Consider the following 55,483-nt stretch of genomic DNA (forward strand, 5'->3'; position numbering starts at 1 on the left):
TCAGTCAATGCATCTAGTGACTGTCACACCGCATTCGCGAGCAAGCCCGCTCCCACATTTGTTTGTGCAATGCCTGGCTATCAAAGCACGCAAAATATTTTCCAAATATATCTTGCGCACTAACTATTAGCGCGATACATTCACCTCGCCACTTACTTAGCGCGCAAACATTTAGCGCATATACTGACGAGGAAATCACCATGCAAGCTCTCTACACCGCAGTAGCCACCGCCACCGGCGGCCGTGATGGTCGTGCTGTTTCCAGCGACAACATCCTCGATGTAAAACTCTCCACGCCAAAAGAACTGGGCGGCGCGGGTGGCCAGGCCACCAACCCGGAACAACTGTTCGCCGCCGGTTACTCCGCCTGCTTCATCGGTGCCCTGAAATTCGTCGCCAGCCAGACCAAACGCAAAATCCCGGATGACGCTTCGATCACTGCCCACGTCGGCATCGGTCAAATCCCCGGCGGTTTCGGCCTGGACATCGACCTGCACGTCAGCTTGCCCGGCCTGGCCCAGGACGACGCGCAAAGCCTGGTCGACGCTGCGCACCAGGTCTGCCCTTACTCCAACGCCACCCGTGGCAACGTCGATGTACGCCTGCACGTAACCGTCTGACCCACGCGGTTTTTTGGAGAAGAACATGAACACATTTGGCAAAGTACTCACCGGCACCCTGCTCGCCTTCTCGATCACCAATGCCTTTGCGGCCGGCGGTGACGTGGAGCACAACACCCAGGCGTTTCTCGATGTACTGAACGCCGGCACCGGCAAACCGATGGAGCAACTGACGCCCAGGGAAGCCCGTGCGGTGCTGACAGGTGCACAGTCAGGCGTGAAACTGACGCTGCCCAAGGCCGACGTGAGCCAGAAGACCATTCAGGTCGATGGCCAGCCGCTGAGCCTGACCATCGTGCGTCCGGCCGGGGTCAAGGGCACATTGCCAGTGTTCATGTTCTTCCACGGCGGTGGCTGGGTACTCGGGGATTTCCCGACCCACGAGCGTCTGGTACGTGACCTGGTGGTGGGGTCGGGAGCGGCGGCGGTGTTCGTCAACTACACGCCATCACCTGAAGCGCACTACCCGGTGGCGATCAACCAGGCGTACGGGGCAACCAAGTGGGTGGCCGAACACGGCAGCGAGATCAACGTTGATGGCAAACGCCTGGCCGTCGCCGGCAACAGCGTCGGCGGCAACATGGCAGCGGTGGTCAGCCTGATGGCCAAGGACAAGGGCACTCCGTCAATCAAGTTCCAACTGCTGTTGTGGCCGGTGACCGACGCCAACTTCGACACCGGGTCCTACAACCAGTTTGCCGAAGGCCACTTCCTGACCCGCAACATGATGAAGTGGTTCTGGGACAACTACACCACCGACACCAACCAGCGCGCCGAGATCTATGCGTCGCCCCTGCGGGCAAGCACCGCGCAGCTCAAGGGTTTGCCACCTGCGTTGATTCAGACCGCAGGCTCGGACGTGCTGCGTGACGAAGGCGAAGCCTATGCCCGCAAGCTGGATGAAGCCGGTGTACCGGTGACCGCCGTGCGCTACAACGGCATGATCCATGACTACGGTTTGCTGAATGTCGTCAGCCAGGTACCGGAGGTTCGTTCGGCGCTGCTGCAGGCGTCCGAGGAGCTGAAGCAACACCTGAAGTAAAAACCGGCACCCACAAAAAAGCCCGACGCATGGTCGGGCTTTTTTTATCGTACCGGTGGCGCAAGAATTACTTCTTGGCGCGACCTTTGTACGAACCACCTTCACGGGTGTCGATCTCGATCAGGTCGTCGATTTCGATGAAATCGGCTACTTGCAGTTCGGTACCGTTAGCCAGCTTGGCAGGCTTCATCACCTTGCCCGAGGTGTCGCCGCGAGCGGAACCTTCGGTGTAGGCAACCTTACGCACGATAGTGGTCGGCAGCTCTACGGAAACCAGACGGTCTTCGAAGAAGATAGCTTCGCAGACGTCTTCCATGCCTTCTTCCACGAACGGCAGAACGGCTTCGATGTCTTCAGCGTTCAGCTCGTACATGGTGTAGTCGGTGGTGTCCATGAACGTGTAGGTGTCGCCGCTGATGAAGGACAGGGTCGCTTCTTTGCGGTCGAGGATCACGTCGTCCAGTTTGTCATCGGCGCTGTAGACGATCTCGGTCTTGTAACCGGTCAGCAGGTTCTTCAGCTTGGTCTTCATGATTGCGCTGTTACGACCAGACTTGGTGAACTCAGCTTTCTGAACCAGCCAAGGGTCGTTTTCGAGACGGATCACTGTACCGGGTTTCAGTTCTTTACCAGTTTTCATTGCGAATATCCGAAATTTGGATGGGATTTACAAAAATCAAGGTCGCGTATCATATCCAATTTACATAAAACTGTACCAGCGCCGTCGCAAGATCGGTCCGCGAGCCTTGTTCCAGAGCCCATTTCTCGGCGTTCGCGGTCACTTCCGGCCAGTGTTCCAGCAGCATTTTCCAGCAAAGTGCCATATCGCCATCAGCGTTCCAGGCCTGCCAAAGGCCGACCAACGCGACTTTCGCAGCCGGAGACAGACCTTCGGTATACAACTCAAGGAACGCATCGAGCTTGTCCAGGTGAATGTCTTCGTCCTGGCGATAGATATGCCACAACAGTGGCCGCCCGGCCCATTGCGCCCGCACGAACGAGTCTTCGCCGCGCACGGCGTTGAAGTCGCAGCACCACAACAGCCGGTCGTATTGCTCCTGGCGCACAAACGGCAGCACTTGCACGGTCAACCCGTCGCGCCGGTGCACATCACCTACTTCCAATGACTCGCCCCCCAGCCAGCCCTGCACATCTCCGAGGATCCGCCCTTCCGGCACCAGCAGATGAGTGGCGCGCCCATCGGCCGCCAGCACGTCGAGCCAACTGGCCAGCCCGGCGTTTTCATAGGCGAACAACGACATCATCCGCGCACCGTCCACCGGGAAAACCCCAAGCGCCTGCAGAAACTGCTGCCGGGCGGCGGCGTCTTGCTGGAAGGCATCGCGCTGTTCCAGCAGCCCCGCCTCACGCAATAAGCCGCCGGTGCCGGGACGGAATCCGGGAAAGAAGAAGTACTTTTGCACGCCCTTGAATTTCACCGAGGGCAAACCGTGGCAGCCGACCACCCAGTCTTCGGCGCTCAGGTAATCCAGGTTCATCCACAGCGGCGTGCGGTCGCGTGCGGCCATCGCCTCCATGTAGTCAGGCGGCAATTGACAGGCGAACGCAGCGATCACCACGTCTGCCGCGTCGGTCGCCGGCCAGTCGGAGGGCCAGTAGCGCACGTCGACGCCCTCTTGCCATTGCTGGTGCACCTGCACATCAATCTCGGGGCACATGCGTTCGAACGCCCGCAGGTCATCGACCCACAAGCGCACCGCACACCCTTGTTCCGCCACCAATTGCCGGGCCAGGCGCCAGGTCACGCCGATGTCGCCGTAGTTATCGACGACGCTGCAAAAAATATCCCAGCGGGCTTTCATTCCGGGCTCCAACGCTCAAAGGCTCGATTGTCCGTATAAATGCCTCGATACAGAAGGGTTGATCGCGATTATTCTGCGCGCGGCTGTGGGACAATCGGCGCCATGCCGCACGTGCCTGCCAGGAGGCCACCATGTCTGATCGTTCGTTCTCGCTGTTCAAGCTCAGTATCGCCGTGGCCTTCGGCCTGTGGCTGGGGTTTATCGCCATTGTGCTGAGCGTGTGGCTGGCTTCCCGCTACCTGCCCGAGCAAACCGTGGCGCCGGTGGCCCGAGTGGTGCAGCAACTGGGCAAGCCGGAGGTGGTTGCACCGGAGCCGCCGAACCGGATGTTCGAGCAGTACCAGGAGAACCTGCGCAAGCAGGAGCAACAGCAAACCCTGGACCAGGCCCGCAACAACCCGCGCAACCTGTCCAACCCCAAATGCCAGTTCTGGCTGCAACAGGACCAGAACGCCCCCAACGACAAGAGCCGGGCCAACGTCCTGCAATTTTGCGATTGATCACGAAAGCCGCCCATGAATAAACACGCCGTTCACCAGTTGGTTTTGGACAAGCTCGCGGTCGATCTCGATATCGCCCAGCGCGCCGCGCAAACCGCGTACGAAACCGCGACCCACGAAGAAAACATCGCCGAGAACAAGTACGACACCCTGGGCCTGGAGGCTTCTTACCTGGCAGCCGGCCAGGCCCGACGCGTCGAGGAGATCCGGCAGGCGCTGACGCTCTGCCAGAACATGCAGCTGCGGGCCTACGATGACCAGCGCGGCATCGAAGTGGGCGCATTACTGGGGTTGGCAGATGAAAACGATCGCCAGCAGTGGCTATTCCTGGCGCCGGACGGCGCAGGCTTGAAGGTCGATGTGGTGGGGCAACCGGTGACCGTCATCACCCCACGCTCGCCCCTGGGCAAAAGCCTGTTGGGCAAGTTCGAAGGGGATGAGGTGGAGATTCTGGTGGGGGGCGCTCGGCAACAGTTTGCTGTTACCGAGGTGAAGTGAGCCGATCAGTGAACCGGTAGTTCAACGCCGTCGAACAGCTCTTCCAGTTCCTGCTTGTTGTGGCACTGGATGGCCTTGGCCATCACTTCGCGCGTCAGGTGCGGCGCGAACTTTTCGATGAAGTCGCACATGAAACCACGCAGGAAGGTGCCACGACGGAAACCGATCTTGGTCACGCTGGACTCGAACAGCTCGCTGGCATCGAGCACCACCAGGTCGTTGTCGAGCTTGGTGTCGACCGCCATCTTGGCGACGATACCGACACCCAGGCCCAGGCGCACATAAGTCTTGATGACGTCGGCGTCAGCCGCGGTGAACACCACTTTCGGCGTCAGGCCGCGATGGCTGAAGGCTTCGTCGAGTTTCGAACGGCCGGTGAAACCGAACACATAAGTCACGATCGGGTATTCAGCCAGGGCTTCCAGGGTCAGCTTCGGCAGCTTGGCCAATGGGTGGCCTTGTGGGACCACGACGCAACGGTTCCAGCGGTAGCACGGCATCATCACCAGGTCGCCGAACAATTCCAGCGCTTCGGTGGCAATCGCGAAATCGACGGTGCCGTCGGCGGCCATCTCGGCGATCTGCATCGGCGAGCCCTGGTGCATGTGCAAGGCCACGTCCGGGTACTGCTTGATAAAGCTGCTGATCACCGGCGGCAGCGCATAACGCGCCTGGGTGTGGGTGGTGGCGATCGACAGGGTGCCCTTTTTCTCGTTGGAGAATTCCTGGGCGATCTGCTTGATGCTTTCGACCTTGCGCAGGATCTCGCCGGCGGTGGTGATGATGCGCTCACCGGCCGGGGTGACACGGGTCAGGTGCTTGCCGCTGCGTGCGAACACTTCAACGCCCAACTCATCTTCGAGCAGGCGGATCTGCTTGCTGATACCGGGTTGCGAGGTGTAAAGGCTTTGAGCAGTAGCGGAAACGTTGAGGTCGTGGTGCGCCACTTCCCAGATGTAGCGCAGTTGTTGAAGCTTCATATGTGTCCCTCAAAGCGGATAGACGCCACGGGTATCAGCGACGGTATATAACTATATTAAAGGTTAGACGGATAAATCTAGAACTTTTTATCGTTTTCTACCAATCACACGTCGTCGCTGCGTCGACGCTGCAACAGCGGTACCAGGTACACCGGCACCTGGGACAGCTGCAGCACCCGTGCGGCGGTTCTCCCCAGGGGTGTTGCCACCCCGACCGCCTGGCTGTGACTACCTACGATCAACAAATCCACAGAGAGTTTCTGCGACTGGTCGAGAATCACTTCACAAGGATCACCCTGGATCACCCGCACCGAACGGATCAACTTGAGGTCCTGCTCCCCGTCCCCCAGCTCCTCGCGAAAACTGTCGAGCACCCGTTGTTCGATGGTCGCCATCACCGTCGTCAGGCCCTGGCTTTGCCATTCACTCAAGGCCTTCTCATCAAGGTAGCTCTGCAACACCGATTCGGCGAACAGCCCGATGGGCTCGACCACGTGAATCACATACAGATCAGCCTTGAACGTTCGCGCCAGCGCCAGGGCATGTTGCATCACATAGGGGGCATACAGACCGAGGTCAGTGGCGTACAGCATCGAACGAATCATAGAACCTCCTGGGCAGCCAGGATGGCGGGGATTGATTCAGCTTAGCAGCGCCTTTGGCAGTGCTCAGCCCTCGGTCTGAATTTTCAACTCGTTACTGATGCCATGGGGGACGTGACCGGTAGCCACGAACTCCCGGGCCTTCTCGCAATGCCCTTCCTGGTCATCGAAAAACACATCGGCGGCGAAGGCTTCGAGGAACGCCGACTTCTCCAGGCCACCAAGAAACAGCGACTCGTCGAGACGGATATCCCACTCGCGCAGCGTGCGAATCACCCGCTCGTGGGAAGGCGCCGAACGGGCGGTCACCAGCGCAGTGCGGATGGGGCAGGACTCGTCGGGGAACTCGCGCTGCAACAGGTTGAGTGCCGCCAGGAAGCCCTTGAATGGGCCGCCGCGCAACGGCTCGCGGGCGGATTCGCGCTCGCTGGCCTGGAAGGCTTCAAGGCCGCCCGACTGATAAACGCGCTCGGACTCGTCGGAAAACAGCACCGCGTCGCCATCGAAGGCGATCCGCAATTCAGCACTGGAGGCCCGACCTGCGCCGCCCGACAGAATCGTCGCTGCGGCAAACCCGGCATCCAGGGCGCTGCGCACATCCTCGGCATGGGTGGACAGAAACAGGTGGCAGCCAAACGCCGCCAGATAAGGATAAGGGCTGCGCCCGCCGACAAACGCCGCGCGGGAGATGTCGAGCCCGTAATGCTGGATCGAATTGAATACACGCAAGCCGGTGTCGGCACTGTTGCGCGACACCAGCACCACCTCGACCCGGGCGCGGCCGAGGCTGGCGTTGAGGCTCAGGAGTTTCTTCACCAGCGGGAAGGCGTCACCGGGCTCGAGGGTTTCTTCCTCGTGGTCGATCTGGTACTTGCGGTACGCCTCGACGCCTTGGGCCAGGTAGACCTTGTGGCTCTCGCTCAGGTCGAACAGCGCTCGCGAGGAAATCGCCAGCACCAGTTTGTCGCCCAATCCCTTCGCCATGGTGTTCCCCCCAATCAGCGGTTATGCCGATCCATAAAACTCAAGGCCTGATACAGCGCCTGCATGCGTGGCAATTCACAACCCGCCGCGTTGGCCGCGGCCAAGGGGCGCGCGTAGATCGCCGCCAGTTCCAGCGGGCGCTTGTGCACGTAATCGTGATACATGCTGGGCAAGTAGTCATCCATGCTCTCGGTCATGGTGAACATCTGCCCGGCGTAACTGGCGGGAATCTCATGCCCGCAGGCGTGGGCGCCCTGCACCACTTCGGCCATCAGCGCCTGGATCAGTTCGCGGCTGGACTCATCCGCCATCATCGCCGTGGTGCCCGTGCCGAACAATACCGAGAGGCCGTTGTAAGGCACGTTCCACACCAGTTTATGCCAGCGCGCCTGGTGCACATTGGCCATGGCCTGGGAATCGATACCGGCCTGGTGAAACAGCGCGGCGCCTTCTTCGACGATGGCTTGCCGACCGCTGTCATCGTTGGCCGCGGGGCCACTGTGGTAACCCAGGTTGACCCGGCCCAGCGCCTGATGCTCGACGATCCCGGGACCGGAACGGTGCACGCCGATGTAGCACAGGCCACCCAGCAGGTGCAGCGACGGCGGCAGGTGTTCACGCAGGCTGTCCTCTACGTCGAGGCCATTTTGCAACAGGATTATCCTGGCGTCCGGGGCGGCAACTTGAGCGATGGTCGGGGCCAGTTCGACATTCCCGGTCGATTTGGTGCCCACCAGCAGCCAGTCGCACGGCGGCATGTCGGCGGCGCGGGCATAAGCCTGTACCGGGTGAAGGTGCACGGTTCCGTGGATCGTGCTGTTGAGTTGCAGGCCGCGCTCGCTGACCGCCGCGTACTCGCTGCGCAGCAGGAAATGCACATCGAAGCCGGCGCGCGCGAGCATCACACCGTAGTAGCCACCAATGGCCCCGGTGCCGATGATCCCGATCCGTGGCGACTGTTTTGTTACTTCGGTCATGGCAACTCCTCTGGTATTCGTTTGAGCGCCTGCTGCACACCTTGAGTCAGGTCGCTGGCGGTCAGACGCGTCAGTGACGCTAATATTCCATGGAATTTCCCGTTACACACCACAAACAACGCCGGCAGGTGAAAGATCTCGTAGCGCTCCACTGCCCCGCCATTGTGACCCGCATCCACCCAGCACACCCGGTCCACCGGCAAGTCCCAACCCGGCAGTTGCTGGTGCAGGAAGCGGCAACGCGAGCAGCCGTCACCGGTAAACACCACCAGGGACGTGCCGGGAAGCCCCAGTAATTGCTGGTCGATATCCAGGTCGGTAAGTTGCAGTTCTTTCACTATACTGCTGCCACCGCCGTCAACTGGACGGTGCTCGGAGTCCGTGTGCATGGGTCGTTTCTTTCCTCACCCTGATGATGTCGCTGTCGAAATAACCCAACGCCCCATTTCCGGCATTTCCCGCCAACGGCTGCACACTATCGGCCTGGGCGGCGTCGCATGCAATTGCCCGCGCGCCTGGCGCCAGGGCGCGGCCATCGAGTTGCACATCCCCTCACTGGGCCAGACGGCCCGCTATCCGGGCTATGTGGCATGGTGCCGCAAGGCCGAAAACGGCTACCGCGTCGACATTGCCTTTACCGATGAGCAGGCCTTGTTCGGTGCGCGGATGGGTGAGCAAGTGTGCCAGATCGAACGGTACTGCCGCCTCCACGAAGGCGTCGAGCCCACACCCGGGCAGAGCGAAGCGCTGGCCCGGGAATGGGTCACGCGCCATGCCGGCGAGTTCTCCCATGAGGCTTTTGTGCTGCCAGCGCTGGATTAAAGCGGACGTTGCCCATTGTCTCGCAGCCTTGTAACGCGCTAAGGTTCCGCTCCCCGCTGCACTTAAATCATGCTGTGCTCCGCCGCACGGGGATCGCTGGCGGCCGGCACCCGTGACCCTGACGAGTAACACGATGGCTGATTTACCGATCAACGACCTTAACGTCGAATCCAACGAGACCCTGATCACGCCCGATCAGCTCAAGCGCGAAATCCCCCTGAGCGACGCTGCCCTGCAGACCGTCACCAAGGGCCGCGAAGTCATCCGTGAGATTCTCGACGGCACCGACCACCGCCTGTTCGTGGTCATCGGGCCGTGCTCGATCCATGACCTCAAGGCTGCCCACGAATACGCCGAGCGCCTGAAGGTGCTGGCGGCGGAAGTGTCCGACACCTTGTACCTGGTGATGCGTGTCTATTTCGAGAAGCCGCGTACCACCGTCGGCTGGAAAGGCTTGATCAACGACCCGTACCTGGACGACTCGTTCAAGATCCAGGATGGCCTGCACATCGGTCGTCAATTGCTGCTGGACCTGGCGGAAATGGGCCTGCCGACGGCAACCGAAGCCCTGGACCCGATTTCCCCGCAGTACCTGCAAGACCTGATCAGCTGGTCGGCAATTGGTGCACGCACCACCGAATCCCAGACTCACCGCGAAATGGCTTCCGGCCTGTCCTCGGCCGTGGGTTTCAAGAACGGTACCGATGGCGGCCTGACCGTGGCGATCAACGCCCTGCAGTCGGTCTCCAGCCCGCACCGCTTCCTGGGCATCAACCAGGAAGGTGGCGTGTCCATCGTCACCACCAAGGGCAACGCCTACGGTCACGTGGTACTGCGTGGCGGCAATGGCAAGCCCAACTATGATTCGGTCAGCGTGGCCCTGTGCGAACAGGCGCTGAACAAGGCGAAGATCAAGCCGAACATCATGGTCGATTGCAGCCACGCCAACTCCAACAAGGACCCGGCCCTGCAACCGCTGGTGATGGAGAACGTGGCCAACCAGATTCTGGAAGGCAACCAGTCGATCATCGGCCTGATGGTCGAAAGCCACCTGAACTGGGGCTGCCAGGCGATTCCAAAGGACCTGGCCGACCTGCAATACGGCGTGTCGATCACCGATGCGTGCATCGACTGGTCTGCCACCGAAACCACCTTGCGCAGCATGCACGCCAAGCTCAAGGACGTGTTGCCCAAGCGCCAGCGCGGCTGAGCACAGACTGCGGACACAAAAACGCCGGGCTAAACCCGGCGTTTTTTTTGATCGTTCCCCCGCCCTGCGTGGGAATGCATCCTGGGATGCCCTGCATCCCGCCCTACTCAATGCTCAAAGCTTCGCGGCATGGCGCTGGTGGCGCTCCATGTAGCGCTCAACGTAGGAGCAGGACGGGATCACCGTATAACCTGCCTCTTCGGCGAACTTCAACGCTTCCTCGGTCAGCGCGGCAGCAATGCCACGGCCGCGCAATGCGTTGGGCACGAAGGTGCGATAGATATCCAGGGTCTGCTTCCCGAGATCCATATAGGTCAGATAGGCACGATGACCGTCCACATTGGTCTCGAACTGATGACCAGCCTGGTCATGGTGGATGGACAACGCCTCGCTCATCACTACTCCTCGCGGGTCTTGGTTTCTGACCCCTACCTTACCGATGTTTTTCCGGCGAAGGAACATCTACGCCACCCGGTGCCGGTTTCGACAACGAGAAAAGCGGCCAGTGCCTTGCACTAGCGCTCACAACCAGCACAGGGAAATAGTAGGCGCCAATCGCACAATTGCTCAAGACGCGCTCGTCTTCCGTTGCGCTGGCGGACATAGAAAGGGCCAATCGAGATTCCTTACGTCGATGGCCTGAACATTGCCGGCAGTTGAAGCTTGAGACGAACACGCGCTCTTAAAGTCACCTCAACATGCACAAAAGATACCGAATGGCGAAAAGACAATCTGAACAATAGTGTCAGGGACGATATATAAAATGACTTATGTTTACATGGCTTAACACATGCCAGCCGGCCCTTTCAGGCTGGATCCAATCCTCGGCCGAGTGCAAAAATCTGCATATTTTTTATACAGACTCTCGAAAGATTAGCCAAAATAGATTGGACGCGAGAATTTTTTTTGCTTCTTGCGCTACGTCAGTTTACTTACTACAAGTAATGGGTAGTATGTACGCCGGCTATTAGCTCACTCTGAGAAAGTAGCCATTTAATAGAAAGTCCTTGAAGGGGAACACGATGAACAACGTTCTGAAATTCTCTGCTCTGGCTCTGGCCGCAGTTCTGGCTACCGGTTGCAGCAGCGTCTCCAAAGAAACCGAAGCTCGTCTGACTGCAACTGAAGACGCAGCAGCACGCTCCCAGGCTCGTGCAGACGAAGCCTACCGTAAAGCTGATGAAGCTCTGGCTGCTGCTCAAAAAGCACAACAGACTGCTGACGAAGCTAACGAGCGCGCTCTGCGCATGCTTGAAAAAGCAAGCCGCAAGTAATAATCCTCCGGGGTTGTTATCAAGCCGATCCATTCTTGGATCGGCTTTTTTTTGCCTGTGATTTGGCTGGATTCCAGACAATAAAAACCCGTCACCGCGCGAGGCGATAACGGGTTATGGATCGTGCAGGCTTACTGCTGCAGATCGACCGGCGTACTCGACACCATCGGCGCCCCGCCGGGTACACCGATTTCCGTCGGCAAACCGTCTTCAGCCGCAACCACGTCACGCACCTGGTCCCAGTTGACCCGCAGGTTGCTGGACAGGTCTTCACGCTTGAGCAAGGCGTTGATGACGGCGGTGTGCTTGTCGACGACCGATGGGGTGCCATCGTCGTTCAGCGGCGTATGGGCTTCCAGGTAGACCTTGCCCCCGGCCGCGCCGAACTTGTAGGCGTCGTTGATAATCCGCACCGACGTGCCCACCGGCACCATGTCGGCCATTTCCAGCACGTTGTTGTTGAACATGCGGAAGCAACCGTGGCTGGTACGGGTACCGATGCCGAACTTCATGTTGGAACCGTGGATCAGGTAGCCCGGCGTGCCGAGGGTGAACTTGAACGGCCCCAGCGGGTTGTCCGGGCCCGCCGGCACGACGTTGGGCAACGGGTCGCCATTGGCGGCGTGTTCTGCCTTGATCGAGGCTGGCGGGGTCCAGGTCGGGTTCGGGATCTTGCCCGTGATGGTGGTGTGGGCCACTGGCGAGCCCCAGCCTTCACGGCCAATCCCCAACGGGAACGTGTACACCACGTTCTGGCCCTTGGGGTAGTAGTAGAGCCGGTATTCCGCCAGGTTGATCACAATGCCTTCACGCGGGCCGGGCGGCAGGATGAAGCGCGTCGGCAACACGATCTCGGTACCCGCTCCCGGCAGCCAGGCATCCACGCCCGGGTTGGCCGCGACCATCTCCGAATAACCCAGGTCGTAGGTGGTGCCGAGGTCCGCGAAGGTATCTTCGTACTTGGCCTTGATCACCTGGACCTGGCCAACGATATCTTCACCCGGTGGCGGCAAAGGCAACTGCAAGGCTGCAGCAGGACCGGCCGCGCAGAGCGCAGCGAGAGACAGGCAGCAGGTGACGGCGGAAAGGCGCGACAACATCCGGGAATTCCTTCGCAGATCGACGGGTAGTAGAAAATGGATTGTACACGGCTGCCCGGCGGGCACCCATATTCAAAGCTCGAAGCGCAGCTCTGGCCAGATCGGCGGTGTGCCGCGTTTTTGCGACTCGAGGATCGCCCGGCACAGGGGGCACAAACGCTGGTCCTGGAAGATCGAGCGATCCACCGATGACCAGCGCGGCTGGGCAGGCAACAACGTGCCGCAGAGGGTGCGGTCGATGGACCCGCCCAACTCCAATTGACGCGTCACCAGATGCACCCGGACTTCCTGGCAGGCGAACAGATCCAGCTGTTCGTCAGGCTCGATCAGTTGGTAGGCAAACAGTGACCAGGCAGGACGCGACATCGGGGGCTCCAAATCGGGGGGGCGCCACCTTAGCCGAAAGACCGCTGCTAGAAAAGCGTCATAGCAGTGGTTTTAGCGTTGGCCAGACATTTTCCAGCAACTTGCCCTGCGCGCCAACCGCCGGGTGCAATTGGTCAGCCTGCATCAGCTCTGGATGACCACCGACGCCTTCAAGGAAAAACGGCACCAGCGGGACGCTTTTTTCCTTGGCCAGGGCCGGGTAGACATTAGCAAACGCGGTGGTGTATTTCGGCCCGTAATTAGGCGGCAACTGCATGCCCAGCAGCAGCACCTTGGCACCGCTGGCCTTGGACTGTTCAATCATCGATGCAAGATTTTGTTTCAATTGCTCGGGTGGCTGCCCACGCAGGCCGTCATTGCCGCCCAGCTCGATGATCACCAGGTCCGGCTTATGCTCTGCAAGCGCCGCCGGCAGCCGTGCCAGGCCCCCGGCACTGGTGTCGCCGCTGATAGAGGCGTTGACCACTTTATCGTCGAAACCTTCGCTCTTGAGCCGTTGTCCCAACAACGCTACCCACCCTTTGCTGGTATCCAGCCCGAAACCGGCACTGATACTATCGCCAACGATCAGGACTGTACCCGCCGCTGCGTTCTGGGCCATGCACATCAAGGCCAGGCCAGCACTCAAAAACCACATTCGCATTGGATTCTCCATGGGCGCAAGCATTCTCACCGCGCGAAACCTTAGCAAAGTGGTTCCCAGCGCGGAAGGTGAACTGACTATCCTGCACGAACTGAGCCTGGAACTGAACAAGGGCGATAGCCTGGCTATCGTCGGCGCCTCCGGTTCCGGCAAATCCACCCTCCTCGGCCTGCTGGCCGGCCTCGACCTGCCCAGCAGTGGCGAAGTCACCCTCGCCGGCCAGGCCCTGAGTACCCTCGACGAAGACCAGCGTGCACGCATCCGCGCCGAGCACGTGGGGTTTGTGTTCCAGTCCTTCCAGTTGCTCGACAGCCTCAACGCGCTGGAAAACGTGATGCTGCCCCTGGAGCTGGACGGTCGCAAGGACGCCCGCGAGCGCGCCAAACACCTGCTGGAGCGTGTCGGCCTGGGCCAGCGTCTCACCCACTCGCCGCGCCAACTCTCGGGGGGTGAGCAGCAACGGGTAGCGATTGCCCGGGCGTTTGCTGCCGAACCGGACGTGCTGTTTGCCGATGAACCCACCGGCAACCTCGACAGCCATACCGGCGAGCGCATCAGCGACCTGCTGTTCGAACTCAACAAAGAGAGCGGCACGACCCTGGTGCTGGTGACCCATGACGAGCGCCTGGCCCACCGTTGCCGTCGCCTGATCCGTCTTGAAGCCGGCCTGATGGTCGCGCCCCTGGAGCCTTGATGGCACGCTTGCCCTTGTTGCGCCTGTTCAGCCTTGCCCTTCGCCAGTTGCTGCGCGATGCCCGCGCCGGCGAACTGCGTGTGCTGTTCTTCGCCCTGCTGGTGGCCGTGGCCGCCAGCACCGCCATCGGTTACTTCGGTGCCCGCCTGAACGGCGCGATGATGTTGCGCGCCACCGAGTTCCTGGCGGCCGACCTGGTGCTGGAAGGCAGTTCACCCGCCCGCACCGAGCAAATCCAGAGTGGCACCGAGCTGGGCCTGCAGCACGCCAGGGTGGTGGAATTCTCCAGCGTGATTGCCACTGACGCTGGCATCCAGCTGTCCAGCATCAAGGCGGTCAACGAGGCGTATCCGTTGCGCGGCGAGCTGAAGAGCGCCGCCGAACCCTTCGCCGAAGAAACTGCCGGAGGTGGCCCCAAACCCGGTGAAGCCTGGGTGGAAGCACGGCTGTTGACGGCACTGAACCTGAAAATCGGCGACAGCATCGACGTCGGCATGAAGACCCTGCGCCTTTCGCGCGTGCTGACCTATGAGCCGGATCGCGCCGGCAACTTCTATAGCCTGACGCCCAGGGTGATGATCAACCTGGCCGACCTTGACGCCACCGGTGTGGTGCAGCCCGGCAGTCGCGTGAGTTATCGCGACCTGTGGCGCGCGCCACAAGGCGGCACCGTGCTGCAAACCTATCGCGACCTGGTCAAGCCCGGCCTGGCTGCCAACCAGCGGCTGCAGGATGCGCGCGACGGCAACCAGCAGATCGGCGGCGCGCTGGGCAAGGCCGAACGTTACTTGAACATGGCCAGCCTGGTGGCGGTGCTGCTCTCCGGCGTGGCCGTGGCGCTCTCGGCCAATCGCTTCGCCAGCCGACGCTTTGATGCCAGCGCCTTGCTGCGCTGCCTCGGGTTGTCGCGACGCGAAACCATGTTGCTGTTCAGCCTGCAATTGGCCGTGCTGGGGTTGCTGGCCAGCCTGACCGGCGCCCTGCTCGGCTGGCTGGCGCAATTGGGCCTGTTTGCGCTGTTGCATGACCTGCTGCCGGCGGACGTTCCACCCGGCGGGCTGCTGCCGGCCGTTGCCGGGATTGGCACCGGGCTGGTAGCCCTCGCCGGTTTCGCCCTGCCGCCGCTGGCCGCCCTGGGGCGGGTGCCGCCACTGCGGGTATTGCGCCGCGACTTGCTGCCAATCCCTTCCAGCACCTGGATGGTCTATGGTGCGGCGCTCTTCGCCCTGGGCCTGATCATGTGGCGCCTGAGCCTCGACCTGGTGCTGACCTTCGCCCTGCTGGGCGGCGGCGTGATTGCCGCGCTGGTTCTCGGCGGCCTGCTGCTCCTGTTGCTGCAAAGCCTGCGACGCCTGCTGGCCCGGGCCTCCCTGCCCTGGCGCCTGGGGCTGGGCCAGTTGCTGCGTCATCCCCTGGCCGCCGCGGGGCAGTCACTGGCGTTCGGGCTGATCCTGTTATCCATGGGCTTGATCGCGTTGTTGCGCGGCGAATTGCTGGACACCTGGCAGAACCAGTTGCCCAAGGACGCCCCCAACTATTTCGCCCTGAACATCCTGCCCGCCGACAAAGACACCTTCGGCGCACGCCTGCTGGAATTACAGGCGCAATCGGCTCCGTTGTATCCGGTGGTACCGGGACGACTGATTAGCATCAATGGCTCGACAGTGCAGGAGATTGTCAGCAAGGACTCCAGCGGCGATCGTGCAGTACAGCGAGACTTGAGCCTGACCTGGGCCGCCGACCTGCCACCGGGCAACAAGCTGACGGCGGGCTCCTGGTGGACGGCGCAACCGACCGACGAGATTCCAGGCGTCTCGGTGGAGGCCAAGGTCGCCGACAGCCTGAAACTCAAGCTCAACGATCACCTGGTGTTTACCGTCGGCGGGGAAAACCGCGAAGCGCGGGTCACCAGCCTGCGGGAAATCAACTGGGACAACTTCCAGCCCAACTTCTTCATGATCTTCCAGCCCGGCACCCTGAAGGACCTGCCGGCCACCTACCTGACCAGCTTCTACCTCGCACCCGGCCATGACCAACAGATCGTCGACCTGTCCCGGGCCTTCCCGGCGGTGACCATCCTGCAGGTGGAGGCACTGCTGGAACAACTGCGCAGCATCCTGGCCCAGGTCACCCTGGCGGTGGAGTACGTGCTGTTGTTTGTCCTGGCAGCGGGGATGGCCGTGTTGTTCTCCGGGCTCCAGGCAACCCTCGATGAGCGGATTCGCCAGGGCGCCCTGCTGCGGGCGCTGGGGGCTGAGCGCAAGTTGCTGGTCAAGGCCCGGCGTATCGAGTTCGGGTTGTTGGGCGCAGTCAGCGGGCTGTTGGCAGCGCTGGGCACTGAACTGGTGACACTGGTGCTGTACCGCTACGCGTTCGACCTGACCTGGCACCCGCATCCGTGGCTATTGCTGCTGCCGGTGATCGGCGCCGTGCTGATCGGCGGTGCCGGCGTGTTCGGCACCCGCCGCGCACTGAATGCCAGCCCGTTGACGGTGCTGCGCGAGGGCTGAAAACGCAAATGGCCCGCACGCGTTCATGCGTACGGGCCATCCGTTGTCACTTCACATATTCGATAGCGGTGATCCACCAGCACACTTCGCCACTCGGGGTCTGCACGAGCGCCTCGTCATCCACTTCCTTGCGCAACAGTGCCCGGGCCATGGGTGAGTCGATGGAGATGTAGTCCATACGCTCATAGATCTCGTCGTACCCCACGATGCGAAACCGCTTGGTCTCGCCCTGTTCGTTTTCAATCTCCACCCAGGCGCCGAAAAACACCTTCCCTTCCTGCTCGGGCATGTACTCGACCACGCGCATGTCTTCCAGGCGCTTGCGCAAATAACGCACCCGACGATCAATTTCCCGCAGCAGCTTCTTGTTGTACTGGTAGTCGGCGTTTTCGCTCCTGTCCCCCAGGGAGGCCGCCCACGTCACTTTGCGGGTGGTATCAGGGCGCTTTTCTCGCCACAGGTAATCAAGCTCCTTTTTCAGGGCCTCATGACCTTCTTTGGTAATCAGCTTGGTGCTCAAAAGCTCTACATCCCCTGGAAGTTTGCATTTTTCAGACCCGCTGCCGCATCAGGCACAACGCATTTAACGCCCGATGTCGGCTGTGGGGGTCGATGATAAATGAACTCGGGAAAGTAGCCAGACCCACCGGCGGATTCCGGCAACGACGCGTATCAGTCAGCCTCCGTCTGGGTCGGGCCGCATTCAGGCTGGCCGCGCCCGTTCTCGCCAAGCCATGCAAGTGACTCATCCAGGGATTGAAGCGTAACCCTCAGGTTGTCCCGCAGGACAGGCAACTGGAACAGCGCAGCCGTCAGCTGTTGCTCCTTGAGGCGCACCGCAAGGTCACGGTCATGCAACTGGGCTTCCTGGCTCTCCAGGTAGCGCGCACGCTCGTCCATTCGACGCTGCTCTGTCTGGTTCAGCGCCGAGCTGCCAGCCAGATGCTCCTCCCGGAGGGCCAGCGTGCGGGCCAACTGTTCCAGGGACGTTTCCTTTTCGGCAATCCTGTCGGCACTCCGCTGACTCTCCTGCTCAAGGTCAGCCTTTTCCTGGCGCAGTTCGAGACGCAACTGATCAAGCGCTTCTTCCTGCTTGAGCACGCTGAGCTTTTGCTGCGTCAGCTCCTGTGACAATCGGGAAAGATTGGCCAGCGTATCGTCCACTTCAAACAACGAGGATGACTCATTCCGGGCAGGCATGGGCGGCGGCGCCTGGGGGACCGGTTCAGGTTGTTGGACTATGGGCGCCGGCACTGGCGCAGCGACAGCAGGCGCCTCGATCGGTGCCTGTAGTGGCGCCTCAACGAGCGGCTCGGATATCTCGAGCTCAGCCTCGGGCGCCTGCGCCACCGGCTCGGGCAATGACCGCGCAGGCTCTGAAGGATCGGGGGACCTGGGAGCAGACACCATTCTTGAGGAGAAACGAATCGACGGCACGATCAACGTATTGCTTTCAATGGCGGGCAAACCGGGCGCCGACGTTCCCAGGGTAATCACCTTCATCACCAGGGATTTCTTGATCGTCAACGAGTGATGATCTTCAGGCCTGGCCGGGGGCAATTTGCAGCCTTTCAAATCAACAAAATGAAAGGGAATCTGAGTTTCGCCGCTGCTTGCAGATTTTGCCCCGGGAGCAGCCGCGAGCGTCAGGATTTGCTTGAAGACATGGGTCGCTATTTGCAGGTCTTCCTTGGAGTCTATCGCCCCCAGAAAGTAACGTTCGGACTTTTTGCGCAACGCTGCGATGTACACCCGTGAACTACCGGGCTCTGTTTCTTCATCCAGACTGTAGGCAAGAAAGTTTGAAGAGATCTGCGCCACCGCAAAACCACAAAGCAGTGCACCATTGACCGGTGCATCATGCCCGGACTGTTCAAGAACAAGGGTACGTAGAAGCAGCATGACATCAGGCTCCATTTCAAATTGGCATAAACTTTAAATAAACACCAAATAAACAACGACTGTAATTAAATCATCAAAAGCAAAACAATTGTTTCAGCGAGTCATAGTCTGGCATGTAGGACTTATCTTATTCAGCCCCCTCAGCATTTCCAAGAGCGTTTATTGAACGTACCATTTTTTAACAGTGCGACGTCGGAAAAGCTTCAACATAAAAAGATTTCAAGCATTGAATTTCGAACATTCACAACCTGCTGTTCACCCAGGTTAATCCAGCCTTGCCATATCCATTCAGTAGAAAAGCATAATGATCGAGATAACGAGCCTGACAAAAACCATGGGCGGAAAAAACATTATTCATGACTTCTCATTCAACGCCCAACCCCAGGAATGCCTCGGGCTGTTTGGAAATGATGGTGCGGGAAAAACAACTATTATCAAAATGATCTCAGGCTCGACTACACCCTCATCAGGCCATATAAAAATATTCGGTAACGATATCGCCCTGAACGCATTCCAGGCAAAGAAAGTCACCGGCTACCAGCCAGAGCGACTCTTGAGCCATGGTGCAATGAGTGTAAAGGCCTTTCTCGGTTTCATTGCCGAAATACGCGGATTCCGCGGCGCGGAAAAACGCAAGATGATTGACCGGGCAGTTGCACGGCTTGAGTTGTGGCGGATACTCAAAAGCCCGGTGGAAACTCTCACGGACGGGTTGAAACGCAAGGTAGCCATCGCCCAGGCAATCCTGCATGACCCCGGCCTGCTGTTGCTCGACGAGCCAACAGAAGGTCTGAGTGCCGACCAGAAACACAAAGTCAGAATGCTCATCAAGTCGCTCAGCGACGAGATGACGGTCATTGTCGCGTCCCGTGCGCCGGAAGAACTGACCGGTATTTGTACCCGCGCACTGGTGATAGCCGACGGCCGATTGGTGGCAGACACGTCGGTGCCCGAACTGCAGCGCAGCTCCCGTCATCACCAGGCGGTCACCCTTGCAGCCGACACACCGCTGGACCTGTTGGCCCTGGCGGTATTGCCCGGGGTCGCCGGCATCGAGGAAGACCGCGAGACTCCCGGCACAGTGACCGTACTCGCCCTGCCGGGGCAAATCATCTACCCCCACATCAATGCACTGGTCACCCAGCGCCGCTGGAAGCTCAATGCCCTGAACCTGGAAGCCGGGCGCCTGGATGACGTTGTGCACCATATGAGCCAGGAGGCATCGATTTGAAACTTCTCCCGGTCATATTCAAGCGTCAACTGGTCAGTTATCTTTCGGCTCCCCTCACTTACCTGAGCACTGCGGTTTTCCTGACCGCCGCTGCTGTATTTGGCTTCCATGCAACCCGGTTACTGGAAGTCGGCAGTGCCGACTTGCAGGGCTTCTTCCAGTTGCACCCCTGGCTCTACTTACTGTTGACACCTGTCCTATGCACTCGGCTTTGGGCCGACGAGCCCACCACCGGTTCCATGGAGTTCCTGAAAACCCTGCCCGTCACACGCTTCGAGATAGTGGTCGGAAAGTTTCTGGCGGCCTGGATTGTTTCTGGCGTGGCCCTGCTGTTGACCTTCCCGATAGTTATCACCGTCAACTATTTTGGCAATCCGGACAATACAGTCATTGCGTCACAATACCTGGGAAGTTGGGTATTGGCCGGATGTTATCTATCCGTGGGTTGTTTTATCTGCGCACTGACACACCATCGCGCGATTATATTCACCGTAACCCTGTGCTTGCTGCTGACCGCCAGTGGCCTGTCATCCATTCTTGATGCGATTGAACATCAAGTTCCGGTATGGCTGATTGACCGCCTTCTTTCCCTGAGCCCGTCTGCGCGTTTTGACGCCATTGACCAAGGGGTACTGGCTCTTCAAGACAGTTTGTACTTCATCAGTATGATCATCGCCTTTCTTGGCGCGACGGTCATTGTCCTGAATGTAAGAAACGGTTGAGAGGGACACATCACGATGAAAACGCGACTAAGTGCCAGCCTCACAATTATCACGCTCCTGTTACTGTTTCTCGCTTTTAACCTGGTCTGGGCACTGAAACTTCCAAATCCACGGCTGGATTTTTCGGAACAGAACATCCATACACTTTCCGATCCTGTACAGACTATGCTCGGTTCACTGGAAAGACCGGTGGATCTGTACTTCTTCAATTCAAGCAACCGTGCACACAAAGCCAACGCCGTTGAAAGCTACGCTAAACGGGTAGAGCTGTTGCTCAAGGAATATGAAAAAGCGGCAAAGGGCAAAGTCAACCTGCACCTCATCGACCCCACCCCTTTTTCTGAAGATGAATACAAAGCCAGGTTACTGGGACTTGACGAACAACACGGATTCTTCGGCCTGGTGGGTACCAGCGCGGGCCATGCGCCCCATAGCATCCCGTCATTCAGCCCGGACCGGGAGTCACTGCTGGAGTATGAAATCAGCCATTTGATTCATAAGGTGATCCACCCCGAGCAACCCGTCATGGGCGTGATCTCCCGGCTGCCAATAAACGGTGAGCGAGATGAACGCAACGGCGTTAATACGCCTCCCTGGCAGGTGTTGCAGGAGATCCGTCGCCAGTTCAACGTGGTGAGCCTGGAGCCGGGTATCGCGCAAATTCCTGAACACGTCAAAACCCTGATGGTGGTTCATCCCGGCAACCTGCCTGACCAAACCCTTTACGCAATAGACCAGTTTGTATTGGGCGCAGGCAAGTTGATGATGTTTATCGACCCGCTTGTCGGGCTGGACACCAGCGTCACGGCCCCGGAAAACCCCAGGCTGGAGGCATTGCTGTCCGCCTGGGGCATCCAGATGCCCGCGAACAAGGTGATTGCCGATCGCGACTATGCCACTTCGGTGATCCTGACCACAGGCCAGCCGCCTGTGCGCCATCCCGCGGCACTGACCTTGCCCCGCCAGGCGATGGCACAGGATGACATCAGCGCCTGGAAACTTCACAACGTCAACGTCTTGAGCAGCGGCGCCCTGGTCCCTGCCAAGAGAAGCCGCATGACCTTCACCCCGTTGCTGCAAAGCTCCGCGCACGCCGCGCTGTTTGAGGCAGAGCGCTTCGCCCTGCCAGCGCAGTTCAATTCACTGATCAATGAAACAGCCACTCGCGCTCAACAACAGGTGATCGCCGCCCGCGTCGAAGGGCCCGCCTATTCCGCCTTTCCTGACGGCATCAGTGGGCGTAACACCGGCTTGCAAAAGGCTGCGAACATCCATGTGGTCGTGGTCGCCGACACTGACCTGCTCAGCGATCGTGTGTCTGGAATGCTCCAGAAGCATCGCGCGGCGGGTAGCCCGTTGTCAGATAACGCGATGTTTGTATTGAACACCCTGGACAACCTGGCGGCGCCCGATGCACTGATGAACATTCGCCCCCGCGCAGGCGGTGCTCGATCACTGCAGGTGCTGCAGGCAATGCGCGAAGACGCGGCACTGGCCTACGGTGAGAAATCCGCCGAACTGGCGCAACGCCTGGAACAAACGGAAAAGGAATGGCAACTGCTCAACCCCCCGACAATTTCCCCGGGCCCTCAGGCTGCAACCTCCAACACACTGCTGCAAGCGCTCAACAAGGAGCGGTTGCGAATCCCCATGGAAATTCACGCGTTGAAGGTCCAGTCATACGCCGAGGTTCACGCCCTGGAACGCAAAGTGAAGCTGCTCAATATCGTGCCTGTACCGCTGATACTGTGCCTGATTGCGGGGGGTATTTTCCTGTTGCGTCGCCGTCACCGGCACCTGCCTTCAGCAGCATTCTACTGAGGGCTCAACGCCGGGCGATCAGCCCTTGCCGGGCAATGCGGGTCAGTTGGCGTATCACTTCGCCCGCGTCGCTGGCACTGGGTGCCTGAATGACGGCCAGGTCGAAGCTGTTGGACGCAAAGCGCGCAAGGGAGTCGCCGTCTTCGACAAACTGGATCAGAAAGGCCGAAGGCCGCCCCGTGCGGCGCGGCCAGCCATCAAGATAGCGCAGCAACGTCGGCTGATGCTTGCCGCCCAAGAGGATTTTAGGATTGCGTTGGGTCAGGTCCGCGGTGATCGGGGCCAGGCGTATGAGGGGGCGTAGTGCATTCATTGTGTCGTGTCTCTGCCTCAAAAGTCTGCGGGCAGGTGAGAGGCAACACCGAACCAGCGCTTTAGCGGAATTTCGAAGCTGGCCCATGGCTCTGGCTTCTGTCGGGACTGTGATCAGTCACCGGTGGCGCCCCGCAATTAGCTGTTTAAATCGGCGCATGGGCAACATCCTAGAGAAGCCTGTAGGGCGGTGTCAAGAATCCCGAGCAACGAAAAGGCCCGCACTGGGCGGGCCTTTTAAGGGGGGTTCGCGGTATCAGTGAGTGATGGCGCGGTCTGCGGACAATTTGCCCGCACCTTCCAACAACACGGCCAGCGTACCGCCCAGCAGCGCCAGGGCGAACTCGTAGCCGTTATTGGCCATGAACAAACCGTTATGGATATGCACCGAGAAAATCGCCACCAGGGAAATGATCGACAGGCCGAGTGCCGCCGGCCGTGCCAGCAAGCCAATGATCAGCGCCAGCCCGGCGAAGAACTCGGTACCACCGGACAGCACCGCCATCAGGGTACCTGGGGCCAGGCCGATACTTTCCATCCACTGGGCAGTGCCCGCCAGGCCGCCGCCGCCAAACCAGCCAAAGAGTTTTTGCGAACCGTGGGCGGCGAAGATGATCCCGACAAAAATCCGCAGGACAGTCAGGCCGTAGCCGGCGCGGGTGGAGAGGATGCGGGTGATCAATGGGCTCATACTGATAATCCTTTTCAAGGTAGGGGTTGGGTTGGCCGCTATATTAATCAGTTTAAACAATGATAAAAGCCGATAAAGCGGCTCATAATTATCGAATTAATAGATTATTTACGTGAGGCAACCCGTGGCGCTGCCGGCTCCAACGACTCCCGCTCACGATCAAACGCCAGGTAATACTTGTTCACGCTATTAACATAGCTGACGCCGCTCATTCCCACCTGCTCCATGGCAATGCGCTCGACCTGGAAAAACCATTGGTTTGGGTTAAGCCCCCGCCGCCGCGCCTCGGCACGCATTCCCTGGACCCGCTCGGGCCCCATGTTGTAGGCCGCCAGCACAAACGCCATGCGCTCGCGCTCGTTGAGCTTGGGGCTTGAGAAGAACTTGCGCCGGATCATCGCCAGGTACCGCGCGCCCGCCTGCACATTGTTGTCCAGGCTTTCGATGTTGTTCACCCCGACCCGCTGCGCCGCCGATGGCGTGATCTGCATCAGCCCGGTGGGGCCGCCGCTGCTGCGAGCGCCAGGGTCCAGGGCAGACTCCTTGAACGCCAGCGCGGCCAGGTTCAGCCAGTCCATGCCCTGCTCGCGGGCATGCTTTTGCAGCACCGGGCGCAGTTTTTCCAGGCGCTGGCGGTCGACGCGAGCCAGTGGATAACGTACCTGGTAGAGGCGGCGGTAGATGCGCTGGAACGCCACATCCTGATCGGACGGCGTGCGGTAGGTCTTGAGGAAGCGATCAATACTGGCCCGCAGCATCGAGGCATCCTGGCGCACAAACCAATACTCTTCGCCCGGCTCGCTGATGGTCACTTGCCGGTCGAAACGCAGCTTGGGCAGGATCTTCGCCCAGCGTTCGGCAATCGGCCGCTCGACAATGGTCAGGTGGAAAATCCCGGCCTGGACCATCTCCAGCACGTCCTCTACCGCGAGGCTCGGATCCACCCATTCCACCTTCACCGGCGGCAATTTGTGCAGCGCCAGCTTCTGGTTGACCTGGCTGATCGCATCCGACGCGGCACTGCCCGTGGTCAAGGCCAGCGTGCGCCCGGACAGTTGCTCCAGCCGGGTAAACCGCCGCTCGCCCTTCAGCCCCACCAGCCATAACGGCACGTCGCTGGCGATCGGGTCGCTGGTGGCAATCTTGTGGGCGGCCTTCACATCCAGCAATTCGCCGGGTGCCACCAGGTCGCCCTCGCCACGGGCCAATGCGCCAATCAGCTGATCCTTGGCCTTGGGAATAATCTTGAGGTTGATTTCCTCGCCGTCACGGGCGTGACCGTTGAGGTATTGCTCGAAAGCGCGCAGGCGATGGTATTCAACGCCGATGGCCTGGCCCTGGACTTCGCCGGAACTGTTGCGGCTCTGGTTGACCAATACCCGCAAGGTGCGGCTGCTGCGGATTTCCGCAAGGTCGCGGACCTTGCCGGGCCGGGTCACTTCCAGCGGCCCGTCCAGACGCGCAACCGCCGCCATGGGCAGCAGTAACGTCAGGCACAACACAAGCAACGCCGAGGGTCGGATCATCCGCTCTCCGGAAGAAAGAATACTGCCCATTGCTTCGCGAAAAACGAGGCGTTGGGGGACAGAAACAGAGCGCCATGAGCGCAGGCTTTGGGCGCAAGGGTGGCACGGCAGATGGCGACAAACCAAACACGGTGTTACTTGCGACTTTCAAAGACAGCTTTAACTCGTTGTAGTTCTTGGCTTTTCTTATAAATCTACAGCTCTGATATGCTTTCCGACCGCAGGCGGAGGTAGCACCATGCAACTCATTGATATCGGCGTCAACCTGACCAACCCAAGTTTCGACGAAAAGCACCAGGCCGTTCTCGACCGTGCCTACGCCGCCGGGGTGAGCCAATTGGTGCTCACCGGTACCAGTGTCGACGGCAGCGAACAGGCCCTGGAGCTGTGCCAGCAACTGGACGAAAGTGGCCAACGCCTGTTCGCCACCGCCGGCATTCACCCCCACTCTGCCAGTGACTGGAACGCCGAAAGCGCCAGGCGCCTGCGGGGCCTGCTCAAGGAAAGTCGCGTGCGTGCGGTGGGTGAATGCGGGCTGGATTTCAACCGGGATTTCTCCCCGCGCCCCCAGCAGGAAAAAGTCCTCGAAGAACACCTGGCCCTGGCCGTGGAGTTGAAGCTCCCGGTATTCCTCCACGAACGTGACGCCAACCAGCGCCTGCTGGAAATCCTGCGGGACTACCGCGATCACCTGTCGGCCGCCGTGGTGCACTGCTTCACCGGCGAGCAGCGGGCGCTGTTCAGCTACCTCGACCTGGACCTGCATATCGGTATCACCGGCTGGATCTGTGACGAGCGCCGTGGGACGCACCTGCATCCGCTGGTCAGGGAAATCCCCCGGGGCCGCCTGATGCTGGAAAGCGACGCGCCCTACCTGCTGCCTCGCACCCTGCGGCCCAAGCCGAAAAACGGTCGCAACGAACCCGCCTATTTACCGGAAGTCCTACGGGAGGTCGCGTTGCACCGCGAAGAAACCGTGGAAGACCTGGCGCAACACAGCACCGCCTGTGCCCGCGCCTTTTTTGGATTGCCTGTGCCGGATTGACGCGGCGCATTGACCCATATCAAAACCCGGCATCCCGATAGCGGCACAATAATGGCACCTTGCCAATGCTGTTTCCGCTATCAGAGAAAACCTTCCATGGGTGCCTGGCTTAGCAACATCTCGCTGAAGTACAAATTCTGGGCCGTGAACGCGGTCGCCTTCATCACTACCCTGCTGCTGGTGTTGTACGCCGTGCAGCTCGAACAACAGGCCCGCAGCCAGGCCGCGCAGGCGTCGGCGCAAGCCCAGGGGCGCTTGCTCGGTGCCTGGCCCGCCGGCCAGCCACTGCCCAAGGGCGAGCACTGGCTGACGTTTGCCAGGGGCAAAGTCCCACAACTGGGCGACGAAGATCTGTCAGCCCTGGCCAACGCCAGTGGCTGGGTGGATTTCAATCACATGCCACTGTTCGGCGAAAACCCGCTGATGGGCGCCGAAGTAATCAGCCGTGCCGACGGTCAACAGGTCGCCGTGCTGGCCTACGGGCCCAGCTTGAGCCAAGTGTTCGAAGAACGCTTCGCCAACTACGCCGTAGCGGTGATGATTCTGATGCTGGCCATGCTCGGCGCCTCACAGCTGCTGATCCGCTTTCTCCTCAGCCAGCTCAACACCTTGAAAGACGTGATGCTGCACGTCGAGAAAACCGGCGACCTCTCGGCCCGCGTCCCTCTGGCCTGCAAGGATGAAGTCGGGCAGATGGCCAGCGCCTTCAACGCGATGCAGGCGGGTTATCAACGGGTGGTCAACACGGTTGCGCGCACCGCCAGGCAACTGGACGACGGCGCCGCACGCCTGGCCAGCAGCATGAACGAGGTGCAGCACGGCATGCTCGGCCAGCAAAGCGAAACCGACCAGGCCGCCACGGCGATCAACGAGATGACCGCCACCGTCTACCACATCGCCCAGCACGCCGGCGCCACCCGCGACCTGTCCCAGACGGCCGATACTCTCGCCGGTAGCGGCCAGGAAGTGGTCAGCCGGGTACAGCGCTCGATTGCCGGGCTGTCCACCGGCGTGCAGCAGACCGCCGAAATGATCCAGAAGCTGGCCGAGGACAGCCAGAAAATCAATGGCGTGGTCGGGGTGATTCACAGCATCGCCGAACAGACCAACCTGCTGGCCCTCAACGCCGCCATCGAAGCCGCCCGCGCCGGCGAAATGGGCCGGGGTTTTGCCGTGGTCGCCGACGAAGTGCGCAACCTGGCCAAGCGGGTGCAAAGCTCCACCGATGAAATCACCCGCATGGTGTCCGCCCTGCAAGCCGGCACCCGGGACGCGGTGGATTTCATGCAGGAAAGCTCGTTCAAGGCCGACGACTGTGTGCAACAGGCTCAAGAAGCCGGGATTGCCCTCGCCGAGATCACCGGCGCGGTGGCGCAGATGCGCGAGAGCAACACGCAGATTGCCGTGGCTGCCGAGCAGCAAAGCCATGTGGCCGAGGAAATGAATCGGGCGGTGGTGAGCATTCGGGACGTCACCGAAAACACCGTGCAGCAGACGGTAGACTCGGCGACCACCAGCAATGAGCTGGCAACCCTGGCCGGGGAACTGAGCAAGGCCATCGGCCAGTTGCGGCTTTAACCCCTGAAGGGGTGGCTATGGCCCCCATAGCCATCCTTGATTCGCGGCCCCACCCTGCCCGACCTAAACTCTGCTCAAGATGTTTCAACGGACAGAGGAATCACGATCATGGGCAAACGTCATCCAAATATCCCCGCCTGGCAATGGCGCACCCACCCGCAAAATCACCAGCACGGGACCAATCAAGTGTTGCAGCTGATTGCGCTGCCACTCCTGGTCATCGGTTTTCTGTTGATGGCATCGGGCGTGTTCAGCGAGAACCTGGCGAGTGCCGCCATCGGTATCGTCGGCATTCTGGCAGCCCTTGGATTGCAGCATCACGGTCGCCGCCTGGAGGCACGCGGCAGCGACGCCTCCAGCGATCAACACTTGCTGGTCTGAGGACTCAGGCGAACACCACCACCGACTGGCGGCTGATAGCGATCAACTGGCCGTCGGGGCTCCACAACTGCGCAGCCGCATGACCATAGCCATCGCGGGCGTGCTCGATGTGGACCAGGTATTGGCACCAGTCCAGGGTGCTCAGGTTTTGCAGCGGTTGGACAAATTCGATGGTCCAGGTCAGGGTGCTGCCGGCCGCCGGTTGTTTCAGGTGCGGCAACACCGACGGTGGCCACGCATCCACCAGCGCGAGGATGTGCGCTTCGGTCAGCGGCTCTTCTTTTACATCGCCACGCAAGCGCACCCAGCCGCCCATCTCCCGGGATGTATTGCCGGTGAACGGCAGGCCACCGACGCTCCAGCGCATCGCCAGGTGGCGCATGAACTCCGGCGTCACGCCTTTGATGTAGGGCAACTCCTGGCATTCATCCCAATGCTTGAAGGTGGGCGCCGGTTCGGCGGCGACGTCAATCTGCGAAGGCCGTGATGCGCCAAAACTGGCCTGCACCAGGGTCATCGTTTCACCGTTCTGCACCACACGTCCCAGCACTTGGCTGACGGCCTTGCCTTCGCGCAGCACTTCGACATCGTAGCGGGCCGGCACGTCCGGCGCCACCGGGCCCACAAAGGTGATCGCCAGTGAGCGCAACGGGCGATCCGCCGGGACCTTCGCCCGCAAGGCCTCGTACTCCAACGCCGCAACCAGCCCGCCAAAGCTGGCGCGGCCCTGGGCCCATTCGGCCGGGATCGAAACGTCCAACGGGTGGCTGCGGACAGCGTCGAGCAAATCACTAAAGCGCATGGCGGTCTCAACTTGAAAAAGGAGTTGAGGGATCTTAACCAGCCGGCCTACACCACGCAGCGCCTATTCCGGCCAAAATCCCGGACAGATAGGTCGCAGGGTCAAGCGAAGCAGTCGGCGTTCAACTTATCCAAAACCCGATCCGCCTGCCCTTCCGCCTCGGCCATGGTGCGGTGCCAACCAGGCACGCACGCCTGCAAATCGGGCTCGTGCCCGGCTTGCGCCAGCCATTGCCAGCAATCGTGCCAATCACCCAGGGCGCCCTGGGCCGCCTTGAGACGCGATATGGCTTTGGGCGGTAGCTTGTTCAGCTCGGGATAAGCCTCGGCCGCATAACGCACGCGCTTGATCAACAGGCGCAGGCGATGACGGTCGTGGTTGGGGTCGTGCAGCGCTTCGCCGAGCTTCTTCCATTGCTTGGCCAGGCGTTTTTCAATGCGCGTGCGCAGGCCATTGAGCAATTTCTGCCGTTGGGAGGCGCGGATAAAGCGGGGGAATGCTTCGAGGATCAACAGCAGTTGCGCCAGCTCAGGCCCTTGTGCAACCGAGCGGTAGGTGGCCGGCTGTTGCCGGATACGCCGCTCGGCCGCCTCATGATGGCCGTGTTGGTGGAGGTACGCCGCCAGCACTTCGCGGTCGCGAAATGGCGTGGTCAGTTGGCCGACGGCACTGGCGGCCGCCTCGAGCTGCTCGACACCGGGCAACCCGCGCAATGGCCGCAACAGGCTGCGCAAGCGCCGCACCGTGGTGCGCAGATCGTGCAGGGCCTCGTCGTCCGTGACGGCGGCGAGGCGCGCCTGGCAGCTCAGTAACCCAACTTCCAGGCCGATGACCTGAGCGACTAGCTGATCGACCAAGGCTGACATCCTTTCCTCCTCAATGATTAAACCTTCGGGCTTGAGGCCGCCGACGCAACCTCGTTGCACTCGACAACTGCTACGCGGGGTTAGCGCCCGGCGCGCGACTCACGAATATAGAAGCGGGCTTTCTCGGCCTTGGTCGAGCAGCCTTCGAAGGCTTCGAACTGCTGCTGGGTCTTGGCGCCAGTCAACAACGACAGAGCCTTGGAGTAACTCACGGTGCCGGCGAAACCTTCGGCCTTGGCCAGGTCCAGCTCGTGCCACGCAGCATCCAGTTGCGTGCCGCAGCTGTCGCGATAAGCGGTTTTCCCGGCACAACCGGCCAGGGCCAACACGATCACAGGCACACACATCCAGGCTTTCATCAAATGACACCTCAAGAAAAGAAAAAACAGTCACAGGTGTAGACGTTGCCTACACCGAAAAGTGCCTTATCCGACTGCCTGAATCCGCAGTCCCGATTGCCAGAGCATACCCGAGCGTGGTGGCCCGCTCGCGAAAATAATCGGTTGTGACAGTGATGATTGAAGCGCGCCCCTCGATGGGTGCATTGTGGTCACCTGTTTTGCGAAGGATCAGGTCATGAAGAAACGTGTTGCATTGGTGCTGGGCTCCGGCGGCGCCCGGGGCTACGCCCATATCGGCGTGATCGAGGAAATCGAAAAACGCGGCTACGACATCGCCTGCATTGCCGGTTGCTCCATGGGCGCCGTGGTGGGTGGGATCTATGCCGCGGGCAAGCTGGAAGAGTACCGAAACTGGATCGAAAGCCTCGACTACCTGGACGTACTGCGCCTGGTAGACGTGAGCTTTCGCCTGGGGGCGATCCGTGGCGAGAAGGTGTTCGGGCAGATCCGCAAGATCGTCGGCGAGATCAATATCGAAGACCTGCGCATTCCCTACACCGCCGTGGCCACGGACCTGACCAACCAGCAGGAAATCTGGTTCCAGGAAGGCTGCCTGCACCAGGCCATGCGGGCCTCGGCGGCGATTCCCAGCCTGTTCACCCCGGTGATGCAGGGCAATCGCATGCTGGTGGACGGCGGCTTGCTGAACCCTCTGCCGATCGTGCCGGTGGTGTCGAGCCACTGCGACCTGATCATTGCGGTCAACCTCAACTCCACCAACCAGAAGCACTACAAGCTTCCGGTGATCCAGCGTCCGCCGGCGTTCAGGAGCCGCTTCGACAACCTGGTGCGTTCACTGGGTTCGCACTTGCCGTTTCGGCGCAAGCAGGCCGAGCAGTTGTTGATGCTGGAACAGGAAGCGCTGCTGGCCCAGGCTGCCGACATCAACCCGTGGCTGGACTCTGCCGAACCCGAGGCGCAACAACCGGCGGCGGCACCGGAAAAGGCCGGGGCGCCAAAGTCGGCGACCGGCTCGTTCATCATCGATAACGTGGGGCCTGCATCGCTGCTGGATTTGATCAACCAGAGCTTTGAGGTGATGCAGACGTCATTGGCGCAGTACAAGATCGCCGGGTATCCGCCGGATATTCTGATCAACGTGCCGAAGCGCGTGTGCCGGTTTTTCGAGTTTTACAAAGCGCCGGAGTTGATCGCGCTGGGGCGAGAGATCGCGAGCGATACGCTGGATCGTTACGAGAGCGAGCAACACTGAGGTTTGATAAGCAGGGCTTGTGTGGCGAGGGAGCTTGCTCCCGCTGGAGTGCGAAGCGCTCCCAGGATTCTGGGGCTGCTGCGCAGCCCAGCGGGAGCAAGCTCCCTCGCCACAGGTGAGCTAACGCTTCAGGCTTCGGTGTTCAATAGCCGATACCCAACACCGGCCTCAGTCACGATAAACCGTGGTTGGGTCGGATCATCCGCCAGTTTCTGGCGCAGATGCCCCACCACAATCCGCAGGTAATGGCTGTCTTCGGTATGGGTCGGGCCCCAGATATCCTTGAGCAGTTGCTGCTGGGTGATCACCCGCCCGGGATGCCGCGCCAGTTGCGCCAGTACCGCGTATTCCTTGCGGGTCAGCGCCACTTCGACACCGTCCAGCAGCACCCGCCGATAAGCCAGGTCTACCGTCAGCGGGCCAAAACGTAGTGCCGCTTCCTGGGCCTCCCCCGCCGGCGCCTGGCGCAACAACGCCCGCACCCGTGCAAGAAACTCCTGGATGCCAAATGGCTTGGTCACATAGTCATTGGCGCCGTTGTCCAGCGCCTCGACTTTTTGCACTTCACTGGCTCGCACCGACAACACCAGTACCGGAACCGTGGACCACTCACGAAACTCGCGCAGCACCTGCTGGCCGTCCATGTCCGGCAGGCCGAGGTCGAGCACCAGCAGGTCCGGTTTACTCAAGGCGGCCTGCGCCAGGCCTTCGTTGCCGGTGCCGGCCTCGATCACTTTGTAGCCCTGGGAGGCCAGGCTGATACGCAAGAACTTGCGGATCTGCGGTTCGTCGTCAATGACCAAAATCGTCGCAGTCTGGCTCATGGTGTCCAATCAAAATCCGTGAAGAAAAGAGGGTAGCTCAAGGTTCGCTTTCCAGGCCAGGCTGGGCCTGCAATGGCAGGAATAAAGTGATGCAGGTGCCACGGCCCTCAATGCCGTCGGCCACGCTGATATGCCCGCCGTGGGCGCCGACCATGCCCTGGCAGATCGCCAGGCCGAGCCCGGTGCCCTGCCCGCCGCGATCCCCCCTGGCGGCGGTGTAGAACATATCGAAAATTTTCGCCCGCTCCTCCTCGGGAATCCCCGGTCCCTCATCGGCAACAGCAAAAAACAACTGGTTATCCTGCACGCCAGCGCTGAGTTTCAGCCGGCCTTGTGCCGGCGAGAAGCGTGCGGCATTTTCCAGTACGTTGACCAGTGCTTGCTCGATCAACGCGGCATGCACGTAGAGCAGCGGCAGCTCGGGCGGCACGTCGGTGATCACCTGCAGCGGCGCCAATACCGCACGCAAGCGGCCCAGGGAGCTGCCGACGATATCGCCGGGTGACACCCAGTCCCGCGCCAGCTTCAGGGCGCCGTGGCCCAGGCGAGTCATGTCCAGCAGGTTCTGGATGTAGCGATCCAGGCGCTCAGCCTCATCGCGAGTGCCTTCCAGCAGCTCCCGGCGATCTTCCAGGGGAATCGCCTCGCCGAGGGCCAGCAGGCTGTCGATGCTGCCACGCATGGAGGTCAGCGGTGTGCGCAAATCGTGAGACACCGAAGCCAGCAAGGCGCTGCGCAATTGCTCGGTTTCGCCGTGCAGGCGCGCGGCTTCCAGCTCCTGGCCGAGTTGTGCACGGGCCAGGGCCTGGGCCAAGGGCTGGCTCAAGGCCGTGAGCAGGCGACGGCGCTGGCCGCTCAGTTCAAGCCCGGCCTTCGGGCTGACCCCCAGCAGACCCAACGGACCTTCTTCGCTGGACAACGGCCACCACCACCAGCGCCCGAACGGCAAGGTGCCGGTGCCCATGCCGGCCGGCTGATCGTGCTGCCAGGCCCAGTCGGCGGCGGCGCGTTCGGCTTCGGTAAAGGTGATCGGGCCACCGGTCTCGACCTTCCAGTCGCCCTGCCCGTCGCGGTTGAGCAGGCACAATTGCAGGTCGCTCCAGCCTTCCAGATGATGCGCGGCGGCACTGATCACTGCCTGGCGATCGGTGGCGGCGGTGAGTTTGCGGGACAGGTCGAGCAGCTCGGTGGTTTCTTCCTGGGTATCGCGCAGCGCCTGCAACTGCCGGCGCTGGCGTGCAGCGAGATTACCGGTGAGCGCCGCCATCAGCAGGAAGAACAACAGCGTCAGCACGTCTTCTTCACGCTGGATCGCGAACGAGAAATTCGGCGGGATGAACAGGAAGTCGTAGCTCAGGAATGACAGCGCCGCACACGCCAACGCCGGCCCCAGGCTACTGCGCACCGCCACCAGCAATACGGCGGCGAGGAACACCAGCGAGATATTCGGCAACGGCAAGGCACTGGCGACACCCCATGCGACTGCGGCCGCGATCACGGTCGCCACCACCGCCAGGGCATAGTCAAACCACACCAGCCCACGCACATCCGGCAGGCGCGGAGGGGCCGGAACTTCGTCGCTGTCGAGGACGTTGATTTCCAGGCCCCGTGCATTGCGCAGCAGGCGTGCCGCCAAGCCGCCACCAAACAGATTGCGCCGCCAGCGCGGCCGGGACTGCCCCACCAGAATCAAGCTGGCGCGACGCTCGGCGGCGTGCTGGATCAGGGTCTTGGCCACCTCCCCCGCTCGCAGCAACACCACTTCACCGCCAAGACGCTCGGCCAGTTGCTGGGCGTTTTGCAGGCGCAGGCGCGATTGTTCATCGCGCACCCGGCCGTTATCCACATGCACCAGGCTCCACGGCAGATGCCGACGCTGGGCCACCCGGCTGGCATGACGCACCAGGCGTTCGGCCTGGGCATCGCCGTCCACGCCCACCAGCAAGCGGCCACGCACAGCCGGTGCGGCCTGGCCCAATTGGCGATAACCCTGGGCCAGGTCATCGTCGACATGGGCCGCGGCGGTTTGCATCGCCAGCTCGCGCAGGGCCATGAGGTTGGTCTGGGTGAAGAAGGCATCGATGGCAGCACGGGCCTGTTCCGGCACGTAGACCTTGCCGTCCCGCAGGCGCTCCAGCAGTTCCCGGGATGGCAGGTCGATCAGCAGCAGTTCATCGGCTTCCTGCAAGACCCAGTCGGGCAAGGTCTCGCGCACTTGCACGCCGGTAATGCCGCGCACCTGGTCGTTGAGGCTTTCCAGGTGCTGGACGTTGACCGTGGTGAAGACGTTGATGCCCGCCGAGAGCAATTCCTGAATGTCTTGCCAGCGTTTTTCGTGGCGGCTGCCGGGGGCGTTGCTGTGGGCCAGTTCGTCCACCAGCACCAGTTTGGGCTTGGCGGCGAGCAGGCCGTCGAGGTCCATTTCCTCCAGCATCACGCCGCGGTATTCGGAACGCAGCAGCGGCTGTTGTGGCAAGCCGCTGAGCAAGGCTTCGGTCTCGGCGCGGCCGTGGGTTTCCACCACGCCGGCGATCAGCCGCACACCCTGGCGCAGTTGGGTGTGGGCAGCCTGGAGCATGGCGTAGGTCTTGCCCACGCCGGGCGCGGCGCCGAGGAAGACTTTGAGCCGGCCACGGCCGTCTCGGGGTAGATCGGCTAACAGGGCATCGGCGCGGCCGGAGTCGCTCATGCGGGCGGTCTTCCTTCAGGTGTTGATGTGGGTTTCTTGAGTCCGCCTTCGCGAGCAAGCCCGCTCCCACATTTGACCGCATTCCAAAGGTGAAACTCAGTCGAATGTGGGAGCGGGCTTGCTCGCGAAAGCGGCGCCACGGCTTACAGTTTTTCCAAGGCCATGTTCAACGCCAGCACGTTCACCACCGGCGGCCCCACCAGCGGGCTTTCGATGTGCTCGTCCATCAAGCGCTGCAGGGTCGCCACCGGCAGATTACGTGCGGCGGCTACCCGGGCCAGTTGATAGGCAATTGCCTGCGGTGGCAAGTGTGGATCAAGACCGCTGCCGGAGGTAGTCAGCAATGCCATCGGCACCGGTCCCTGGTCTGGCACCAGCATTTTCCTGGCATCGTCAAATACACGAGTGGCCAGTGCGGGGTTGCTTGGGCCGAGGTTGCTGGCGCTGCTGGAAACCGTAGCAAACGCACCGGCAGATGGCCGTGGGTGGAACCAGCCGTCACCGGTGAAATCCTGGGCAATCAGGCTCGAACCGCGAACCTTGCCGCTGGCATCGTGCACCAGGCTGCCGTTGGCCTGGTCAGGGAACGCGACTTGCGCCACGCCGGTAACAACCAGGGGATAGGCCACGCCGGTGATCAGGCTCATCAACACCAGCAGGCTCAGGGCCGGGCGGATAATGTTGGACATTTCAAATTCCTCAATTCGGTCATTGCAACCTGCAGGCACCGGTTTGCCGGTACCTGCGGGCATCGAGTCAAACCAGGTGCAGCGCGGTCAACAGCATGTCGATCGCCTTGATGCCCACGAACGGCACCACGATCCCGCCCAGGCCGTAGATCAGCAGGTTGCGACGCAGCAACGCCGCCGCACTCGCCGCCTGTACACGTACACCGCGCAGCGCCAGGGGGATCAGCACCACGATGATCAGCGCGTTGAACACGATGGCCGAGAGGATCGCGCTCTGCGGGCTTTGCAGGTGCATCACGTTGAGCACACCCAGTTGCGGGTAGATCGAGGCGAACAGCGCCGGCAGGATCGCGAAGTACTTGGCCACGTCGTTGGCAATGGAAAAGGTGGTCAGCGCACCACGGGTCACCAGCAATTCCTTGCCGATCTGCACCACGTCCAGCAGCTTGGTCGGGTCGCTGTCGAGGTCGACCATGTTGGCCGCTTCACGGGCGGCTTGCGTGCCGTCGTTCATTGCCATGCCGACGTCAGCCTGGGCCAGCGCCGGGGCGTCGTTGGCGCCGTCGCCGCACATCGCAACCAGGCGACCATCGTTCTGTTCGTGACGAATGCGCGCGAGTTTTTTCTCTGGGGTGGCTTCGGCGAGCACGTCATCCACACCGGCTTCAGCAGCAATCGCGGCGGCGGTCAGCGGGTTGTCGCCAGTCACCATCACGGTGCGAATCCCCAGCTTGCGCAGCTCGGCAAACCGTTCGCGGATGCCGGGCTTGACCACGTCCTTGAGGTGAATCGCGCCGAGCAACTTGCCGTCGGCACACACCAGCAATGGCGTGCCGCCGCTCTGGGCGATCTTGTCGATTTCCCGCGACAGCGCCGGTTGCAGGTCGCGGCGTTGCAGGCCAATGAACGCCAACAGCGAATCCACGGCGCCCTTACGGAACACACGGCCCTGGTAGTCGACGCCGGACAGGCGGGTTTCCGCGCTGAACGGTACCGAGGTCAGCTCATCCGTCGACGGCTCGGCTTGCGGGTGCTGGCCGCGCAGGTATTCGACGATGGACTTACCTTCGGCCGTGTCGTCCGCCAAGGATGCCAGCAGCGCGCCCTCGGCCAGTTCCTTGCCGCTGACACCCGGCGCGGCGATCACGTTGGTGCAGCGACGGTTACCGAAGGTGATGGTGCCGGTCTTGTCCAGCAGCAGTACGTGCACGTCCCCCGCCGCTTCCACCGCGCGACCGGACTTGGCGATCACGTTGAGGCGCACCAGGCGGTCCATACCGGCAATACCGATGGCCGACAACAGGCCGCCGATGGTGGTCGGGATCAGCGTGACCAGCAGCGCCACCAGGAACACCAGCGGCAGGTTGCCATTGGCGAAGTGGGCGAACGGCTGCAGGGTCACCACCACCAGCAGGAAGATCAGCGTCAGTCCGATCAGCAGGATGTCCAGCGCGATTTCGTTGGGGGTTTTCTGGCGCTTGGCGCCTTCCACCAGGGCGATCATGCGGTCCAGGGTCGACTCGCCCGGGTTGGCGGTGATGCGAATCATCAACCAGTCCGAGACCAGGCGGGTGTTGCCGGTGACGGCCGAGCGGTCGCCGCCGGATTCACGGATAACCGGGGCCGATTCACCGGTGATTGCCGCTTCGTTGACCGCGGCAATCCCTTCGATGACTTCGCCGTCACCCGGGATCATTTCCCCGGCGACCACGCGTACCACATCACCTTTGCGCAGGCTGGTGGCCGGCACGACCTTGAAGCTGCCGTCGGCTTCCTTGCGGCGGGCGCTGAGGCCCTCGCTGCCGGCCTTGAGGCTGTCGGCGCGGGCCTTGCCGCGGCCTTCAGCCAAGGCTTCGGCGAAGTTGGCAAACAGCACGGTGAACCACAGCCACACGGCGATTTGCACGGAGACGTAGGTCGGTACGGCCACCTCCGGCACAAAGCACAGGATGGTGGTGAGGATCGCGGTCAGCTCGACCACCAGCATCACCGGCGAGCGTTGCAGCTGGCGCGGGTCCAGCTTGACGAACGCCTGGACCAGCGCCGGGCGCCACAGGGCCGACATTGCGGTCTTGGCTGGCTCCTGGGTTTTCACGGGAGCCGCGTTTTTTGCAGGCAAGTTCATTTTCATATCCCCTAGGCTCTTCATTTAAAAAGCAGCCATGCTCAAATGTTCAGCGATAGGCCCAAGTGCCAGCGTCGGCAGGAAGGTCAGGCCGCCCACCAGCAAAATGGTCACGGTCAACAGGGTCACGAACAGCGGGCCGTGGGTCGGGAAGCTGTTCTGGCCAATCGGTGCGGTCTTCTTCATCGCCAGGCTGCCGGCCAGGGCCAGTACAGGGAGGATGTAGCCGAAGCGGCCAAGCAACATCGACAGGCTCATCATCAGGTTGTGAAACGTGGTGTTGGCGCTGAAGCCGCCAAACGCCGAACCGTTGTTCGCACTGGCCGAGGTGTAGGCGTACAGCAACTGGCTGAAACCGTGGGGGCCAGGGTTACTGATGGCGCCGGCCGGGCCCGGCAGGGTCGCAGCGATGGCGCCCAGTACCAGGGTGCCCACCGGCATGACCAGCAAGGTCACCACCAGCAACTGCACTTCCTTGGCCTGGAGTTTCTTGCCGAGGTATTCCGGTGTACGGCCAATCATCAAACCGGCGAGGAACACCGCGATCAACACGTTGAGCAACATGCCGTACATGCCGGCGCCGACGCCGCCGAAGATCACTTCGCCGACCATCATGTTGACCAGCGACACCATCCCGCTCAGGGGGTTGAGGCTGTCTTGCATACCGTTGACCGAACCGTTGGACGCGGCGGTGGTCGCCACCGACCACAACACGGTGCCAGTGGTGCCGAAGCGCGCTTCTTTACCTTCCTGCGGCGCGGCCTGTTCAACCGCCGGGTTGTTCAGCGCCGGGTTGGGTTGGTACTCGGCCCACATCGCGGTAGCACCGCCGATGATGAACAGGGCCAGCATGCAACCGAGGATCGCCCGGCTCTGACGCAGGTCTTTCACGTAGTGGCCAAAGGTGAACACCAGCGCCACCGGAATCAGGATGATCGCGCCCAGCTCAAACAGGTTGGCCCAGGCAGTCGGGTCTTCGAACGGATGCGCCGAGTTGACGCCGAAGAAGCCACCACCGTTGGTGCCCAGTTGCTTGATCGCAATCTGGCTGGCAGCCGGGCCCAGTGGGATGACCTGGTCAACGCCCTGCATGGTGACCGCGTTCACATAGTGAGCGAAGGTTTGTGGCACGCCCTGCCAGACCAGGAACAACGCGAACACCAGGCACAACGGCAACAGGCCGTAGAGCGTGGCGCGAGTCATGTCGACCCAGAAGTTGCCCAAAGTCTTGGTGGATTTGCGACCGATCCCACGGCACAACGCGACCAGTACGGCGAGGCCGGTGGCGGCACTGACGAAGTTCTGCACGGTGAGGCCGACCATCTGACTGAGGTAGCTCAGGGACGCTTCACCGCTGTAGTTCTGCCAGTTGGTGTTGGTCATGAAACTGATGGCGGTGTTGAACGCCAGGGTCCATTCCTGACCCGGCAATTTCTGCGGGTTCAGCGGCAGGTATTCCTGGAACAGCAGGATCGCGAACAGCAGCACGAAACCGGCAAGGTTGAACGCCAGCAACGCCAGCGCGTATTTCTGCCAGCTCTGTTCCTGGTCTGCATCGACACCCGAAAGGCGATAGCACACGCGCTCGACCGGGCCGAACACCGGCGTGAGCCAGGTTCGCTGCCCTTCCATTACCTTGTAGTAGAACCGCCCCAGGGCCGGTGCCGGAATCAGCACCAAGGCAAAGAAGGCGATGATCAGCCAATAGTCATAACTGTGCATAGCCTGCTCCTAGTTCCGATCCGCGCGTAACAGCGCAACCAGCAGATAAATGAACAGCGCCACAGCCAACAGCAGTGACACCCCGTCCAGAACGCTCATGGAAGTTTCTCCGTCGTGCGGCGACTGCCGCGTGTAGGAGGATTGTCCGCAGGAGTGGCGTAAAGGAACGAGAGCGACGGTATGGGTGGGGCGTAAAGACGGCGTAAAGAGTGGATTTATGCGGGGTTTACGGGGGGATTTGTGAGCGTTTCCTGTAGGCAGCGCCCTTATCTGGTGCAGGCCCAGAGCGTATTCAAACGTCAAACCGTCCCCTCGGCGACAGTTCGGCGCCTTTACGACATGGCATTGATGAATGGCATGTCCGCTGCAATGCCCTGAAACATTCCAAACCGTTCAGGGAGCGTTACACGATGAACACACAACTCAAACCCACCTTGGGCACCCTGCATTTGTGGGGCATCGCCGTCGGGCTGGTGATTTCCGGGGAATATTTCGGCTGGAGCTATGGCTGGGGCGTGGCGGGTACGCTGGGCTTCCTGGTGACCTCATTGATGGTCGCCGCCATGTACACCTGCTTTATATTCAGTTTCACCGAACTGACCACTGCAATTCCCCACGCGGGCGGCCCGTTTGCCTACAGCCGCCGGGCATTTGGTGAGAAAGGCGGACTCATTGCCGGGTTGGCGACGCTGATTGAATTCGTGTTCGCCCCGCCCGCTATCGCCCTGGCCATCGGCGCCTACCTGAATGTGCAATTCCCGGCCCTTGATCCGAAACACGCGGCCGTCGGCGCCTACATTGTATTCATGGGCCTGAACATCCTCGGCGTGAAGCTGGCGGCGACCTTTGAACTGGTGGTATGCGTGCTTGCCGTCGCCGAGTTGCTGGTATTCATGGGCGTAGTCGCGCCCGCGTTCAGCTTCAGCAACTTCGCCCTGAACGGCTGGGCCGGCTCCGACACCTTCGGCGCGCCGGCGATTGCCGGAATGTTCGCGGCGATACCCTTTGCCATCTGGTTCTTCCTCGCCATCGAAGGCGCCGCCATGGCCGCCGAAGAAGCGAAAGATCCCAAGCGCACCATTCCAAAGGCCTACATCAGCGGCATCCTCACCTTGGTAATCCTGGCGATGGGCGTGATGTTCTTTGCCGGCGGCGTCGGCGACTGGCGCACCCTGTCGAACATCAACGACCCGCTACCTCAAGCGATGAAAACCGTAGTCGGCGACAGCTCGGGCTGGCTGCACATGCTCGTGTGGATCGGCCTGTTCGGCCTGGTGGCCAGCTTCCACGGGATCATCCTCGGTTACTCCCGCCAATTCTTCGCCCTGGCCCGCGCGGGCTACCTGCCCTCTTTCCTGGCCAAACTGTCGCGCTTTCAGACGCCGCACCGGGCAATCATCGCTGGCGGCATCGTTGGTATCGCCGCCATCTACAGCGATGGACTGATCAACCTGGGTGGCATGACCCTGACCGCAGCAATGATCACCATGGCCGTGTTCGGTGCCATCGTCATGTACATCATGAGCATGCTCAGCCTGTTCAAACTGCGTAAGACCGAACCGCTGCTGGAACGCACCTTCCGCGCACCGGGTTATCCCATCGTACCGGGGATCGCGCTGGTACTGGCCGTGGTGTGCCTGGTGGCGATGGCGTGGTTCAACGCGCTGATCGGCCTGATCTTCCTGGGCTTCATGGTGGTGGGGTTCGTGTACTTCCAACTGACCGCGCAAGACCGCGCCGATGCGCCGGCAGATGCGATGTTGACCGGGCTTTAAGGTTACCGGGGCAGAACGGGCCTACAATGAACTACTAAGAAAGCCCGTAACTCAAAGCAGCTATTACCGTGGGGAAATCCCCACGGTTTGCTGCCTCAAGGAGAGCCCTATGCCGTGGTATGCCTGGTTGATATTAGTGGTCGCGATCGGTTCGATCGTCGGTGGTTTGCTGATGCTGCGAGACAGCGCCAACAAGGTTGAATTGACCGATGAACAACGCAAGCGCGTGGCAGAGCGAAATGCCCAAGCGGATGCCAAGGATGCGCAGGATCGTTGAGCCCATTTACTCCCACTCTTTACTCCAAGTCCGCCTTGGCAATGTGCAAATCGTGCTGCTCCTTATAGGCAAAGGCGGCACGATCAGGCTGGCTCCAGCCATTCGGCCGCTCATCCTCCAGGCGATAAATCTTAATAACCAATGGGCGGCGCACTATCAGTGGGGCCTGCGCGTCCGGCCCCACCCAGGCAATAACAAATACCCGCCCGGGCATTTCGAGAGCGCACACAGTAAATCAATCTCGGCAAAAAACTCCAGGTAGTCGCCCTTCAGTGTTGGACAGGCTCTCATGAAGTACATGTTGTCGTGATTAAGGTGCACGCACTGGAAAATATTCAGTACGTCATGCACATCGAGTTCGGTCGGACTGTAGGGCGGCGCGGGTCAAGTCGGAGTGACAGTGATGATGAAAATCTTCGCCGGTCAGCATGCGATTCACATAGAAATCGCAGCGCATGCCGAGTAAATCGTGCAGGCCCCCGCCGCACTCTTCGATGCCATAGCTCGCCAGGCTGTCATTGGTGATGGTCACAAACGGGAGTAGAAAGGGCATCAGGAGTGCTGTCTGCGCTTTGTAGCTGGCGCGTGCGAGCCGCCCATAAGCATTCACGTGGATCATTGGCATTCCAAGCGTTGAAGTCACCGACCGGCGACCCAGCAGGTGTGGTAACGCGGAACACATGCCGGGGGGACTTTCCACGCCCTGCTCGTGCGAATCGGCATTTCGAATTGCTTGATCAACGTACATTGATCCGCACGGACACGGATGCGCTCGTAGAAAGCCGTATTGACTTACAAGGCTGAACCCTTGCTGACCTGGCAAGCCGCTGGATATTTTTTGCTCATGATAGGTGCCTCGACTTGGGAATTTTCTGCATAGGAAATAATCACTACTCGTGCCAATGTTGAAAACATTTTCTGCAGTACCCGGACTGGGCGGTTTAAAGTGCGGTCGGCAATCGCTTTTGTATGGGTATTTACCATACCGCGTGGCATAATCGACCCTTTTAAAGCTATGCCATGGGCCTTCAGTCTAGGGCCACTTTGTCGATCCGCGCAGGAGCACCGATGACTGGAGAGTCCGTTTCGATGAAAGGCGCTGAAGCTGAATGGACCGACTCTTCGCAACTACGCGGTTTGTGTGCCAATTGCGAACGGGATCATAGCGGTGAATGTGATGCCCTTGATAGTTAAGTGTTATGCACGCTTATAAATAATGAATTTATTTGCCTAAGTATCATGACTCGTCAGTGCGGGTAGATAGCGTAAATCATAAGGCAAGGAGGGTGAAATGGAATTGATCAAATGGCTGGATTTTGAGCGACTGGGCGATAACAGGGGAGAATTAATTGCTATAGAAGTGGGCGTCGACAAGATTATCCCCTTCGAGATAAAGCGTGTTTACTACATCTACGCTACGGCCCCCGGCATCAGCAGAGGGTTTCATGCCCATCGAGAGTTAAAGCAAATTGCAATCTGCGTATCCGGAACATGCAAAATGATTCTGGATAACGGGACTGTTCGCGAAGAAACAATCATGCACAGCGCTACCCGCGGCCTAATTATCGAAAGTATGGTATGGCGAGAAATGCACGATTTCAGTCCTGACTGTGTATTACTGGTCTTGGCGAGTGAGCACTACGAAGAGTCCGACTATATAAGATCTTACGAAACTTTCATTGAGGAGCAAGCATGTCTAAAAAACTGATAATCGTTGGGGCAGGTGAATTTGCCATGATTGCCTATGAGTACTTTACACATGACTCTGACCTCCAGGTCTGTGCTTTTTCCGTCGAGAAGGAATACCTCGAAAACACCACGCTTTATGACCTCCCTATCGTAGAGTTGGAATCACTCGAAGCCACGTTCCCACCCGCCGAATATCAGGTTTTCGTCGCCATACCGGCTTCGCAACTCAATCGGCTGAGGACTCGCCTCTACGAGGTGGTCAAGTCCAAAGGCTACACGTGCGCTAGCTACATCAGTTCACGTGCGTTCGTGTGGCACAATGCGCAAATCGGTGAAAACTGCTTTATCTTCGAGAACAATACAGTTCAGCCGTTCGTGTCGATTGGGAACAATGTGATCCTCTGGAGCGGCAACCACATTGGGCACCGCTCACGGATCAATGACAACTGTTTTCTCTCTTCGCACGTTGTGGTGTCGGGCTACTGCGATATCGGCGAGTCTTGTTTCTTAGGCGTCAACTCGACACTGAATGATCGTATCAGCATTCCCAAAGACTGTGTGATTGCGTCCGGCACCCTCGTCAATAAAAACCTGCCAGAGCCCGAGCGCATTTATTATGGTTCGCCTGCGCAGATGCTGCCGAAGAAAAGCAGTCTTAAAGTTAAACTGTAGGTATTGAGATGCTTTGGAAAAAGATAGGCCAGATATTTAATGCTCGCACCCAGCTTCCCGATTGGGCAGAGAACTCGGCGCTTACACCGACACCTTTTTTATTAAACCCTGAAGTCATCAGGATTTACGCCGGATTTAGAGACAAGGCGGGAGTAAGCCGCATAGGTTATGTGGACGTATCAGCACATGACCCTCGCAAAGTGCTGGGAGTGAGCAACGAGCCGGCATTGGCTGAAGGCGGTCCAGGATGCTTTGACGATAACGGTGTCATACTGGGAGACGTGGTACGCGATGGCGACACGATCAGAATGTACTATGTCGGCTTCCAGATCGTCCAAAAAGCCAAATTTCTCGCTTTTACCGGGCTTGCAACCAGCCAGGATGGCGTTCGATTTGACCGAGTGTCTGAAGCCCCCGTACTTGACCGCGGGCACAAAAGCCGAACGATCCGGGCAGTACATACTGCGCTCTATGATGAAGGCCGTTGGAAAGTATGGTACGCACTGGGGGACGGCTGGTGCGATATTAACGGGGTTCAATACCCCCGTTATAATATTTGGTACACAGAGTCACCCGACGGGGTGTCATTCCCTGGGCCGCACCATCTTTGCATCGACAATGAAGGTGATGAATATAGGATAGGCAGACCTTCCGTCTACAAGATACAGGGTCGCTATATCATGTTCTATACGAAAGGTGGCACAACGGGAAAAGATTACTTCCCAGGCGTTGCCTATTCGGATGACGGTGTCCATTGGATGCGCAAGGACGACGAGTTAGGCATGTCACTATCAGAACATGCAGGATTTGACGACCTGCACTTGTGCTACCCGCGCCTGTGTGTCACCGCCGACAAAGTGTATGCCTTTTACAATGGTAACAATATGGGTGTTGAAGGCATCGGCCTGATGGAGCTCATTCAATGGTGATCTGCGAGCTTTATCATCAAGACGCTGAAAACCAATGGAATGAATTCGTTAAAAGCAGTAAGTCACCGCTTTTTATCTTCGAGCGTCCGTTCATGGATTACCATGCGGACCGTTTCAATGATTTTTCACTACTTATCAAAGAGGACGATCAACTGCTCGCGGTGATGCCCGCCAACAGAGTGGACGACGTGGTGTATTCGCATGGCGGCTTAACGTTTGGCGGGCTCATACTTTCGCACAAGGTCAAAGCAGAGAAGGTTCTTGAGATACTACAAGCGCTCAAAATCTTCCTGAAAGAAAAAGCCGTTCGCTGCCTTGAATACAAGTCGATTCCATACATATTCAATACAAGCCCGGCTCAAGAAGACCTGTATGCGCTAAGTATCGCCGGCGCCTCCTTGTTTCGACGGGACATATCCAGCGTCATTGATCTGGCGCGAGAACCCAAGTTTTCAAAAGGCAGGAAGTGGTTGATTGCTAGGGCGAAAAAGAACGGCCTGTCCGTGGAGGAATCCACGGACTGGTCGGCCTATCACGCGTTGCTTTCCAGCGTGCTATCGAAGCATAGCGCCACGCCCACTCATTCGGTAAATGAAATAGCCCTACTCCACGAGCGATTTCCTGAGAATATCCGCCTGAAAATAGTACGCAAGGATGGAGAGTTGGTATGCGGTGTACTGCTATTCGCTTACGGACAGGTATTGCACACTCAGTACATCGCAGCGAATGATGTCGGCAGAGAGTCTGGGGCACTCGATTTGACCTTAGCGACTTGCATTGATGAAGCGAAACGCTCAGACAAAGCATATTTTAGCTTCGGAATCTCCACCGAGCGTGGCGGGCTTTACTTGAACACGGGGCTGATAGCACAAAAAGAGAGCTTCAGCGCCCGGGCTATCGTGCATGATTTTTACAGGCTGAAATTGAATGATTAAATTTTTGGATTTGAAACAGGTAAACGACCAATACCAAGCCGAAATCATAGCGGCGGCCGAGCGCGTGATAAAGTCTGGCTGGTATATAAAAGGCCAAGAGCTCGAGCAGTTTGAACAGGCGTTTGCCGCTTACTGTGGCACTCAATATTGCATCGGGGTGGGCAATGGGCTGGACGCACTTACACTCACCCTGCGCGCGTGGAAAGAGCAAGGCCGGATTAACTCCGGTGACGAAGTCATCGTCCCAGCCAACACCTACATTGCGAGCATTCTGGCGATTATTGAAAGTGGGTTGAAGCCCGTTCTCGTAGAGCCATGCCTCGAAACCTACAACATTGATCATCGGCAAATTCGAAACAAGATTAGCGGAAAAACTAAGGTTTTGTTACCTGTTCACCTGTACGGTCAATTGGCCGAGATGGACAAAATTAATGACATAGCCAAGGCACATAATTTGCTGGTTCTTGAAGACGCCGCCCAGGCACATGGCGCAGAAGCTTTCGGGGTGAAAGCAGGGGCTTTCGGCGATGCCGCAGGTTTTAGTTTCTACCCCGGGAAAAACATGGGTGCACTAGGCGATGGCGGTGGCATTACTACCAACGATGCTGAGTTTGCTAACATTGTTCGATCCTTGGGCAACTATGGCAGTGAAGCGAAATATCAACATCGTTATGCGGGCATCAACAGCAGGCTAGACGAGATGCAGGCTGCAATACTCGCTATCAAGCTCAAGCACCTCGATGATGAAAACGCCCGTAGAAGAGCTATTGCAGCGAACTACGTTACGCACATCGATAATCGATTGATTACCCTGCCTAATCTGGCTGATGGCAAAAGCCAAGCCTGGCACTTGTTCGTGATTCGATGCGACGATCGTAAAGGATTCATGTCCTATCTTTCGGATAGCGGCGTGCAAGCGCAAATTCACTACCCCACCGCCCCGCACAAACAGGTGGCGCTGCAGGGGATGACGACTGAAAGCTTCCCGATCACCGAAAAAATTCACGACACTGTGGTGAGTTTGCCGTTGAATCCGACCCTTAGTGATGATGAAGTTTGTCGCGTCATCGAAGTGTGCAACGCCTACGTATCGTCATGAAGCTGATAAAAACAAGCTTGCTGAGCGGTGTAGCGTCGCTGGTAAAAATATTTACGCTGCTCGGCATAAATAAGGTGCTCGCGATCTATACCGGTCCTGCGGGCTACGCGCTCATAGGTCAGCTTCAAAATGCCGTACAAATTTTTTCAACATTCGCGAGCGGCGCCGTAAGTACGGGAGTCACCAAGTACACGGCTGAGTATGGACAGGATCCTCTAAAGCAGGAAAAAGTCTGGCGCACGGCTTTCAGCATTGCTCTGTCGGGCAGCCTCATCAGCGCAATATTCATTATTGTTTTTGATAAACAGCTAGCGGAGTTTTTCCTAGGGGACAGGTCCTATAGCAATCTGTTCATTGTGTTCGCCATCGGTCTGTTGCCCATGGTCGTGAACACACTGTTGTTGGCCATACTGAACGGCAAGAAGGAGATCAAGGGTTATGTGATCGCAAACATATTGGGCAGCGTATTCTCGTTGCTCTTTACTGGGCTCCTCGCCTATTACTTTGACTTTCTCGGCGCACTCATTGCACTGGTTTCTTATCAGTCGATCGCATGTTTGTTCACTCTTGGCGTTTGCTTGAAAACCAGTTGGTTCAGGCTGGGTATATTTGCTTTCGAGTTTGATCGCATCGCGCTGAGGAGGCTCACAGGGTTTACATTCATGGCTCTGTGCTCTGCCATATGTGTTCCGTTGAGTTCTTTATTCATCAGGACTTACCTAAATGACTCCTTGAGCGCCGAAGCTGCCGGTTATTGGGAGGCGATGACCCGATTAAGTGGCGCATATATGATGGTGGTCACCATGACCCTCAGCGTGTATTACCTACCAAAGTTATCGGAACTGACGTCTGCCAGCCAGATCAAGCACGAAGTAATATCCGGCTATAAAATAATACTGCCGGCTGCGGCACTGCTGTCGCTCGGCGTCTTTTTGTTCCGTGACCTTATTATCTGGATATTGTTTACCAAAGAGTTCGCACCCATGCGCCCTTTGTTTACATGGCAACTGGTTGGCGACACAATGAAAATAGGCAGTTGGATTTTATCCTACTTGATGGTCAGCCGAGCGATGATCAAAGAATTCATCATTTCTGAAATCATTTTCTCAATCACGCTGTGTCTATTGGTTGTCGCATTCTCCAATGCCTACGGCTTAATCGGGGCGACTATAGGTTACTGCGTAAATTACATGGCCTATTGGGTGTTTTTGTATTTCTTCGTATGGCGGAAAATTAATTGAACCCTAAGTCAAGATCGATGACCCACTCGACCGAACCACCACTCGTCAGTGTAGTGGTTATCGTCTATAACCAGTCAAACTATATCCAAGATTGCATCCAATCGATTTTATCGCAGGATTACGCCAACCTTGAAATCATCATCAGTGATGATGCCTCTAAAGATGGTACCGACACACTCCTCAAGGAGATGCACGCAGCCAATCCTGAAAAAATAATACTCAACCTGGCGCCTATTAACCAGGGTATAACAGGGAATTGCAACGCGGGCCTGCGACTTGCAAAAGGAAAATATATTGCCATGTTTGCGGGTGATGATTTGATGCTACCGGGACGAATTGGCCAGCAGGTAGAATTTTTGGAGAAGCATCCTGAGTTTTCCATCTGCGGGTCCTATGTGCAGGTTATTGACAGCCAAGGGCAGACGGTAAGAATACAGAAAGACAAACTCAAGAAACACAATCCCATTTACAGTCTCAATGAACTGATTGCCTCTAACAATTCGCTCGCACCGGTTCCAGGCTATATGGTCAGGGCTGATAAAATCCCAGAATCTGGATACGACTATCGTTTACCTAAAGCGTCGGATAGTCTATTTTATTATCATATCGCCAACCAAGGCGATATCTACATATTAAAAACACCGTTAACACAATATCGCGTACATGCGAGTCATGCGTCAAGCATGGGTTACCTGGATGACAGTTTAGTCTCCTTGGCTTTGTGTGAGTTTTATTTTCCCGCATTTTACAGCGCCATAAAAAAAGGAAAAAGCAACTTATACTATTCATACGCTAGATACTTGCACACGGTAAAGAAGGATTATAGCGGCGCATTAAAATATATTATTCGATCACTTTTTGGCGATATAAGCTTTAAGAAACTCCTGGCGTTGGCACTGATTATATTTCGGGTGGATCGATGATTGAAATTTCAAGAACACCTCCCACCCTGCAAAAGAAAACGTATTTGTGGGCCATGGCGACCTGGATCGTCATCGCGCTGAACCCTTTCTATATTTGGGGATATACACCGCAATTCCAAGCTATGATAGCGGGCGTTTGCCTGACGCTATTTCTTCTCAAAAAGAACATCGCTCTACGCGAGTATTTTTTTGGCCTACTCTTTTCCGTGATGGTCTTCCTATTCTATTATTTTTATGGAGCAAGCACTTTAGGCTGTTTGTATTTCATGACCAGCTACCTAATTTTTTATTGCATACCTTCAGACGAAATCTTAATTATCTTTCAAAAATCAAAGCGACTGATTGCTACTCTTCTGCTTCCTGGAATATGTATCTGGCTCATACATCATCTGACCGGTGACAACAAACTATTCTTACTGGGGCCCCTGCCTGATTACAAGATGCCCGATCAGCTCAAAGCCCAAGCCGGCGTAGGCTATTTTGTCTACCCTATGACCGTAGTCTTGGACTATATGCTTGACAATCCATTTTATCGGTTTTTCGGTTTCTTCGATGAACCTGGTGCTCTGGGTACCTTTGCCGCCTTGCTACTGGCCGCAGACCGGTTCAACCTGAGATCGCGCAGCAACTTCATCATATTTATTTCTGGAATTCTAAGCCTGTCTATGGCCTTTTTCATATTGAGCCTGGCTTACTTCGCAATCGAAGCCGTGAGAGGCAACAAACGCAATATAGTGCTCTTGAGCGTCATGGTGGGACTGGTCATTTTGTCTTCACAAAATGATTACTTGAAAACGCTTATGTATGATCGCTTCGCCTATAAGTCAGAGGGATTGGCGGGGGACAATCGCAATACTGAAGGTTTCAATGAGCTGTTTTCTGAATGGGAATCTTCCGACGCCCGCTCACTTATATTTGGCAGCGAGAAAGAAGACGACAGTGGCTCCGCCAGCTTCAAAAAAATCATTTTTCACTCAGGTATCCTGGGCACGACATTCTTCGTGTTGACCCTGCTGGGCTTTGCGCTAAGGCACAGAGTGTTTTTGAACCCCAATGGAGTGGCTTTTTCGATGCTATTAGTGTTGTCGATTGTTCAAAGGCCGCTGGTCATCGCGCCCGCTTTCTTACTGCTGATTGCGGCTGCGGGATGCAGGGAAGTGTCAGGTCGCAAGATCACAGTGTAGCCGATAACAGGCCGGTCAATGACCGGCCTGCTCGATTGGATTATTTGACTACCAATCTGTCGCGATTTTTCTCCATCAGCGCCTTGCCGATCCCCTTCACCTCCAGCAGCTCGTCTACGGCGGTGAAAGGCCCGTTACTGTCTCGATAAGCAACAATCGCTTTTGCTTTGGCTGCACCAACACCGAATAGGTTTAGTCGCAACGTTTCCGCATCCGCAACGTTGAGATTGACCTTGGCATTTTGGGCGGTAACGTCCACCTGTGCTGCGATCGTGCTCGGTGATTCTGCCTTGAGTGAGGGGACAGGAGCCGCCGTGGTAGCGACCGAAAGGCTGGCAAGCAAGGTAAAGACGAGGGTGGAGAAGTATGCGTGTTGCATTAGTAACGCTCCATGACATCTAGTAAGAGAAAGCAGCTTTCCTAAGCTGCTTTTTCAAATTAGAAGTTTTTGGGGAAACGTCAAAAATTGATGGGTAACAAGGTGTTATCTCATGGCTCCATACGGCGTTGCTGGTAGATCCAATCGACGATTTCGCCGTCCGGAGAATAGCCGCTTACGGTTTCCCGAAGGAGTTGGCGAACGCGCGCGTAATCGTGCTGATCCACGGCGACAAGCAGCTGTGCCAACATACCCTTGAGCAGGTCCCAGGAGAGATGATCTTCGTTGGCACTCATGATCATCGGGTGCCGAGTGGCAACAACGTTGTCACCGATCAGCAACTCTTCATAGAGCTTTTCACCAGGGCGCAAACCGGTGAATTCAATCGCGATGTCGCCAAGAGGATTTTTTTCGGACCGAACACTAAGGCCGGAAAGATGGATCATCTTTTCCGCCAATTCGGTAATTTTTACCGGCTCCCCCATATCGAGTACGAACACATCTCCGCCAAGCCCCATAGAGCCGGCCTGAATCACTAATTGCGCCGCCTCGGGAATCGTCATGAAATAGCGCGTTATCTTCGGATGCGTAACCGTCAGCGGTCCCCCGGATTTGATTTGCTTGTGGAACAACGGAATCACCGATCCCGACGATCCCAGGACATTACCGAAGCGAACCATGGTAAACCGGGTCTTGTTGACGCGGGATACATTGGCACTTTCGCCGAACAGCACTGGCGCAAGCTCACGACTGAGGGCTTGCAGCGTTAGCTCAGCCAAGCGTTTGGTACTTCCCATGACATTGGTCGGGCGAACCGCCTTGTCAGTTGAAATCAGCACGAAATTCAAAACGCCTGCCTGTAAAGCAGCCTGAGCGGTGTTTAACGTACCAATGACGTTGTTAAGTACGCCCTCGGCGATATTATGCTCCACCATGGGTACGTGCTTGTAGGCGGCGGCGTGATAAACCGTGTCCACGCTCCAAGTTTTCATAATATCCAGCAACTTGGCTTCATTGCGTATCGACCCCAGTATTGGCAATACACGAATGGGTAACGATTCTCGGACAATACGCTGTTCCAGCTCGGACAGAATGCTGTATAGATTGAATTCACTGTGTTCGAATAACAATAACGTCGTTGGCTGCAATGACAGGATCTGTCGGCAGAGTTCAGAACCGATGGAGCCACCTGCACCTGTGACGAGCACGGACTGCCCCCTGATGCAATGTTCCAGAAGCTCTTCCTGGGCAGGCACAGCATCGCGACCCAGCAAGTCGGCAATATCCACCTCCTGAATGTCGTCGACCTTCACACGGCCGCTGGCAAGATCCATGAAGCCAGGAACGCTCCGTACATGCAGAGGAAAATCTTCAAGGAACCCAAGAATTTCGCGGCGTCTGCCACGATTGGAAGACGGTATTGCCAGCAGGATTTCCTGAGCTCCCGTCGCGTCGATCATACGCTGAATGTGCTTGGGTTTATAAACTTGCAAGCCGGAGATCACACGATCAGAGATGCTGTCATCGTCATCGATAAATGCGACAGGTCGCATAACCCGCCCCATACGCAGTGCAGCTACCAATTGATTGCCCGCCGCGCCGGCCCCGTAGATTGCAACCCGCGGTAGACCGTCGTCACGACTGGTGAATGGCACATGCTGAGCTGCGGCGAACCAGTCACCCAAAAAGTATTGCCGCATAGCCAGGCGCAGTCCGCCAACCATGATCAGGCTAAGCCACCAATAATTGAAGATGATAGAGCGTGGAACCACGTTCTGGTGGTTGCTATACCAGTAAACCACCACGCCAAGAATCAACGATGAAAGACTGACCGCTTTGATGATCGCAATAAGTGCGTCATTGCCGAAATAACGCATGACGGCGCGATACATTCCAAAACGCACAAACAGCGGAATAGCGACAACCGGGGCGCATAGAAACAACCATTGGTGAAGGGCAACCGGGTTGATCATATCATCCACCCCGAGGCGCACAACAAAAGCCGTCCACAGGGCGAACCAAACCAGCAGGATGTCCGTGACGACCTGCAGAATGCGTTTACGCCTGCGAGGAAGTGCCAGCAGGTAAGATCGAATTTTACTCATAACCCTTTAAACACCTCTAACGCTCCTTACCCACTCTGCATAACCTACATTGAACACTTGGACGGTTTTATTGGTTCTGGACTCAAATTTACGCTGGTGGTGAGATGTTTTTTTCCAGCTCACCTGCACGATATTTGATGGCTAGCAGTACCAGCGGGATATAAGCGATAGCCAAACCCGCCAAACCATTGAGACCCAACAACGCCACAGAAAGTGCTATGGGTATCAACCATAATAAATTAATCGCGAGCACCGAGAGGGTAACAGGCAGATGGCGGCCAAACCTGCGTGACGCGAATTGATAGGCATGACTGCGATGAGCTTCATAAACCTTATCGCCACGCAGCAGGCGCCTGATCAGCGTAAAGGTGGCGTCTACAATAAATACGCCAAGCAATATCAACCACACCCATATGAACGCTAGATCTTGCCAGGCGGCCTGCAAGGAAAGTATCCCCAGGATAATGCCGAGAAAGCCACTGCCTGCGTCGCCCATGAAAATACGTGCGGGTGGGAAGTTCCAATAGAGAAAGCCCAAAACTGCCATGCTCAATAAGAGTGGAGCCCAGATGAGCGCTTGATTTCCAGTCGCCGTGTAGATCACGCAGGCGCCGAGACAGACGCACAATGCCTCGATACTGGCGAGCCCATCTATGCCATCCATAAAGTTGTAGAGATTAAGCAACCACACCAAGTAAAACGCAGCGAGTACGTGTCCCAACCATCCAAGGTCGACAACCATTCCGGGCAAGCTGATCGGAGGCAGTCCTCCCAACCAGAAAAGTGCCCAGATGGACGCGCCAAAGTGCCCAAGCAGACGCCACCTTGCCGCGATATGACCATGATCATCAAGAAAGCCCAAGATCGCGATGGCCGCTCCCGCCCCCATCAAGGCCCATGTAATTGAGCATGAAATCTCGTCGCCCAGATACAGGATCGGCAGCGCGATCAGGAAGCTCAACACAATCGCAACACCGCCACCGCGGGGCGTGGGAATTGAATGAGAGCTGCGGGCATTGGGTATATCGATCATGCTATTTGCCAACGCGTAACGCCGCAGGATCCAGGTTAGCAGAAGTGCAAGGGCAGCCGCAGCGGGCGCAAGCCACAGTAAGTGAATCATCAACAGCTCCAATTGGTGGTCCTTGAACGGACCCTCCTTCTAAATCAAACTTCCTTGAAGCTTGCCGCGGTCTTTTTCAGCGCTTCGGAAACAGACAATGGCGGCACCCATCCCAGTAAATCGCGAGCTTTTGTAATATCGACTTGTAAAGATCCGCACAGTCGCTGGCCGACGGATTTTCGCCCCACCAACATAGCCCCCCACTCCAGCAGCTTGGCTGGCACCGGCAGCAATCGTGCCGGTTTGCCCAGGGCCGCCCCCATACGTCTGAGCAGCTCAGTGGTAGAGAGGTCCTCACCATCGCTGACCAGGAACGTCTGGCCAACCGCAGCCGGATGAGTCATGCAGGTCACAATAAGATCCACCAAATTATCCAGCGCAACCAGACTGCGCTGGTTGTAGATGGCTCCCAACGGCAATACAACACCTTTGTTCAGCCAGTTCATCATGCTGAGAAAGTTGGCTTTGACCTTTGGCCCATACACCAGCACCGGGCGAATGATGACGACTTCCATACCCGTCTTCTGCGCTAGCAACCTGAGCTCCTGCTCGGCCTCCATCTTGGAAATGCCATAGGGATCGCGCGGAGACGGAACGTCATCTGCGGTATAAGGCCGCCCTAGTCGCGTGCCCTCTCCGTTCACCTTTATCGAACTGATAAAAACGAAGCGTTTCACACCCATTTCGGCGGCTTGTTCTGCCAGCTTCAAGGTGCCCACAACGTTGACCCTGCGATACTCCGCCAAAGCGTCGCTGGAAGTATCGGACATTACGTGGACGCGAGCGGCGCAGTGGACCACAACGTCAACGCCGGAAAGGGGAAGCGGTTCTCCAGCCAGATAATCTGCGCCGACTTTTACCGGGGAGACGTTTGGTGGCAGTGCGACACCGTCACGACGAACCAAACCCATCACTGTGCAATCTACGATTGAGGCCAGCCGCTCAACCAATGCCAAACCTACAAAGCCGCTGGCACCGGTAACGAAGTATATGCGTTCATGACTCAAACCGCGCACTCCAACTGACGATAGACTTCAAGATGTTGGTCTACGATTTTCTCTATCGCAAACGCCTTTACCGCCAGTTTTCGACCTGCGGCCCCCAACTGACGCCTTAGCGCCGGGTCCTCAATTAGCACTTGCAACTGATCGGCCAACGCATGCGCATCCCGAACTGGCACCAGTAACCCTGTGACGCCGGGATCAATTGCATCACGGCAGCCGGGAACGTCAGTGGTAATTACTGCGCGACCACAGGCTGCCGCTTCGACCAACACCTTCGGCAACCCCTCACGATAAGAAGGCAACGTTACGATATTGGCGGATGAAAAAAGCTGCGCGATATCATCACGATAACCCAACAATTCGACGACGCCTTCTTGGCGCCACGCGTCCAATTCCGCTTTGGTCACCGTGGCCGGGTTACCGGGATCGACATCACCAATCAATTGAAATCGGGCTTGTACCCCTCGCTTGCTCAATAACCTAGCGGCCTCAACGTATTCCACTACGCCTTTGTCGCGCAAAAGCCGCGCAGCGAGGCAGACGATAGGTAAACCCTCCGGTTCTGGCACGTGCGCATAAAGCGCCAAATCGACACCCGAGCCACGGATCATTACAACCTTGGCCTCGGTAAGCCCCCCCATCGCCAACAACAAATCACGATCGTCAGGGTTTTGAAAAATCGAGCGCAGGTTGCGCTTGCCCAAAGCCAGGCGATAAAAAGCGCTGACCAGTTGGCGAACCAGTGAGGCCTTGACCCCTTTGGAAAGAAATACGAAGCCCAGCCCCGAGATAGCCGTGACGACACCTTTAACCGGTGCGAAACGCGCAGCAACCCCGCCATAGAGAACGGGCTTGATGGTGACCAGATGAAGCACGTCAGGCCTCAAGCGCCATAATAACTTCCACATACTGAACATTAGTCCCAGCTCCGCCAGCGGATTG

Annotated in this window: 55 protein-coding genes and 2 pseudogenes (1 of these 57 cut by a window edge); 26 read left to right on the forward strand and 31 right to left on the reverse strand. The window is 58.4% G+C overall.

Going from position 1 to position 55,483, the window contains the following annotated elements; genetic code table 11:
- Positions 1–200: 200 nt before the first annotated feature.
- Together ACW9I6_RS02770 and ACW9I6_RS02775 are read left to right on the forward strand one after the other, a co-directional pair.
- Positions 201–620 (forward strand): organic hydroperoxide resistance protein, encoded by a 420-nt coding sequence (locus ACW9I6_RS02770; protein WP_003218695.1) that lies wholly within the window; start codon positions 201–203, stop codon positions 618–620.
- Positions 621–645: 25 nt separating this feature from the next.
- A complete protein-coding gene (locus ACW9I6_RS02775; protein ID WP_134325998.1) occupies positions 646–1,662 on the forward strand; it encodes an alpha/beta hydrolase in 1,017 nt (338 codons plus the stop codon).
- Between the two features lie 67 nt (positions 1,663–1,729).
- On the opposite strand, the gene ACW9I6_RS02780 is transcribed toward ACW9I6_RS02775, so the two are convergent.
- Positions 1,730–2,302 (reverse strand): elongation factor P, encoded by a 573-nt coding sequence (locus ACW9I6_RS02780; RefSeq protein ID WP_003218698.1) that lies wholly within the window; start codon positions 2,300–2,302, stop codon positions 1,730–1,732.
- Positions 2,303–2,351: 49 nt separating this feature from the next.
- Positions 2,352–3,485 carry an elongation factor P maturation arginine rhamnosyltransferase EarP gene (gene earP, locus ACW9I6_RS02785; protein ID WP_457338851.1) on the reverse strand — a complete coding sequence of 378 codons (1,134 nt, stop codon included), beginning with the start codon at positions 3,483–3,485 and terminating at the stop codon, positions 2,352–2,354.
- A gap of 131 nt (positions 3,486–3,616) precedes the next feature.
- Here earP and ACW9I6_RS02790 point away from each other — a divergent pair, with 131 nt between their 5' ends.
- Both ACW9I6_RS02790 and ACW9I6_RS02795 read left to right on the forward strand, forming a co-directional pair.
- Positions 3,617–3,985, forward strand: a complete 369-nt coding sequence (locus ACW9I6_RS02790) for a hypothetical protein (protein ID WP_003218702.1) — start codon at positions 3,617–3,619, stop codon at positions 3,983–3,985.
- A gap of 15 nt (positions 3,986–4,000) precedes the next feature.
- Positions 4,001–4,483, forward strand: coding sequence for a GreA/GreB family elongation factor (locus tag ACW9I6_RS02795; RefSeq protein WP_003218705.1), 483 nt, complete (start codon positions 4,001–4,003; stop codon positions 4,481–4,483).
- Between the two features lie 5 nt (positions 4,484–4,488).
- On the opposite strand, the gene cysB is transcribed toward ACW9I6_RS02795, so the two are convergent.
- From cysB to ACW9I6_RS02820, 5 genes are all read right to left on the reverse strand, one after another.
- Positions 4,489–5,463 (reverse strand): HTH-type transcriptional regulator CysB, encoded by a 975-nt coding sequence (gene cysB, locus ACW9I6_RS02800; protein WP_003218707.1) that lies wholly within the window; start codon positions 5,461–5,463, stop codon positions 4,489–4,491.
- Positions 5,464–5,567: 104 nt separating this feature from the next.
- A complete protein-coding gene (locus ACW9I6_RS02805) occupies positions 5,568–6,068 on the reverse strand; it encodes a universal stress protein (protein WP_003218709.1) in 501 nt (166 codons plus the stop codon).
- 63 nt (positions 6,069–6,131) lie between these two features.
- On the reverse strand, positions 6,132–7,049 hold the full coding sequence (locus ACW9I6_RS02810) for a 5'-nucleotidase (RefSeq protein ID WP_003218711.1): 918 nt from the start codon (positions 7,047–7,049) through the stop codon (positions 6,132–6,134).
- Between the two features lie 14 nt (positions 7,050–7,063).
- Positions 7,064–8,026 (reverse strand): putative 2-dehydropantoate 2-reductase, encoded by a 963-nt coding sequence (locus ACW9I6_RS02815; RefSeq protein WP_008437763.1) that lies wholly within the window; start codon positions 8,024–8,026, stop codon positions 7,064–7,066.
- Positions 8,023–8,415 (reverse strand): YbbN family protein, encoded by a 393-nt coding sequence (locus ACW9I6_RS02820; RefSeq protein WP_102605075.1) that lies wholly within the window; start codon positions 8,413–8,415, stop codon positions 8,023–8,025. Before ACW9I6_RS02820 ends, ACW9I6_RS02815 begins: the two co-directional genes overlap by 4 nt.
- Between ACW9I6_RS02820 and ACW9I6_RS02825 the strand changes: the two genes are divergently transcribed.
- Together ACW9I6_RS02825 and ACW9I6_RS02830 are read left to right on the forward strand one after the other, a co-directional pair.
- Positions 8,414–8,848, forward strand: coding sequence for a PilZ domain-containing protein (locus tag ACW9I6_RS02825; protein ID WP_003218717.1), 435 nt, complete (start codon positions 8,414–8,416; stop codon positions 8,846–8,848). The genes ACW9I6_RS02820 and ACW9I6_RS02825 overlap by 2 nt on opposite strands.
- Positions 8,849–8,981: 133 nt before the next feature.
- Complete coding sequence (locus ACW9I6_RS02830; protein ID WP_003218719.1) at positions 8,982–10,058, forward strand: 3-deoxy-7-phosphoheptulonate synthase; 1,077 nt, start codon at positions 8,982–8,984, stop codon at positions 10,056–10,058.
- 114 nt (positions 10,059–10,172) lie between these two features.
- Here the strand turns inward: ACW9I6_RS02830 and ACW9I6_RS02835 are convergent, their stop codons facing one another.
- Positions 10,173–10,454, reverse strand: a complete 282-nt coding sequence (locus tag ACW9I6_RS02835) for a GNAT family N-acetyltransferase (RefSeq protein ID WP_003189869.1) — start codon at positions 10,452–10,454, stop codon at positions 10,173–10,175.
- A 626-nt stretch (positions 10,455–11,080) separates the two neighbouring features.
- Here ACW9I6_RS02835 and oprI point away from each other — a divergent pair.
- Positions 11,081–11,332 carry an outer membrane lipoprotei OprI gene (gene oprI / locus ACW9I6_RS02840; RefSeq protein WP_003172710.1) on the forward strand — a complete coding sequence of 84 codons (252 nt, stop codon included), beginning with the start codon at positions 11,081–11,083 and terminating at the stop codon, positions 11,330–11,332.
- Between the two features lie 131 nt (positions 11,333–11,463).
- On the opposite strand, the gene ACW9I6_RS02845 is transcribed toward oprI, so the two are convergent.
- The 3 genes from ACW9I6_RS02845 to ACW9I6_RS02855 form a co-directional block, all read right to left on the reverse strand.
- Positions 11,464–12,432: a L,D-transpeptidase family protein gene (locus tag ACW9I6_RS02845; protein ID WP_008437756.1), complete on the reverse strand. Its 969-nt coding sequence runs from the start codon at positions 12,430–12,432 to the stop codon at positions 11,464–11,466.
- Between the two features lie 72 nt (positions 12,433–12,504).
- A complete protein-coding gene (locus tag ACW9I6_RS02850; protein WP_003218723.1) occupies positions 12,505–12,798 on the reverse strand; it encodes a hypothetical protein in 294 nt (97 codons plus the stop codon).
- A gap of 58 nt (positions 12,799–12,856) precedes the next feature.
- Positions 12,857–13,462 carry an arylesterase gene (locus tag ACW9I6_RS02855; protein WP_457338852.1) on the reverse strand — a complete coding sequence of 202 codons (606 nt, stop codon included), beginning with the start codon at positions 13,460–13,462 and terminating at the stop codon, positions 12,857–12,859.
- Between the two features lie 10 nt (positions 13,463–13,472).
- On the opposite strand from ACW9I6_RS02855, the gene ACW9I6_RS02860 reads away from it, so the two are divergent.
- The gene (locus ACW9I6_RS02860) at positions 13,473–14,156 is read left to right on the forward strand and encodes an ABC transporter ATP-binding protein (RefSeq protein WP_003218726.1); all 684 of its coding nucleotides are present in this window, start codon (positions 13,473–13,475) and stop codon (positions 14,154–14,156) included.
- Complete coding sequence (locus ACW9I6_RS02865; protein WP_457338853.1) at positions 14,156–16,666, forward strand: ABC transporter permease; 2,511 nt, start codon at positions 14,156–14,158, stop codon at positions 16,664–16,666. The genes ACW9I6_RS02860 and ACW9I6_RS02865 overlap by 1 nt, the downstream gene beginning before the upstream one ends.
- A gap of 46 nt (positions 16,667–16,712) precedes the next feature.
- Here the strand turns inward: ACW9I6_RS02865 and greB are convergent, their stop codons facing one another.
- Together greB and ACW9I6_RS02875 are read right to left on the reverse strand one after the other, a co-directional pair.
- Entirely contained in the window at positions 16,713–17,186 is a 474-nt protein-coding gene (greB, locus tag ACW9I6_RS02870; RefSeq protein ID WP_008437752.1) for a transcription elongation factor GreB, read from the reverse strand.
- Positions 17,187–17,338: 152 nt separating this feature from the next.
- A complete protein-coding gene (locus ACW9I6_RS02875; protein WP_177008076.1) occupies positions 17,339–18,568 on the reverse strand; it encodes a hypothetical protein in 1,230 nt (409 codons plus the stop codon).
- Positions 18,569–18,872: 304 nt separating this feature from the next.
- Here ACW9I6_RS02875 and ACW9I6_RS02880 point away from each other — a divergent pair, with 304 nt between their 5' ends.
- The 3 genes from ACW9I6_RS02880 to ACW9I6_RS02890 are packed head-to-tail and all read left to right on the forward strand — an operon-like array spanning position 18,873 to position 22,342.
- A complete protein-coding gene (locus tag ACW9I6_RS02880; protein WP_457338854.1) occupies positions 18,873–19,799 on the forward strand; it encodes an ABC transporter ATP-binding protein in 927 nt (308 codons plus the stop codon).
- Positions 19,796–20,521 carry an ABC transporter permease gene (locus ACW9I6_RS02885; protein ID WP_003218734.1) on the forward strand — a complete coding sequence of 242 codons (726 nt, stop codon included), beginning with the start codon at positions 19,796–19,798 and terminating at the stop codon, positions 20,519–20,521. The genes ACW9I6_RS02880 and ACW9I6_RS02885 overlap by 4 nt, the downstream gene beginning before the upstream one ends.
- A 15-nt stretch (positions 20,522–20,536) precedes the next feature.
- Positions 20,537–22,342 carry a Gldg family protein gene (locus ACW9I6_RS02890; protein WP_457338855.1) on the forward strand — a complete coding sequence of 602 codons (1,806 nt, stop codon included), beginning with the start codon at positions 20,537–20,539 and terminating at the stop codon, positions 22,340–22,342.
- Between the two features lie 4 nt (positions 22,343–22,346).
- Here the strand turns inward: ACW9I6_RS02890 and ACW9I6_RS02895 are convergent, their stop codons facing one another.
- From ACW9I6_RS02895 to ACW9I6_RS02905, 3 genes are all read right to left on the reverse strand, one after another.
- Positions 22,347–22,655, reverse strand: a complete 309-nt coding sequence (locus ACW9I6_RS02895) for a hypothetical protein (RefSeq protein WP_003218736.1) — start codon at positions 22,653–22,655, stop codon at positions 22,347–22,349.
- Positions 22,656–22,910: 255 nt separating this feature from the next.
- Positions 22,911–23,345 carry a DoxX family protein gene (locus ACW9I6_RS02900; RefSeq protein WP_003218737.1) on the reverse strand — a complete coding sequence of 145 codons (435 nt, stop codon included), beginning with the start codon at positions 23,343–23,345 and terminating at the stop codon, positions 22,911–22,913.
- A 104-nt stretch (positions 23,346–23,449) separates the two neighbouring features.
- Positions 23,450–24,871 (reverse strand): MltF family protein, encoded by a 1,422-nt coding sequence (locus ACW9I6_RS02905; RefSeq protein WP_102368437.1) that lies wholly within the window; start codon positions 24,869–24,871, stop codon positions 23,450–23,452.
- Between the two features lie 238 nt (positions 24,872–25,109).
- Here ACW9I6_RS02905 and ACW9I6_RS02910 point away from each other — a divergent pair, with 238 nt between their 5' ends.
- The 3 genes and pseudogenes from ACW9I6_RS02910 to ACW9I6_RS02920 form a co-directional block, all read left to right on the forward strand.
- Entirely contained in the window at positions 25,110–25,916 is an 807-nt protein-coding gene (locus ACW9I6_RS02910) for a TatD family hydrolase (RefSeq protein ID WP_003218739.1), read from the forward strand.
- Positions 25,917–26,012: 96 nt separating this feature from the next.
- Positions 26,013–27,494 carry a methyl-accepting chemotaxis protein gene (locus ACW9I6_RS02915; protein WP_177068723.1) on the forward strand — a complete coding sequence of 494 codons (1,482 nt, stop codon included), beginning with the start codon at positions 26,013–26,015 and terminating at the stop codon, positions 27,492–27,494.
- A gap of 108 nt (positions 27,495–27,602) precedes the next feature.
- Positions 27,603–27,860, forward strand: a pseudogene (locus tag ACW9I6_RS02920) (terminase); the annotation flags it as partial.
- Between the two features lie 19 nt (positions 27,861–27,879).
- On the opposite strand, the gene ACW9I6_RS02925 reads toward ACW9I6_RS02920, so the two are convergent.
- The 3 genes from ACW9I6_RS02925 to ACW9I6_RS02935 form a co-directional block, all read right to left on the reverse strand.
- Positions 27,880–28,677, reverse strand: a complete 798-nt coding sequence (locus tag ACW9I6_RS02925) for an acyl-CoA thioesterase (protein ID WP_457338856.1) — start codon at positions 28,675–28,677, stop codon at positions 27,880–27,882.
- A 101-nt stretch (positions 28,678–28,778) separates the two neighbouring features.
- Positions 28,779–29,543: a CHAD domain-containing protein gene (locus ACW9I6_RS02930; RefSeq protein WP_457338857.1), complete on the reverse strand. Its 765-nt coding sequence runs from the start codon at positions 29,541–29,543 to the stop codon at positions 28,779–28,781.
- Positions 29,544–29,623: 80 nt separating this feature from the next.
- Positions 29,624–29,902 carry a hypothetical protein gene (locus ACW9I6_RS02935; protein ID WP_003218744.1) on the reverse strand — a complete coding sequence of 93 codons (279 nt, stop codon included), beginning with the start codon at positions 29,900–29,902 and terminating at the stop codon, positions 29,624–29,626.
- Between the two features lie 217 nt (positions 29,903–30,119).
- On the opposite strand from ACW9I6_RS02935, the gene ACW9I6_RS02940 reads away from it, so the two are divergent.
- On the forward strand, positions 30,120–31,157 hold the full coding sequence (locus ACW9I6_RS02940) for a patatin-like phospholipase family protein (protein WP_087693690.1): 1,038 nt from the start codon (positions 30,120–30,122) through the stop codon (positions 31,155–31,157).
- Between the two features lie 128 nt (positions 31,158–31,285).
- Here the strand turns inward: ACW9I6_RS02940 and ACW9I6_RS02945 are convergent, their stop codons facing one another.
- The 6 genes from ACW9I6_RS02945 to kdpF all read right to left on the reverse strand — a co-directional run bounded on the left by ACW9I6_RS02945 (position 31,286) and on the right by kdpF (position 39,305).
- Positions 31,286–31,981, reverse strand: coding sequence for a response regulator (locus ACW9I6_RS02945; RefSeq protein WP_003218747.1), 696 nt, complete (start codon positions 31,979–31,981; stop codon positions 31,286–31,288).
- 37 nt (positions 31,982–32,018) lie between these two features.
- Positions 32,019–34,670, reverse strand: coding sequence for a DUF4118 domain-containing protein (locus tag ACW9I6_RS02950; protein ID WP_457338858.1), 2,652 nt, complete (start codon positions 34,668–34,670; stop codon positions 32,019–32,021).
- A 143-nt stretch (positions 34,671–34,813) separates the two neighbouring features.
- Positions 34,814–35,359, reverse strand: coding sequence for a potassium-transporting ATPase subunit KdpC (gene kdpC, locus ACW9I6_RS02955; RefSeq protein WP_087693688.1), 546 nt, complete (start codon positions 35,357–35,359; stop codon positions 34,814–34,816).
- Between the two features lie 67 nt (positions 35,360–35,426).
- On the reverse strand, positions 35,427–37,484 hold the full coding sequence (gene kdpB, locus ACW9I6_RS02960; RefSeq protein WP_177080484.1) for a potassium-transporting ATPase subunit KdpB: 2,058 nt from the start codon (positions 37,482–37,484) through the stop codon (positions 35,427–35,429).
- Between the two features lie 24 nt (positions 37,485–37,508).
- Positions 37,509–39,206 carry a potassium-transporting ATPase subunit KdpA gene (gene kdpA / locus ACW9I6_RS02965; RefSeq protein WP_177008082.1) on the reverse strand — a complete coding sequence of 566 codons (1,698 nt, stop codon included), beginning with the start codon at positions 39,204–39,206 and terminating at the stop codon, positions 37,509–37,511.
- Positions 39,207–39,215: 9 nt separating this feature from the next.
- Positions 39,216–39,305, reverse strand: a complete 90-nt coding sequence (gene kdpF, locus ACW9I6_RS02970) for a K(+)-transporting ATPase subunit F (RefSeq protein WP_003218754.1) — start codon at positions 39,303–39,305, stop codon at positions 39,216–39,218.
- A gap of 311 nt (positions 39,306–39,616) precedes the next feature.
- Between kdpF and eat the strand changes: the two genes are divergently transcribed.
- Positions 39,617–40,981 (forward strand): ethanolamine permease, encoded by a 1,365-nt coding sequence (gene eat / locus ACW9I6_RS02975; protein ID WP_003218757.1) that lies wholly within the window; start codon positions 39,617–39,619, stop codon positions 40,979–40,981.
- Between the two features lie 109 nt (positions 40,982–41,090).
- Positions 41,091–41,258: a DUF2897 family protein gene (locus ACW9I6_RS02980; RefSeq protein ID WP_008437727.1), complete on the forward strand. Its 168-nt coding sequence runs from the start codon at positions 41,091–41,093 to the stop codon at positions 41,256–41,258.
- A gap of 19 nt (positions 41,259–41,277) precedes the next feature.
- Here the strand turns inward: ACW9I6_RS02980 and ACW9I6_RS02985 are convergent.
- Positions 41,278–42,104 (reverse strand): annotated as a pseudogene (locus tag ACW9I6_RS02985) (urea carboxylase-associated family protein).
- Between the two features lie 445 nt (positions 42,105–42,549).
- Between ACW9I6_RS02985 and ACW9I6_RS02990 the strand changes: the two are divergent.
- The 8 genes from ACW9I6_RS02990 to ACW9I6_RS03025 are packed head-to-tail and all read left to right on the forward strand — an operon-like array spanning position 42,550 to position 49,930.
- Positions 42,550–42,966 (forward strand): sugar 3,4-ketoisomerase, encoded by a 417-nt coding sequence (locus ACW9I6_RS02990; protein WP_457338859.1) that lies wholly within the window; start codon positions 42,550–42,552, stop codon positions 42,964–42,966.
- Positions 42,951–43,619: an acetyltransferase gene (locus ACW9I6_RS02995; protein ID WP_457338860.1), complete on the forward strand. Its 669-nt coding sequence runs from the start codon at positions 42,951–42,953 to the stop codon at positions 43,617–43,619. The genes ACW9I6_RS02990 and ACW9I6_RS02995 overlap by 16 nt, the downstream gene beginning before the upstream one ends.
- An 8-nt stretch (positions 43,620–43,627) precedes the next feature.
- Complete coding sequence (locus ACW9I6_RS03000; RefSeq protein WP_457338861.1) at positions 43,628–44,548, forward strand: hypothetical protein; 921 nt, start codon at positions 43,628–43,630, stop codon at positions 44,546–44,548.
- A complete protein-coding gene (locus tag ACW9I6_RS03005; RefSeq protein WP_457338862.1) occupies positions 44,542–45,483 on the forward strand; it encodes a GNAT family N-acetyltransferase in 942 nt (313 codons plus the stop codon). Before ACW9I6_RS03000 ends, ACW9I6_RS03005 begins: the two co-directional genes overlap by 7 nt.
- Positions 45,476–46,582, forward strand: a complete 1,107-nt coding sequence (locus ACW9I6_RS03010) for a DegT/DnrJ/EryC1/StrS family aminotransferase (protein ID WP_457338863.1) — start codon at positions 45,476–45,478, stop codon at positions 46,580–46,582. The genes ACW9I6_RS03005 and ACW9I6_RS03010 overlap by 8 nt, the downstream gene beginning before the upstream one ends.
- A complete protein-coding gene (locus ACW9I6_RS03015; protein WP_457338864.1) occupies positions 46,579–47,823 on the forward strand; it encodes an O-antigen translocase in 1,245 nt (414 codons plus the stop codon). Before ACW9I6_RS03010 ends, ACW9I6_RS03015 begins: the two co-directional genes overlap by 4 nt.
- 17 nt (positions 47,824–47,840) lie before the next feature.
- Complete coding sequence (locus ACW9I6_RS03020; protein WP_457338865.1) at positions 47,841–48,746, forward strand: glycosyltransferase family 2 protein; 906 nt, start codon at positions 47,841–47,843, stop codon at positions 48,744–48,746.
- A complete protein-coding gene (locus tag ACW9I6_RS03025; protein ID WP_457338866.1) occupies positions 48,743–49,930 on the forward strand; it encodes a hypothetical protein in 1,188 nt (395 codons plus the stop codon). The genes ACW9I6_RS03020 and ACW9I6_RS03025 overlap by 4 nt, the downstream gene beginning before the upstream one ends.
- A 40-nt stretch (positions 49,931–49,970) precedes the next feature.
- On the opposite strand, the gene ACW9I6_RS03030 is transcribed toward ACW9I6_RS03025, so the two are convergent.
- From ACW9I6_RS03030 to ACW9I6_RS03050, 5 genes are all read right to left on the reverse strand, one after another.
- Positions 49,971–50,309 carry a ComEA family DNA-binding protein gene (locus tag ACW9I6_RS03030; protein WP_457338867.1) on the reverse strand — a complete coding sequence of 113 codons (339 nt, stop codon included), beginning with the start codon at positions 50,307–50,309 and terminating at the stop codon, positions 49,971–49,973.
- A gap of 110 nt (positions 50,310–50,419) precedes the next feature.
- Positions 50,420–52,414, reverse strand: a complete 1,995-nt coding sequence (locus tag ACW9I6_RS03035; RefSeq protein ID WP_457338868.1) for a polysaccharide biosynthesis protein — start codon at positions 52,412–52,414, stop codon at positions 50,420–50,422.
- An 88-nt stretch (positions 52,415–52,502) separates the two neighbouring features.
- Positions 52,503–53,537: an MraY family glycosyltransferase gene (locus ACW9I6_RS03040; RefSeq protein WP_457338869.1), complete on the reverse strand. Its 1,035-nt coding sequence runs from the start codon at positions 53,535–53,537 to the stop codon at positions 52,503–52,505.
- Positions 53,538–53,581: 44 nt separating this feature from the next.
- Positions 53,582–54,544, reverse strand: coding sequence for a UDP-glucose 4-epimerase family protein (locus ACW9I6_RS03045; RefSeq protein WP_457338870.1), 963 nt, complete (start codon positions 54,542–54,544; stop codon positions 53,582–53,584).
- On the reverse strand, positions 54,541–55,483 hold the 3' portion of the coding sequence (locus ACW9I6_RS03050) for a glycosyltransferase family 4 protein (RefSeq protein ID WP_457338871.1). Its footprint extends 188 nt past the window's final position; 943 of the gene's 1,131 nt are visible here — the last part of the coding sequence; its start codon lies beyond the right edge, outside the window; the stop codon is at positions 54,541–54,543. The genes ACW9I6_RS03045 and ACW9I6_RS03050 overlap by 4 nt, the downstream gene beginning before the upstream one ends.

The organism is Pseudomonas sp. SDO5522_S412 (assembly GCF_054071215.1).

Excerpts from the sequence above, each read along its gene's own strand:
- ACW9I6_RS03015 (WP_457338864.1), top strand. The coding sequence starts at position 46,579 with ATGAAGCTGATAAAAACAAGCTTGCTGAGCGGTGTAGCGTCGCTGGTA.
- ACW9I6_RS03010 (WP_457338863.1), top strand. The coding sequence starts at position 45,476 with ATGATTAAATTTTTGGATTTGAAACAGGTAAACGACCAATACCAAGCC.
- ACW9I6_RS02895 (WP_003218736.1), bottom strand. The coding sequence starts at position 22,655 with ATGAATGCACTACGCCCCCTCATACGCCTGGCCCCGATCACCGCGGAC.
- ACW9I6_RS02980 (WP_008437727.1), top strand. The coding sequence starts at position 41,091 with ATGCCGTGGTATGCCTGGTTGATATTAGTGGTCGCGATCGGTTCGATC.
- ACW9I6_RS03035 (WP_457338868.1), bottom strand. The coding sequence starts at position 52,414 with ATGAGTAAAATTCGATCTTACCTGCTGGCACTTCCTCGCAGGCGTAAA.
- ACW9I6_RS02855 (WP_457338852.1), bottom strand. The coding sequence starts at position 13,462 with ATGCGAATGTGGTTTTTGAGTGCTGGCCTGGCCTTGATGTGCATGGCC.
- ACW9I6_RS02780 (WP_003218698.1), bottom strand. The coding sequence starts at position 2,302 with ATGAAAACTGGTAAAGAACTGAAACCCGGTACAGTGATCCGTCTCGAA.
- ACW9I6_RS02865 (WP_457338853.1), top strand. The coding sequence starts at position 14,156 with ATGGCACGCTTGCCCTTGTTGCGCCTGTTCAGCCTTGCCCTTCGCCAG.
- ACW9I6_RS02945 (WP_003218747.1), bottom strand. The coding sequence starts at position 31,981 with ATGAGCCAGACTGCGACGATTTTGGTCATTGACGACGAACCGCAGATC.
- ACW9I6_RS02805 (WP_003218709.1), bottom strand. The coding sequence starts at position 6,068 with ATGATTCGTTCGATGCTGTACGCCACTGACCTCGGTCTGTATGCCCCC.
- ACW9I6_RS02995 (WP_457338860.1), top strand. The coding sequence starts at position 42,951 with ATGTCTAAAAAACTGATAATCGTTGGGGCAGGTGAATTTGCCATGATT.
- ACW9I6_RS02900 (WP_003218737.1), bottom strand. The coding sequence starts at position 23,345 with ATGAGCCCATTGATCACCCGCATCCTCTCCACCCGCGCCGGCTACGGC.
- earP (WP_457338851.1), bottom strand. The coding sequence starts at position 3,485 with ATGAAAGCCCGCTGGGATATTTTTTGCAGCGTCGTCGATAACTACGGC.
- ACW9I6_RS02880 (WP_457338854.1), top strand. The coding sequence starts at position 18,873 with ATGATCGAGATAACGAGCCTGACAAAAACCATGGGCGGAAAAAACATT.
- ACW9I6_RS02890 (WP_457338855.1), top strand. The coding sequence starts at position 20,537 with ATGAAAACGCGACTAAGTGCCAGCCTCACAATTATCACGCTCCTGTTA.
- cysB (WP_003218707.1), bottom strand. The coding sequence starts at position 5,463 with ATGAAGCTTCAACAACTGCGCTACATCTGGGAAGTGGCGCACCACGAC.
- ACW9I6_RS02795 (WP_003218705.1), top strand. The coding sequence starts at position 4,001 with ATGAATAAACACGCCGTTCACCAGTTGGTTTTGGACAAGCTCGCGGTC.
- ACW9I6_RS02830 (WP_003218719.1), top strand. The coding sequence starts at position 8,982 with ATGGCTGATTTACCGATCAACGACCTTAACGTCGAATCCAACGAGACC.
- ACW9I6_RS02925 (WP_457338856.1), bottom strand. The coding sequence starts at position 28,677 with ATGCGCTTTAGTGATTTGCTCGACGCTGTCCGCAGCCACCCGTTGGAC.
- ACW9I6_RS02775 (WP_134325998.1), top strand. The coding sequence starts at position 646 with ATGAACACATTTGGCAAAGTACTCACCGGCACCCTGCTCGCCTTCTCG.
- ACW9I6_RS02850 (WP_003218723.1), bottom strand. The coding sequence starts at position 12,798 with ATGTCGCGTCCTGCCTGGTCACTGTTTGCCTACCAACTGATCGAGCCT.
- kdpC (WP_087693688.1), bottom strand. The coding sequence starts at position 35,359 with ATGTCCAACATTATCCGCCCGGCCCTGAGCCTGCTGGTGTTGATGAGC.
- ACW9I6_RS02950 (WP_457338858.1), bottom strand. The coding sequence starts at position 34,670 with ATGAGCGACTCCGGCCGCGCCGATGCCCTGTTAGCCGATCTACCCCGA.
- ACW9I6_RS02905 (WP_102368437.1), bottom strand. The coding sequence starts at position 24,871 with ATGATCCGACCCTCGGCGTTGCTTGTGTTGTGCCTGACGTTACTGCTG.
- oprI (WP_003172710.1), top strand. The coding sequence starts at position 11,081 with ATGAACAACGTTCTGAAATTCTCTGCTCTGGCTCTGGCCGCAGTTCTG.
- ACW9I6_RS03040 (WP_457338869.1), bottom strand. The coding sequence starts at position 53,537 with ATGATTCACTTACTGTGGCTTGCGCCCGCTGCGGCTGCCCTTGCACTT.
- ACW9I6_RS02810 (WP_003218711.1), bottom strand. The coding sequence starts at position 7,049 with ATGGCGAAGGGATTGGGCGACAAACTGGTGCTGGCGATTTCCTCGCGA.
- kdpB (WP_177080484.1), bottom strand. The coding sequence starts at position 37,484 with ATGAACTTGCCTGCAAAAAACGCGGCTCCCGTGAAAACCCAGGAGCCA.
- ACW9I6_RS02815 (WP_008437763.1), bottom strand. The coding sequence starts at position 8,026 with ATGACCGAAGTAACAAAACAGTCGCCACGGATCGGGATCATCGGCACC.
- ACW9I6_RS02915 (WP_177068723.1), top strand. The coding sequence starts at position 26,013 with ATGGGTGCCTGGCTTAGCAACATCTCGCTGAAGTACAAATTCTGGGCC.
- ACW9I6_RS02845 (WP_008437756.1), bottom strand. The coding sequence starts at position 12,432 with ATGTTGTCGCGCCTTTCCGCCGTCACCTGCTGCCTGTCTCTCGCTGCG.
- eat (WP_003218757.1), top strand. The coding sequence starts at position 39,617 with ATGAACACACAACTCAAACCCACCTTGGGCACCCTGCATTTGTGGGGC.
- ACW9I6_RS03025 (WP_457338866.1), top strand. The coding sequence starts at position 48,743 with ATGATTGAAATTTCAAGAACACCTCCCACCCTGCAAAAGAAAACGTAT.
- ACW9I6_RS02835 (WP_003189869.1), bottom strand. The coding sequence starts at position 10,454 with ATGAGCGAGGCGTTGTCCATCCACCATGACCAGGCTGGTCATCAGTTC.
- ACW9I6_RS03020 (WP_457338865.1), top strand. The coding sequence starts at position 47,841 with ATGACCCACTCGACCGAACCACCACTCGTCAGTGTAGTGGTTATCGTC.
- ACW9I6_RS02875 (WP_177008076.1), bottom strand. The coding sequence starts at position 18,568 with ATGCTGCTTCTACGTACCCTTGTTCTTGAACAGTCCGGGCATGATGCA.
- kdpA (WP_177008082.1), bottom strand. The coding sequence starts at position 39,206 with ATGCACAGTTATGACTATTGGCTGATCATCGCCTTCTTTGCCTTGGTG.
- ACW9I6_RS02860 (WP_003218726.1), top strand. The coding sequence starts at position 13,473 with ATGGGCGCAAGCATTCTCACCGCGCGAAACCTTAGCAAAGTGGTTCCC.
- ACW9I6_RS03005 (WP_457338862.1), top strand. The coding sequence starts at position 44,542 with ATGGTGATCTGCGAGCTTTATCATCAAGACGCTGAAAACCAATGGAAT.
- ACW9I6_RS02910 (WP_003218739.1), top strand. The coding sequence starts at position 25,110 with ATGCAACTCATTGATATCGGCGTCAACCTGACCAACCCAAGTTTCGAC.
- ACW9I6_RS03030 (WP_457338867.1), bottom strand. The coding sequence starts at position 50,309 with ATGCAACACGCATACTTCTCCACCCTCGTCTTTACCTTGCTTGCCAGC.
- ACW9I6_RS02990 (WP_457338859.1), top strand. The coding sequence starts at position 42,550 with ATGGAATTGATCAAATGGCTGGATTTTGAGCGACTGGGCGATAACAGG.
- ACW9I6_RS02790 (WP_003218702.1), top strand. The coding sequence starts at position 3,617 with ATGTCTGATCGTTCGTTCTCGCTGTTCAAGCTCAGTATCGCCGTGGCC.
- ACW9I6_RS02825 (WP_003218717.1), top strand. The coding sequence starts at position 8,414 with ATGGGTCGTTTCTTTCCTCACCCTGATGATGTCGCTGTCGAAATAACC.
- ACW9I6_RS02940 (WP_087693690.1), top strand. The coding sequence starts at position 30,120 with ATGAAGAAACGTGTTGCATTGGTGCTGGGCTCCGGCGGCGCCCGGGGC.
- ACW9I6_RS03000 (WP_457338861.1), top strand. The coding sequence starts at position 43,628 with ATGCTTTGGAAAAAGATAGGCCAGATATTTAATGCTCGCACCCAGCTT.
- ACW9I6_RS02935 (WP_003218744.1), bottom strand. The coding sequence starts at position 29,902 with ATGAAAGCCTGGATGTGTGTGCCTGTGATCGTGTTGGCCCTGGCCGGT.
- ACW9I6_RS02930 (WP_457338857.1), bottom strand. The coding sequence starts at position 29,543 with ATGTCAGCCTTGGTCGATCAGCTAGTCGCTCAGGTCATCGGCCTGGAA.
- kdpF (WP_003218754.1), bottom strand. The coding sequence starts at position 39,305 with ATGAGCGTTCTGGACGGGGTGTCACTGCTGTTGGCTGTGGCGCTGTTC.
- ACW9I6_RS02770 (WP_003218695.1), top strand. The coding sequence starts at position 201 with ATGCAAGCTCTCTACACCGCAGTAGCCACCGCCACCGGCGGCCGTGAT.
- ACW9I6_RS02820 (WP_102605075.1), bottom strand. The coding sequence starts at position 8,415 with ATGCACACGGACTCCGAGCACCGTCCAGTTGACGGCGGTGGCAGCAGT.